The sequence below is a fragment of the Streptomyces sp. NPDC002851 genome (genome assembly GCF_053591935.1).
Genome location: NZ_JBSFUT010000030.1, coordinates 1 through 55,387, shown reverse-complemented (window position 1 = coordinate 55,387; position 55,387 = coordinate 1). Strand labels below are relative to the sequence as shown.

58 protein-coding genes and 1 pseudogene (1 of these 59 cut by a window edge) are annotated in these 55,387 nt (G+C 70.8%); 36 read left to right on the top strand and 23 right to left on the bottom strand.

Annotated elements, in window-relative coordinates:
• The 4 genes from ACWD10_RS27330 to ACWD10_RS27315 all read left to right on the top strand — a co-directional run.
• A protein-coding gene (locus ACWD10_RS27330) for a hypothetical protein (protein ID WP_451095515.1) crosses the window boundary here: on the top strand, positions 1-532 show its 3' portion. Its footprint begins 338 nt before the window's first position; the window shows 532 of its 870 coding nt (coding positions 339-870); its start codon lies beyond the left edge, outside the window; its stop codon occupies positions 530-532.
• A 279-nt stretch (positions 533-811) separates the two neighbouring features.
• Positions 812-2,410 carry an ABC-F family ATP-binding cassette domain-containing protein gene (locus tag ACWD10_RS27325; RefSeq protein WP_451095513.1) on the top strand — a complete coding sequence of 533 codons (1,599 nt, stop codon included), beginning with the start codon at positions 812-814 and terminating at the stop codon, positions 2,408-2,410.
• 374 nt (positions 2,411-2,784) lie between these two features.
• The gene (locus ACWD10_RS27320; RefSeq protein ID WP_451095511.1) at positions 2,785-3,006 is read left to right on the top strand and encodes a helix-turn-helix domain-containing protein; all 222 of its coding nucleotides are present in this window, start codon (positions 2,785-2,787) and stop codon (positions 3,004-3,006) included.
• Positions 3,007-3,127: 121 nt separating this feature from the next.
• Entirely contained in the window at positions 3,128-3,958 is an 831-nt protein-coding gene (locus ACWD10_RS27315) for an enoyl-CoA hydratase/isomerase family protein (protein WP_451095509.1), read from the top strand.
• 63 nt (positions 3,959-4,021) lie between these two features.
• Here ACWD10_RS27315 and ACWD10_RS27310 read toward each other — a convergent pair whose 3' ends face one another.
• A complete protein-coding gene (locus tag ACWD10_RS27310) occupies positions 4,022-4,816 on the bottom strand; it encodes a nucleopolyhedrovirus P10 family protein (RefSeq protein WP_451095507.1) in 795 nt (264 codons plus the stop codon).
• 93 nt (positions 4,817-4,909) lie between these two features.
• On the opposite strand from ACWD10_RS27310, the gene ACWD10_RS27305 reads away from it, so the two are divergent.
• From ACWD10_RS27305 to amaP, 5 genes are read left to right on the top strand one after another with little or no spacing between them, the layout of a single operon-like run.
• Positions 4,910-5,383, top strand: a complete 474-nt coding sequence (locus ACWD10_RS27305) for an Asp23/Gls24 family envelope stress response protein (RefSeq protein WP_451095505.1) — start codon at positions 4,910-4,912, stop codon at positions 5,381-5,383.
• Positions 5,384-5,416: 33 nt separating this feature from the next.
• Positions 5,417-5,632, top strand: coding sequence for a hypothetical protein (locus ACWD10_RS27300; RefSeq protein ID WP_451095504.1), 216 nt, complete (start codon positions 5,417-5,419; stop codon positions 5,630-5,632).
• Positions 5,632-6,081, top strand: a complete 450-nt coding sequence (locus ACWD10_RS27295; protein ID WP_451095502.1) for an Asp23/Gls24 family envelope stress response protein — start codon at positions 5,632-5,634, stop codon at positions 6,079-6,081. The genes ACWD10_RS27300 and ACWD10_RS27295 overlap by 1 nt, the downstream gene beginning before the upstream one ends.
• The gene (locus ACWD10_RS27290; protein ID WP_451095500.1) at positions 6,078-6,899 is read left to right on the top strand and encodes a DUF6286 domain-containing protein; all 822 of its coding nucleotides are present in this window, start codon (positions 6,078-6,080) and stop codon (positions 6,897-6,899) included. The genes ACWD10_RS27295 and ACWD10_RS27290 overlap by 4 nt, the downstream gene beginning before the upstream one ends.
• 2 nt (positions 6,900-6,901) lie before the next feature.
• Complete coding sequence (gene amaP / locus ACWD10_RS27285) at positions 6,902-7,480, top strand: alkaline shock response membrane anchor protein AmaP (RefSeq protein ID WP_451095498.1); 579 nt, start codon at positions 6,902-6,904, stop codon at positions 7,478-7,480.
• A gap of 27 nt (positions 7,481-7,507) precedes the next feature.
• On the opposite strand, the gene ACWD10_RS27280 is transcribed toward amaP, so the two are convergent.
• The 5 genes from ACWD10_RS27280 to ACWD10_RS27260 form a co-directional block, all read right to left on the bottom strand.
• On the bottom strand, positions 7,508-8,263 hold the full coding sequence (locus ACWD10_RS27280; protein ID WP_451095496.1) for an SDR family oxidoreductase: 756 nt from the start codon (positions 8,261-8,263) through the stop codon (positions 7,508-7,510).
• A gap of 47 nt (positions 8,264-8,310) precedes the next feature.
• The gene (locus tag ACWD10_RS27275) at positions 8,311-9,108 is read right to left on the bottom strand and encodes an SURF1 family cytochrome oxidase biogenesis protein (RefSeq protein WP_451095607.1); all 798 of its coding nucleotides are present in this window, start codon (positions 9,106-9,108) and stop codon (positions 8,311-8,313) included.
• A 194-nt stretch (positions 9,109-9,302) separates the two neighbouring features.
• A complete protein-coding gene (locus tag ACWD10_RS27270; RefSeq protein ID WP_451095494.1) occupies positions 9,303-9,539 on the bottom strand; it encodes a hypothetical protein in 237 nt (78 codons plus the stop codon).
• Between the two features lie 135 nt (positions 9,540-9,674).
• Positions 9,675-10,673: a DEDDh family exonuclease gene (locus ACWD10_RS27265; RefSeq protein ID WP_451095492.1), complete on the bottom strand. Its 999-nt coding sequence runs from the start codon at positions 10,671-10,673 to the stop codon at positions 9,675-9,677.
• A gap of 73 nt (positions 10,674-10,746) precedes the next feature.
• The gene (locus tag ACWD10_RS27260) at positions 10,747-11,403 is read right to left on the bottom strand and encodes a TetR/AcrR family transcriptional regulator (RefSeq protein ID WP_451095490.1); all 657 of its coding nucleotides are present in this window, start codon (positions 11,401-11,403) and stop codon (positions 10,747-10,749) included.
• A 119-nt stretch (positions 11,404-11,522) separates the two neighbouring features.
• Between ACWD10_RS27260 and ACWD10_RS27255 the strand changes: the two genes are divergently transcribed.
• From ACWD10_RS27255 to ACWD10_RS27225, 7 genes and pseudogenes are all read left to right on the top strand, one after another.
• Positions 11,523-12,320, top strand: a complete 798-nt coding sequence (locus ACWD10_RS27255) for an acetoacetate decarboxylase family protein (RefSeq protein ID WP_451095488.1) — start codon at positions 11,523-11,525, stop codon at positions 12,318-12,320.
• Positions 12,321-12,426: 106 nt separating this feature from the next.
• The gene (locus tag ACWD10_RS27250) at positions 12,427-13,311 is read left to right on the top strand and encodes an SDR family NAD(P)-dependent oxidoreductase (RefSeq protein WP_451095486.1); all 885 of its coding nucleotides are present in this window, start codon (positions 12,427-12,429) and stop codon (positions 13,309-13,311) included.
• Between the two features lie 46 nt (positions 13,312-13,357).
• Positions 13,358-14,653, top strand: coding sequence for an amidohydrolase family protein (locus ACWD10_RS27245; protein WP_451095484.1), 1,296 nt, complete (start codon positions 13,358-13,360; stop codon positions 14,651-14,653).
• On the top strand, positions 14,650-15,936 hold the full coding sequence (locus ACWD10_RS27240) for an amidohydrolase family protein (RefSeq protein WP_451095482.1): 1,287 nt from the start codon (positions 14,650-14,652) through the stop codon (positions 15,934-15,936). The genes ACWD10_RS27245 and ACWD10_RS27240 overlap by 4 nt, the downstream gene beginning before the upstream one ends.
• 107 nt (positions 15,937-16,043) lie before the next feature.
• Positions 16,044-16,287: pseudogene (locus tag ACWD10_RS27235) on the top strand (VIT1/CCC1 transporter family protein); the annotation flags it as partial.
• A 144-nt stretch (positions 16,288-16,431) separates the two neighbouring features.
• A complete protein-coding gene (locus tag ACWD10_RS27230; RefSeq protein WP_451095480.1) occupies positions 16,432-17,346 on the top strand; it encodes a sterol desaturase family protein in 915 nt (304 codons plus the stop codon).
• A gap of 47 nt (positions 17,347-17,393) precedes the next feature.
• A complete protein-coding gene (locus ACWD10_RS27225; protein ID WP_451095605.1) occupies positions 17,394-18,110 on the top strand; it encodes a lysoplasmalogenase in 717 nt (238 codons plus the stop codon).
• A gap of 7 nt (positions 18,111-18,117) precedes the next feature.
• Here the strand turns inward: ACWD10_RS27225 and ACWD10_RS27220 are convergent, their stop codons facing one another.
• The 3 genes from ACWD10_RS27220 to ACWD10_RS27210 all read right to left on the bottom strand — a co-directional run bounded on the left by ACWD10_RS27220 (position 18,118) and on the right by ACWD10_RS27210 (position 22,748).
• On the bottom strand, positions 18,118-19,275 hold the full coding sequence (locus ACWD10_RS27220) for a CopD family protein (protein WP_451095478.1): 1,158 nt from the start codon (positions 19,273-19,275) through the stop codon (positions 18,118-18,120).
• 104 nt (positions 19,276-19,379) lie between these two features.
• Positions 19,380-21,026, bottom strand: coding sequence for a CoA transferase (locus tag ACWD10_RS27215; protein WP_451095476.1), 1,647 nt, complete (start codon positions 21,024-21,026; stop codon positions 19,380-19,382).
• Positions 21,027-21,197: 171 nt separating this feature from the next.
• A complete protein-coding gene (locus tag ACWD10_RS27210; protein WP_451095474.1) occupies positions 21,198-22,748 on the bottom strand; it encodes a S8 family peptidase in 1,551 nt (516 codons plus the stop codon).
• 381 nt (positions 22,749-23,129) lie between these two features.
• On the opposite strand from ACWD10_RS27210, the gene ACWD10_RS27205 reads away from it, so the two are divergent.
• The 3 genes from ACWD10_RS27205 (at position 23,130) to moaA (ending at position 26,306) form a co-directional block, all read left to right on the top strand.
• Positions 23,130-23,498, top strand: a complete 369-nt coding sequence (locus tag ACWD10_RS27205; RefSeq protein ID WP_451095472.1) for a DUF485 domain-containing protein — start codon at positions 23,130-23,132, stop codon at positions 23,496-23,498.
• A complete protein-coding gene (locus ACWD10_RS27200) occupies positions 23,495-25,141 on the top strand; it encodes a solute symporter family protein (protein WP_451095470.1) in 1,647 nt (548 codons plus the stop codon). The genes ACWD10_RS27205 and ACWD10_RS27200 overlap by 4 nt, the downstream gene beginning before the upstream one ends.
• 166 nt (positions 25,142-25,307) lie before the next feature.
• Positions 25,308-26,306 carry a GTP 3',8-cyclase MoaA gene (gene moaA / locus ACWD10_RS27195; RefSeq protein ID WP_451095468.1) on the top strand — a complete coding sequence of 333 codons (999 nt, stop codon included), beginning with the start codon at positions 25,308-25,310 and terminating at the stop codon, positions 26,304-26,306.
• 30 nt (positions 26,307-26,336) lie between these two features.
• Here moaA and ACWD10_RS27190 read toward each other — a convergent pair whose 3' ends face one another.
• Complete coding sequence (locus tag ACWD10_RS27190; RefSeq protein WP_451095466.1) at positions 26,337-26,594, bottom strand: hypothetical protein; 258 nt, start codon at positions 26,592-26,594, stop codon at positions 26,337-26,339.
• A 210-nt stretch (positions 26,595-26,804) separates the two neighbouring features.
• Entirely contained in the window at positions 26,805-27,179 is a 375-nt protein-coding gene (locus ACWD10_RS27185) for a DUF3099 domain-containing protein (RefSeq protein WP_451095464.1), read from the bottom strand.
• Positions 27,180-27,402: 223 nt separating this feature from the next.
• Between ACWD10_RS27185 and ACWD10_RS27180 the strand changes: the two genes are divergently transcribed.
• Entirely contained in the window at positions 27,403-27,678 is a 276-nt protein-coding gene (locus ACWD10_RS27180; RefSeq protein ID WP_451095462.1) for a GlsB/YeaQ/YmgE family stress response membrane protein, read from the top strand.
• 115 nt (positions 27,679-27,793) lie between these two features.
• On the opposite strand, the gene tyrS is transcribed toward ACWD10_RS27180, so the two are convergent.
• Genes tyrS through ACWD10_RS27165 form a run of 3 tightly spaced genes read right to left on the bottom strand, consistent with a single transcriptional unit; the run spans position 27,794 to position 32,031 of the window.
• Positions 27,794-29,062 carry a tyrosine--tRNA ligase gene (gene tyrS, locus ACWD10_RS27175; protein WP_451095460.1) on the bottom strand — a complete coding sequence of 423 codons (1,269 nt, stop codon included), beginning with the start codon at positions 29,060-29,062 and terminating at the stop codon, positions 27,794-27,796.
• A 45-nt stretch (positions 29,063-29,107) separates the two neighbouring features.
• Positions 29,108-30,511: a metallopeptidase TldD-related protein gene (locus ACWD10_RS27170; RefSeq protein ID WP_451095458.1), complete on the bottom strand. Its 1,404-nt coding sequence runs from the start codon at positions 30,509-30,511 to the stop codon at positions 29,108-29,110.
• A complete protein-coding gene (locus ACWD10_RS27165) occupies positions 30,508-32,031 on the bottom strand; it encodes a TldD/PmbA family protein (RefSeq protein ID WP_451095456.1) in 1,524 nt (507 codons plus the stop codon). Before ACWD10_RS27165 ends, ACWD10_RS27170 begins: the two co-directional genes overlap by 4 nt.
• A gap of 204 nt (positions 32,032-32,235) precedes the next feature.
• Between ACWD10_RS27165 and fabG the strand changes: the two genes are divergently transcribed.
• From fabG to ACWD10_RS27150, 3 genes are all read left to right on the top strand, one after another.
• Positions 32,236-32,940 (top strand): 3-oxoacyl-[acyl-carrier-protein] reductase, encoded by a 705-nt coding sequence (gene fabG, locus ACWD10_RS27160; RefSeq protein ID WP_451095454.1) that lies wholly within the window; start codon positions 32,236-32,238, stop codon positions 32,938-32,940.
• 5 nt (positions 32,941-32,945) lie between these two features.
• Positions 32,946-33,719: an enoyl-ACP reductase FabI gene (fabI, locus tag ACWD10_RS27155; RefSeq protein WP_451095452.1), complete on the top strand. Its 774-nt coding sequence runs from the start codon at positions 32,946-32,948 to the stop codon at positions 33,717-33,719.
• 277 nt (positions 33,720-33,996) lie between these two features.
• Positions 33,997-34,374 (top strand): hypothetical protein, encoded by a 378-nt coding sequence (locus ACWD10_RS27150; RefSeq protein ID WP_451095450.1) that lies wholly within the window; start codon positions 33,997-33,999, stop codon positions 34,372-34,374.
• Between the two features lie 31 nt (positions 34,375-34,405).
• Here the strand turns inward: ACWD10_RS27150 and ACWD10_RS27145 are convergent, their stop codons facing one another.
• On the bottom strand, positions 34,406-35,095 hold the full coding sequence (locus ACWD10_RS27145) for a FadR/GntR family transcriptional regulator (protein ID WP_451095448.1): 690 nt from the start codon (positions 35,093-35,095) through the stop codon (positions 34,406-34,408).
• Between the two features lie 96 nt (positions 35,096-35,191).
• Here ACWD10_RS27145 and ACWD10_RS27140 point away from each other — a divergent pair, with 96 nt between their 5' ends.
• From ACWD10_RS27140 to ACWD10_RS27125, 4 genes are all read left to right on the top strand, one after another.
• Entirely contained in the window at positions 35,192-36,526 is a 1,335-nt protein-coding gene (locus ACWD10_RS27140; RefSeq protein WP_451095446.1) for a CynX/NimT family MFS transporter, read from the top strand.
• Between the two features lie 89 nt (positions 36,527-36,615).
• Complete coding sequence (locus tag ACWD10_RS27135) at positions 36,616-36,732, top strand: SGM_5486 family transporter-associated protein (RefSeq protein WP_451095444.1); 117 nt, start codon at positions 36,616-36,618, stop codon at positions 36,730-36,732.
• A gap of 178 nt (positions 36,733-36,910) precedes the next feature.
• Positions 36,911-37,129 (top strand): hypothetical protein, encoded by a 219-nt coding sequence (locus ACWD10_RS27130; RefSeq protein ID WP_451095442.1) that lies wholly within the window; start codon positions 36,911-36,913, stop codon positions 37,127-37,129.
• Between the two features lie 85 nt (positions 37,130-37,214).
• Positions 37,215-37,733, top strand: a complete 519-nt coding sequence (locus ACWD10_RS27125; RefSeq protein ID WP_451095440.1) for a SixA phosphatase family protein — start codon at positions 37,215-37,217, stop codon at positions 37,731-37,733.
• Positions 37,734-38,136: 403 nt separating this feature from the next.
• Here the strand turns inward: ACWD10_RS27125 and serB are convergent, their stop codons facing one another.
• Positions 38,137-39,369 carry a phosphoserine phosphatase SerB gene (serB, locus tag ACWD10_RS27120; protein WP_451095438.1) on the bottom strand — a complete coding sequence of 411 codons (1,233 nt, stop codon included), beginning with the start codon at positions 39,367-39,369 and terminating at the stop codon, positions 38,137-38,139.
• Between the two features lie 352 nt (positions 39,370-39,721).
• Between serB and ACWD10_RS27115 the strand changes: the two genes are divergently transcribed.
• On the top strand, positions 39,722-42,463 hold the full coding sequence (locus ACWD10_RS27115; protein WP_451095436.1) for an FHA domain-containing protein: 2,742 nt from the start codon (positions 39,722-39,724) through the stop codon (positions 42,461-42,463).
• Between the two features lie 92 nt (positions 42,464-42,555).
• Here the strand turns inward: ACWD10_RS27115 and ACWD10_RS27110 are convergent, their stop codons facing one another.
• The 3 genes from ACWD10_RS27110 to ACWD10_RS27100 form a co-directional block, all read right to left on the bottom strand.
• Positions 42,556-43,278 (bottom strand): transglycosylase SLT domain-containing protein, encoded by a 723-nt coding sequence (locus tag ACWD10_RS27110; RefSeq protein WP_451095434.1) that lies wholly within the window; start codon positions 43,276-43,278, stop codon positions 42,556-42,558.
• Positions 43,279-43,598: 320 nt separating this feature from the next.
• A complete protein-coding gene (locus tag ACWD10_RS27105) occupies positions 43,599-44,732 on the bottom strand; it encodes an S-adenosylmethionine:tRNA ribosyltransferase-isomerase (RefSeq protein WP_451095432.1) in 1,134 nt (377 codons plus the stop codon).
• On the bottom strand, positions 44,729-45,445 hold the full coding sequence (locus tag ACWD10_RS27100) for an SDR family NAD(P)-dependent oxidoreductase (RefSeq protein WP_451095430.1): 717 nt from the start codon (positions 45,443-45,445) through the stop codon (positions 44,729-44,731). The genes ACWD10_RS27105 and ACWD10_RS27100 overlap by 4 nt, the downstream gene beginning before the upstream one ends.
• Positions 45,446-45,664: 219 nt before the next feature.
• Between ACWD10_RS27100 and ACWD10_RS27095 the strand changes: the two genes are divergently transcribed.
• From ACWD10_RS27095 to ACWD10_RS27080, 4 genes are all read left to right on the top strand, one after another.
• Positions 45,665-46,810 carry a GAF domain-containing sensor histidine kinase gene (locus ACWD10_RS27095; RefSeq protein WP_451095428.1) on the top strand — a complete coding sequence of 382 codons (1,146 nt, stop codon included), beginning with the start codon at positions 45,665-45,667 and terminating at the stop codon, positions 46,808-46,810.
• Positions 46,811-46,850: 40 nt separating this feature from the next.
• Positions 46,851-47,501 carry a response regulator gene (locus ACWD10_RS27090; RefSeq protein ID WP_451095603.1) on the top strand — a complete coding sequence of 217 codons (651 nt, stop codon included), beginning with the start codon at positions 46,851-46,853 and terminating at the stop codon, positions 47,499-47,501.
• A 201-nt stretch (positions 47,502-47,702) separates the two neighbouring features.
• Positions 47,703-48,158 carry a chaplin gene (locus ACWD10_RS27085; RefSeq protein ID WP_451095426.1) on the top strand — a complete coding sequence of 152 codons (456 nt, stop codon included), beginning with the start codon at positions 47,703-47,705 and terminating at the stop codon, positions 48,156-48,158.
• Between the two features lie 242 nt (positions 48,159-48,400).
• Positions 48,401-48,640: a chaplin gene (locus ACWD10_RS27080; RefSeq protein ID WP_451095424.1), complete on the top strand. Its 240-nt coding sequence runs from the start codon at positions 48,401-48,403 to the stop codon at positions 48,638-48,640.
• 153 nt (positions 48,641-48,793) lie between these two features.
• On the opposite strand, the gene ACWD10_RS27075 is transcribed toward ACWD10_RS27080, so the two are convergent.
• Complete coding sequence (locus ACWD10_RS27075; protein WP_451095422.1) at positions 48,794-49,579, bottom strand: hypothetical protein; 786 nt, start codon at positions 49,577-49,579, stop codon at positions 48,794-48,796.
• Positions 49,580-49,702: 123 nt separating this feature from the next.
• Here ACWD10_RS27075 and ACWD10_RS27070 point away from each other — a divergent pair, with 123 nt between their 5' ends.
• The 3 genes from ACWD10_RS27070 to ACWD10_RS27060 all read left to right on the top strand — a co-directional run bounded on the left by ACWD10_RS27070 (position 49,703) and on the right by ACWD10_RS27060 (position 52,048).
• Positions 49,703-50,500: an ABC transporter ATP-binding protein gene (locus ACWD10_RS27070; protein WP_451095420.1), complete on the top strand. Its 798-nt coding sequence runs from the start codon at positions 49,703-49,705 to the stop codon at positions 50,498-50,500.
• A gap of 81 nt (positions 50,501-50,581) precedes the next feature.
• Entirely contained in the window at positions 50,582-51,010 is a 429-nt protein-coding gene (locus tag ACWD10_RS27065) for an NfeD family protein (RefSeq protein WP_451095418.1), read from the top strand.
• Positions 51,011-51,091: 81 nt separating this feature from the next.
• Entirely contained in the window at positions 51,092-52,048 is a 957-nt protein-coding gene (locus ACWD10_RS27060) for an SPFH domain-containing protein (protein ID WP_451095416.1), read from the top strand.
• A gap of 127 nt (positions 52,049-52,175) precedes the next feature.
• On the opposite strand, the gene ACWD10_RS27055 is transcribed toward ACWD10_RS27060, so the two are convergent.
• The 3 genes from ACWD10_RS27055 to ACWD10_RS27045 form a co-directional block, all read right to left on the bottom strand.
• A complete protein-coding gene (locus ACWD10_RS27055) occupies positions 52,176-52,685 on the bottom strand; it encodes an HNH endonuclease (RefSeq protein ID WP_451095414.1) in 510 nt (169 codons plus the stop codon).
• Positions 52,686-52,863: 178 nt separating this feature from the next.
• Entirely contained in the window at positions 52,864-53,400 is a 537-nt protein-coding gene (locus ACWD10_RS27050) for a YbhB/YbcL family Raf kinase inhibitor-like protein (protein ID WP_451095412.1), read from the bottom strand.
• A 41-nt stretch (positions 53,401-53,441) separates the two neighbouring features.
• Positions 53,442-54,224 (bottom strand): sporulation protein, encoded by a 783-nt coding sequence (locus tag ACWD10_RS27045; RefSeq protein WP_451095410.1) that lies wholly within the window; start codon positions 54,222-54,224, stop codon positions 53,442-53,444.
• A 179-nt stretch (positions 54,225-54,403) separates the two neighbouring features.
• Here ACWD10_RS27045 and ACWD10_RS27040 point away from each other — a divergent pair, with 179 nt between their 5' ends.
• Positions 54,404-55,045 carry a DNA-3-methyladenine glycosylase gene (locus ACWD10_RS27040; RefSeq protein WP_451095408.1) on the top strand — a complete coding sequence of 214 codons (642 nt, stop codon included), beginning with the start codon at positions 54,404-54,406 and terminating at the stop codon, positions 55,043-55,045.
• The last annotated feature ends 342 nt before the right edge of the window (positions 55,046-55,387 follow it).

Here is a 55,387-nt window from a genome sequence, read left to right as displayed (position 1 = left end):
CCGCTGGACCTACGCCCGCGAGGGACGTCGCCCGCTCGGCCTGCTCCCCGCCCCTGGTCACGCCATCGCGCTCTGGGACGACGGCATCGTCACCGACACGGTCCGCCGCGACGGCCGCGCCGTCCGCTGGCACCGCGCCGTCCCCGGCGCCGCCGACTGGCTGCGCACCCCGTCCGCCCACGGCGGCGCCGGAGTACTGCGCGCCCTCGACCCCGGCGCCCGTATGGTCGCCGCCGTCACACCGGACCGGATCGTGGCCTACCGCGGGGCCGACGGCGACCTGCGCTGGGTGCTGCCCGCCCGGCCGGGCTGCGCCTTCGATCCCGCCCGCGCGGTACGGCGGGGCAGCGCCCTGCTGGTGGCCCAGCCCTGTGCCGCCGGGCAGGCCGCCGGGAAGGGCGCGGCCTGGCCCTTTCAGCTGATCGCCGTCGACGACCTCGGCCGCATCACCCCCGACCGTCAGCCCCTCGGCAACGCCCTGCCGGGCCCGCTCCCCGAAGGCCACCCGGGAAAGGCTCCGAGGCAGACCTGAAGACGCCGCAACAGGCACTTCCAGCACTTCCGGCACGGGAACAGGCCTCGGATCAGCACCGCATCAGGCGCTGCATCAAGCACAGCATCAGGCGCCGAAAAACTGGTTGCACACCCCCGTTAGAATGGCCGCTATGGCCATTCTCCTCGTGCATTAGACGGCGTCGACCTCCGCCGCAGCCCGCCGCCACCCTCCGACGAGGCGCCGCGCGCGGCACTTGGTGACTCCCCGCCCGCTGTCCGCCGTCCCTTTCCCACGCCAGGAGACTGGAAGCCTTCCATGATTACCGCCACCGGTATCGAGCTGCGCGCCGGCGCCCGCGTCCTCATCGAGAACGCCTCCCTCCGTATCGCCAAGGGCGACCGCATCGGCCTCGTCGGCCGTAACGGCGCCGGCAAGACCACCCTCACCAAATGCCTGGCCGGCGAGGGCCTCCCGGCCGGGGGCACCATCAGCCGCTCCGGCGAGGTCGGCTATCTGCCGCAGGACCCGCGCACCGGCGACCTGGATGTGCTCGCCCGCGACCGCGTCCTGTCCGCCCGCGGCCTCGACGTACTCCTGCGCAAGATGCGCGAGAACGAGGACCGCATCGCCAACGGCAAGGGCGGCACCCGCGAGAAGGCGCTCAAGCAGTACGAGCGCCAGGAGACCGAGTTCCTCACCAAGGGCGGGTACGCCGCCGAGGCCGAGGCCGCCACCATCGCCGCCGCGCTCGGCCTGCCCGACCGCGTACTCGGCCAGCCGCTGCACACCCTCTCCGGCGGTCAGCGGCGCCGCGTCGAGCTCGCCCGGATCCTCTTCTCGGACGCCGACACCCTGCTCCTCGACGAGCCGACGAACCACCTCGACGCCGACTCGATCGTCTGGCTGCGCGACTACCTGAAGACGTACCGCGGCGGCTTCATCGTGATCTCCCACGATGTCGACCTCGTCGAGACGGTCGTCAACAAGGTCTTCTACCTGGACGCCAACCGCTCCCAGATCGACGTCTACAACATGGGCTGGAAGCTCTACCAGCAGCAGCGCGAGGCCGACGAGAAGCGCCGCCGCCGCGAGCGGCAGAACGCCGAGAAGAAGGCCGCGGCCCTCAACTCGCAGGCCGACAAGATGCGCGCCAAGGCCACCAAGACCGTGGCCGCGCAGAACATGGCCCGCCGCGCCGAGCGGCTGCTCGCCGGGCTCGAGGACGTGCGCCAGGCCGACAAGGTCGCCAAGCTGCGCTTCCCCGAGCCCGCGCCCTGCGGCAAGACCCCGCTGACCGCCGAGAGCCTGTCGAAGTCGTACGGCTCACTCGAGATCTTCACCGACGTCGACCTCGCGATCGACAAGGGCTCCCGGGTCGTCATCCTCGGCCTCAACGGCGCGGGCAAGACCACCCTGCTCCGCCTGCTCGCCGGGGTCGAGAAGCCGGACACCGGCCAGGTCGTCGAGGGCCACGGCCTCAAGCTCGGCTACTACGCGCAGGAGCACGAGACCCTCGACCCGGACCGCACCGTCCTGGAGAACATGCGCTCGGCCGCGCCCGACCTCGACCTGGTCGAGGTGCGCAAGACGCTCGGCTCGTTCCTGTTCTCCGGCGACGACGTCGACAAGCCGGCCGGGGTCCTCTCGGGCGGCGAGAAGACCCGGCTCGCGCTCGCGACCCTCGTGGTCTCCTCCGCGAACGTCCTCCTCCTCGACGAGCCCACCAACAACCTCGACCCGGCCAGCCGCGAGGAGATCCTCGGCGCGCTGCGCTCCTACAAGGGCGCGGTCGTGCTCGTCACGCACGACGAGGGTGCGGTCGAGGCGCTGCAGCCGGAGCGGATCATTCTGCTTCCGGACGGTATCGAGGACCTGTGGGGCGCCGAGTACCAGGACCTGGTCGCCCTCGCCTGACCCGGCCCGACGGGACCGACCCGGGTCCCGAGCGACGGAACCAGGACCTGATCAACTCGTACTGGATCATTCGCCCGACGCGTGATCCATCATCTGAGTGAGTGGGACTGGTACCAGGCTGTGTCGTACACGGATTTCGTCACTGTCTGTCGTACGTGCTCCCGGCACCCGGGCCCGCCGCGCTGACCTGGCACTTCGCCGTCGAACCCGTTCGGCCGTACGTCCACGGGCGGCCGGAGGGATGGATTCCTCTTGTGTCTACGGGCGCAACGCCCGGAAACCCGGCCGAATGGACCTTGCCGAATGGGTGGCCAGGACGCCCCGGAGGGGTGATCATGAGAATTCCAGAGCGCACTTCCCATGAGGAGGCACGGGTGGCCGAGACTCTGAAGAAGGGCAGCCGGGTAACCGGCGCCGCGCGCGAAAAGCTCGCGGCAGACCTCAAGAAGAAGTACGACAACGGGGCAAGCATCCGGGCGCTGGCCGAGGAGACCGGCCGCTCCTACGGATTCGTGCACCGCATGCTGAGTGAATCCGGAGTCATCCTGCGCGGACGTGGCGGGGCGACGCGGGGCAAGAAGGCCGCCTCCGCCTGAGGGCGGTGGGTGGCCACCGTCTTCGGTGGTGGCCACCCGGTCGATCGAGCGGTCGGCCGGGTGGTTACTGTGCAGTCACTTCATTACCAGGCTTGTGACCGCAGCCCACCGGAGGCGCCCCATGGCTTCGCTCGACCCCCAGCACGCGACCCCAGCTCCGGACACCGGCGCATCCACCGTCCTGGAACGGGACGGCGTGCGCCTCGACGTCGAGGGCGAGCTCGCCACGGTGACGCTCGCCAACCCGGCCAAGCGCAACGCCCAAAGCCCCGCATTCTGGCGGGCGTTGACCGAGGCCGGGCGGTCCCTGCCGGGCAGCGTACGGGTGGTTGTGCTGCGCGGCGAGGGCAAGTCCTTCTCCGCCGGGCTCGACCGGCAGGCCTTCACTCCGGAGGGCTTCGACGGCGAACCGTCCTTCATCGACCTGGCACGCGGCAGCGACGCCGAACTCGACGCGGAGATCGCCAAGTACCAGGAGGCGTTCACCTGGTGGCGGCGGAGCGACCTCGTCACCATCGCCGCGGTCCAGGGGCACGCCATCGGGGCCGGGTTCCAGCTCGCCCTCGCCTGCGACCTGCGGGTCGTCGCCGACGACGTGCAGTTCTCCATGCGCGAGACCAGCCTGGGCCTGGTCCCCGACCTCACCGGGACGCATCCGCTGGTCTCCCTCGTCGGCTACGCCCGCGCCCTGGAGATCTGCGCCACCGGCCGCTTCGTCCACGCCGAGGAGGCCGAGCGCAGCGGGCTCGCCAACCTGGTGGTCCCCGCCACCGAACTCGACGCCGCCGCACGGGATCTGGCCGCGGCCCTGCTCGCGGCGCCGCGCAACGCCGTGATCGAGACCAAGGCCCTCCTCCAGGGTGCGGTGACGCGCCCGTACGAGGAGCAGCGGGCGGCGGAGCGGGCCGCGCAGGCGCGACGGTTGCGGGACCTGGCGGGGCTTGGCGACTAGGGCGCCAACCTGCTGGGCCGATCAACCGGAAGGGCTTTCCTCGTCCGCCCTGGCTCGCCGGAATCAATCCACCGCGGTCACGACCACCGCGACCGTCGGCCGTTCCGTCCTGAACGCGTCCGCTACGGCCTGCCGTACCGCCAGCGCGACCGTCACGGCACGGTGGTCCGCCGCCACCGCCAGCTCGACGCGGACGTGCGGGGCGGCCAAGGCCGCGTCCGGGTGTGCGGCGCGTCGCTCACGGCGCTCCACGTGGACCGCGCGCCCGGGCCTGCCGCTGCCCGGGATGCCGGACAGGACACCGCTCAGCCGGGTCACGCCGGGCACGGCGAGGGCGGCGGCTGCGGCACGGGCCTCGTCGGAGCCGCCGTCCGTGGTCGCGTCGGCGGTCGTTTCGGTCGTCGCGTGCGGGGGCGGTGGGTGGTCTTCCCCGGGCGGTACGTCGACGGGCTCGGGTTCCTCGTCGAGCAGCTCCGTCACCCGTAGATCCACCGCCTCGACAAGCAGGCCGAGGTGGTCCGCGGTCCCGGCCAGGGCGGTGCGGAGCCGGTCCGCGGTGTGCGGAAATGGGGTGGCCGGGGTCGCCGTCGCCGCGAACGCCGCCTCGATGCGCAGTGGCCCGGGCGGCAGCGCGCCGGGGGGTGGCGGTACCCCCGGTTCCGTCGTCGCGGCCGGGTCGGCGAGGCTCAGCCGGACGGCTCCCGGGCGGACCCCGCGTACCGCCGCGGCCGCTGAGGTCAGAGCCGTGGCCGCCGCGCGCTCCGCGAGCCACGCGCCGTCCGTCGGGCCTCCCAGGGGCAGCAGCCGCCCGAGGCCGAGTCGGTCGCGGAGTTCGTCCGTCCACCGGTCAGCGGTCATTACCCCAGCCTGCCGCATCCACGGCGCGAAGTGCGGCAACCGCACTTAGTGTGGGCCCAAGGGGAGTCACCCAACTGGATCGGGACGGATGCGATGACGGACGCCACCAACACCGACACCTCAGAAACCACCGGACTCACCAAGGCCACGGGACCCCGTAGGAAGCGGGGCAGCGGAGATCCTGGGACCCGCGGGCGTACCACCATCGCCGACGGTGTGGTCGAGAAGATCGCCGGGCTCGCGGCCCGTGACGTGGTCGGCGTGCACGCCCTTGGCACTGGTATCACGCGCACCTTCGGCGCCGTACGCGACCGGGTACCCGGCGGCACCAAGTCCGTCAGCCGCGGTGTGAAGGCCGAGGTCGGCGAGGTGCAGACGGCGATCGACCTGGACATCGTGATCGAATACGGGGTCTCCATCGACGAGGTGGCACGCGCCGTGCGGGAGAACGTGATCATGGGGGTCGAGCGGATGACCGGCCTGGAGGTCGTCGAGGTCAACATCGCCGTCGACGACGTGAAGCTGCCCGATGAGGAAGAAGAGACGCCGGAATCCCGGCTCCAGTGAGTCGCCGGGAGCGGCGGTGGTGAGGAGTACGGCATGAGCATGGCAGCGGTCGGCCTGCTGGCCGGCATGGGCCTGGGCCTGGCCGCGTACTTCGGCGGCTTCGGGGCCTTTCTCCTGGTCGCGGCGCTCGGCGCGCTCGGCTTCCTCGTCGGGCGGTACGCGGACGGGGACCTGGACCTTGGTGATCTCTTCCGGAGCCGGGGCGGGGCCCGAGAGCCCCGCGAGCCCCGTGGCAGTCGGCGGCGCTAGTGGCCGGGGCCGGACAGCGGACCGAACCCGGGGAGCAGGGCGGACCCCCCGAGGGTGGACCCCCCGCGGAGCAGCCCGAACCTGGCAAGCGGGGCAGGGTCGGGCAGCAGCTCGAACCCGGGGAGCGCGGCGCCCTGCGGATCGCCGACCGGGTCGTCGCCAAGATCGCCGCGCAGGCCGCGCGGGAGGCGCTGCCCACCGGCGTACCGGCGGGCGGTGACGCACCCAGCGCCACGGTCTCGGTGCGCCGCGGCAGCGCCCGCGTATGGGTCGCCCTTGACCTCGACTACCCCTGCGACATCGGCGCGGAGTGCGCCGAGGTGCGTCGCCAAGTCACCCAGCGGGTAGAGGCGTTGGCGGGCCTCGCGGTACCCCGGGTGACGGTCCAGGTGGAGCGGCTGCACTCGGCGTGGGCGTCGCGGTCCGCGGCACAGGGGAGGACACGATGACCGAGCACTCACCGGACAGACCCCCGGACCGGCCGCCGGACGGAGAGCCGGGCGGAACACCGTACCGTCGTCCACCGCAGCCGGGCGGCGAGGGCGGCGGCGGCCCCTCCCGCCGCCCGACCCAACGGCTGCCCGTGATCGAGCGGACGGCGACGGCCGAGCTCGGCCAGTCGGCCTCCGCCGCCGCGTACACCCCGGTGCTCACTCCGGAGGAGGGCGGCTCGCACCGACGCCGCTGGTCCGCGCGCCGGATCCCGGCGGTGATCGCCGCCCTGGTGCTCCTCGGCGGCGCCGGACTGCTCCTCTACGACGTGGCCGCGGTGCGCGCCGGGCGCCCGCCGATGGCCTGGCGCCGGATCCTGGGCCGGGAACTGGCCGCCCGGCCGCTCGACGATCTCTGGGTGCTCATCGGGGCGGGCGGCGCGATCGTGGTCGGCCTCTGGCTCCTGGTCCTCGCGACCACCCCGGGACACCGCGCGCTGCGCGCGCTGCGCGCCGCCGACCCGGACGTACAGGCCTGGCTGAACAACGACGCCGCCGCGCTCGTGCTGCGCGACCGGGCGATGGAAGTGGCCGGGGTGCAGTCGGTACGGGTGCGCGTCACCCGGTCCGCCGTGGACGTGCGGGCCGTCTCCCACTTCCGTGAACTCGACGACGTACGCGCCGACTTGGACGACGCGCTCGGTGACGGCATCGCCTCGCTCGGCCTGGCGCGGGCGCCGGGCCTGTCGGTCCGCGTCCACCGCCCCGGAACGTACGAGAAATCCAGCAAGTCTAACAAGTCAGGTAAGTCCAGTAAGTCCGGCAAGGAGGCCTGAGGATGCTGCGGACCGTGAACCGCGTACTGCTCGGCCTGCTCGGCCTGCTCCTTCTGCTCGTCGGCGGTGCCGTCCTGGCCGCCGGGCTCGGGGTGCCGATGCCGTCCTGGTGGGTGCATGAGGGGCAGCGCGACGTGCTGCTCAGCGAGGCCGAACGGGAGCGGTGGCGGGACGCCGGGTGGTGGTGGCCGGTGGTCTTCGCGGTGCTCGGCGCCCTGGTGCTGCTCGCCCTGTGGTGGCTCGCCGCCCAGGCGCGGCGCGGCCGCCTGGCCGAGGTCCTGGTCGACAGCGGCGACGGGCAGGGGGCGCTGCTGCGCGGCCGGGCCCTGGAGGGCGTACTGGCCGGTGAGGCCGAGGCGTTGGACGGCGTGGAGCGCGCCCGCGTCACCCTGAGAGGCCGCCGCAGCTCGCCGGAGGCCCGCGTCGAACTCCTCCTCACCCCGGACGCGGAGCCCTCCGGCGTCCTCCACGGCCTGACCACCTCCGCCCTGGCCCGGGCCCGCGACTCGGCGGGCCTCGCGGTACTCCCGGCAGAGGTACGGATGACAGCGGTCAAACACCGGGCGCGGCGGGTGAGTTGAGCCGGGACTCGTCCCGGCTCGTGCGGGTCAGAAGCCCCGGCGCGCCCCGCCGTCCACCGGGATCATCACCCCGGTCACGTACGACGCCGCAGGTGAGAGCAGGTAAGCGGCCGTGCGGCCGAATTCCTCCGGGGTGCCGTAGCGGCGCAGGGGGATCTTGGCCTCGTTGGCCGCGCGGGTGGCCTCCGGGTCGGGGGAGAGGCCGTCGAGTTGACGCATACGGTCCGTGCCGATGCGGCCCGGGAGCACGCCCAGTACGCGGACGCCGCGCGGACCGACCTCGTCCGCGAGGGACTTCGCGAAGCCCGCGAGGCCGGGGCGCAGCCCGTTGGAGATGGTGAGTCCGGCGATCGGCTCGTACACCGAACCGGACAACACGAACGCGATCACGCCGCCCTCGCCGAGCTCGGCCGCCGCGCTGCGGGCGAGCCGTACCGCGCCGAGGAACACCGACTCGAAGGCGGCCTGCCACTGTTCGTCGGTGTTGTCGGCGGCGAAGCCGGGCGCGGGCCCGCCCACGCTGATCAGTACGCCGTCGAAGCGGCCGAACCGCTCGCGGGCCGTCGTGATCAGGCGGGCCGCGGCGGCCGGGTCCGCGTTGTCGGCGGCGACGCCCGCGGCGCCGTCGCCGAGTTCGGCCGCGGCCTCGGCGACCGTCTGCTCGTCCCGGCCGGTGATGACCACCCTCGCGCCGTCGTCGACGAGCGCACGGGCGGTGGCGTTGCCCAGACCCCGGGTGGCTCCGGTGACGACGTAGACGCGGTCCTTCAGTCCAAGATCCATGGGTCCATCCTGCCGGGTCGGTTCAGGGGCGGTACACAGGGCGTTCATTACGCGGGCGCCGGTTCGTCCTCCGGCTCGGTGGCCGTCGGCTCGGCGGCCGCGTGGGCGCGGTCGCGGGCCTCGCGGCGGACGAGGATCCACCAGCCCACCGGGACGCCCGCGGCGAACAGCCACCACTGCACGGCGTACGCCATGTGCGGGCCGATCGAGTCGTGGTCGGGGGCGCCGATGAGCTCGGGCGTGCTGCCCTTCGGCTCGGGCGCGGTCAGCTCGACGTAGCCGCCGAGGACGGGGCGGCCGAGGTCCTTCGCCTGCTGCTCGCTGTTGATCAGCATGGTCTGGCGGGGCGGCAGGCCCTTGAGGTCCTTGATGCCGCTCGCGTCGGTGGTCTCGTCGGCCATCAGGCGGCCGGTGACGGTGACCTGGCCCTTCGGGGGCGCGGGGACCTTCGGGTAAGCCTGCTGGTCCGAGCCGGCCGGGACCCAGCCGCGGTTGACGAGCAGGGTGCGGCCGCTGTCGAGGACCAGTGGGGTCAGGACGTGGTAGCCGACCTGGTCGTCGGCGTTGGTGCGGCGGCGTACGACGACCTCGTGCTCGGTGTCGTACGCGCCCGTGGCGGTGACCCGGCGCCAGAGGTCGGCGCGCGGCACGGTGTGCCCGGGGGACGTGAGGTCCTCGACGGGGACGGGCTTCGCGTCGAGGTTGTCCGCGATCAGCTCGTTCTGCGCGACGCGGTGCTCGTGACGGTGCTGCTGCCAGAAACCCAGCTCGACCATCACGGGAATGAGGACGAGGGCGAGAAGGGTGACGAGCACCCACTGCCGGGACAACAGGAAGCGGTACACGTCCTTGACGTTACCCGGCCATGGCATGGCCCCCTTCGGGAGGGTCCCGTCGGGGGCCGAATCCCCGCGCGGGCGGGGAGCACATGGCCGACTTGCAGGGCCATGGGGTGTACCGCGGACCACCCCCGCGTGAGCGGGGCCACTGCATTGCCGCGGTGCCCTGACAGCGAGTGGCGTGGCCTCGTCGGTACGGGTCACTTGATGCTGTCGACGATGCCCACCTTCCCTTCCGAGCGCGCGCAGTGCGCACCGCAGTAGTAGTGGCCCTGCACCTCGACGCCCTGCCCGATGATCTGGCAGCGGCAGTGCTCGCAGATCGGCGCCATGCGGTGGATGGCGCAGGAGAAGCAGTCGAAGACGTGCACCGCGCCCTGCGCGTGCACCTCGAAGGACATGCCGTAGTCGTTTCCGCAGACCTCACAACGTGCCATGCGCCACAGGGTGGGACGGCCACCGCGTCAGCGCCGGGAGGGCATGCGGGGCGCGGCCCGACAATCACCCGTCTGACGCCCGGGACCCGACCAAGGCAACTGGTGTGCTAGCCGTCCCCTCGACCTTCGCGGGCTCTAGCTCGCGGGCCCACCCGACGCCGGGGCCACGTCGCGCAGGAGCTGGCCGAAGGCCGCCTCGTCCAGGATCGGGGTGCCGTACGACTTCGCCTTGACGGTCTTCGACGTGCCCGCGTCCGGGTCGTTGGTGACCAGGAGGCTGGTCAGGCGGGACACGCTCGTGGCGACGTGCAGGCCCGCCTCGACCGCGCGGTCCTCGAGCAGCTCCCGGTCCACGGAGGTGTCGCCGGAGAACGCGACCCGCATGCCCTGCTGGAGCGGTTTGCCGTCCTCGTAACGCCCGGGGTTGGGGTACGGGCAGGCGGGCCGCTTGCGGGACGGGCGCCAGCTGCCCGGCCGGTAGCCGCCGCCCTGGCGGCCGATGCGGCCGGACGTGCCGGACACGGCCGGGCTGTCCTGCCACTCCGTGAGCGGTCGGCACTCGTGCAGCGGGAGCCGGACGCCGCTGTCCGCGGCCGTGTGCAGGCTCGGCCGGAACGCCTCGGCGAGCACGCGCGCGTCGTCCAGGGCGTGGTGCGCGCGCTGCTGTACGACGCCGAAGTGGGCGGCGAGCGACTCCAGCTTGTGGTTGGGCAGCGGGAGCTTCAGCTCCTTGGACAGGGCGATGGTGCACAGGCGTTGGCGTACGGGCGCGGTGCGCGCGGCGCGCGCGTACTCGCGGGCGATCATCGACCAGTCGAAGACGGCGTTGTGCGCGACCAGGACGCGGCCGTCGAGCCGGGCGGAGAACTCCTCGGCGATGTCCGGGAAGAGCGGGGCACTTTCCAGTACGTCGCTCGTCAGGCCGTGAATCCATACGGGGCCCGGATCGCGCTCGGGGTTGACCAGCGTGTACCAGTGGTCCTCGACGTCGCCGCGGGCATCCAGCTGGTAGACGGCAGCGGAGATTATCCGGTCGTCGCGGGCGAGGCCGGTGGTCTCCACGTCGACGACCGCGTACCCCTGGGGATACGCGGTCGGCCACGGTCCTGCGGTCTGGCGGCGGTCTTCGAGCATGGTCCATGAGGATACGGGCCACCACTGACAGCGCCGACACACGGTCCGGGTCGCCGTCCGGGCCTGCGTCGGTTCAGCGCGGTGCGAGCAGTCCGTCCACCAGGGTGCGTACGGAGAGCGTGAACAGCTTCTCCGGGTGGGGCGGGGCGGCGAGGCCGCGGGCGAGGGCCGGGTCGTGTTCGGCGGTCGCCGCGTCCCACAACTCCTCGTCGCCCGGGCGTTGTACGGGCGCGCGCTCGCGGTTCCGCTCCACCAGGACGAACCCGACGACCTGGAAGAGCACCGCGCGCACCACCTCGGCGGCGTGCACGCCGCGCAGCCCGGCGGCGTGCACCTCGTGCACCAGGGTCTGTGTGGCGGGCAGGAACATCCGCTCGGTCAGGCCGCGTTCGTGGACCATCGCCACCAGATGGGGGTGGTCGCGCAGCTGTCGGCGCAGCGCGCGGGCCACGGAGACGATGCGTGCCGCGGGTGTGCGGCCGCGGGCCCGGATCTCGCCGAGGTCGGCGACGGTGCGGGCGACGAGGGCGTCCAGGAGCGACTCGCGGTTGCCGACGTGCCAGTAGATCGAGGTGACGGCGGTGCCGAGTTCGGCCGCGAGTTTGCGCATGGTGAGCGCGCCCGGGCCGTGCTGCTTGACCAGGCCCGCGGCGGCGTCGAGGACCTGCTCACGGGTGAGCGCGGCCCGCGGCGGTCTCGCCGGTCCCTTCGGTGCGGTGTCTCCCGCCATGGTGCGGCCCCCTCAACTCCGTTGCGTGCATGGCCCTTTACCCTTCACGCGTTCCGCTGTAACACAGTTACAGAGCCGCAGGGTCACTGGAATTCCCCCTCCGGAAAGGGTGGTACGCCATGGCACGGGTACGGTACGGCGCGCGCACCGAGGACGAGATCCGGGCGGCGCGCGAGAAGAGTTCCAAGCTCCCCGACATCTGGTCCACGGGCGTCGTCGCCGTCTGGGAGAGCGACCCGGACGCGGTGGCCGCGGTCCTTCCGCCGCCGCTCAAGCCGACCGGGCGGGCCCTCGTACGGGCCAACATAAGTACGGTCGATCTGCCGGGCTACCCGCTGGGCGCGGGCTCCGTGTCGGTCGCCGCGGAGCACGGCGGCGTCGAGGGCTGGTATCCGCTGGTCATGCCGATGACCCACGAGCGGGCCCTGATCGGCGGCCGCGAGGTCTTCGGCGAGCCCAAGAAGCTGGGCGAGGTCGAGGTCGAGCGGGACGGCCTGGTGGTACGGGCCTCGCTCGCCCGGCACGGCATCGCGTTCGTCGAGGTGCGCGGCGCGGTCGGCGGCGCGCTGCCGGTGCCGGAGCCCACGCGCAGGACCGACTTCTACTTCAAGTTCCTGCCCGCGGTGGACGGGCGCGGCTTCGACGCGGATCCGGTCCTTGTGCACTGCGTACGCCAGGAGAAGGTGCGGAAGCTGGAGAGCGTCACCGGCGACGTGGTCCTGCGCGAGTCGATGTACGACCCGGTCGCCGACCTGCCGGTGCACCGCCTCGTCGAGATCACCCTGGGCGAGAAGACCACCGACCAGCAGGGCACGGTCGCCGAACGCGTCGACGCCCGCGCCCTGTTGCCGTACATCCACCAGCGGTACGACGACCCGCTGCAGATTCTCGACGGTCCTCCGGAGGGGAGCGCCTGATGCTGTGCCTTCCCGGGGGCTGTGACATCAGCGGCTGGCGCCACGGGCCCCCGGACCCCCGGCCGGACAAGCGGTCGGTCGACCAGGAACCGGAAGGTGAGGCCGAGTGGAGCTCCAGCCAGGACAGGTAGCCGTAGTCACCGGAGCGGCGAGCGGCATCGGGCTCGCGATGGCCCGTCGGTTCGCCGCCGACAGATTGAAGGTTGTGCTTGCCGACGTAGAAGGGAGCGCTTTGGAGAAGGCCGCCGCCGCGCTCCGTGAGGACGGCGCCGAGGTGCACGCGCGCGTGGTGGACGTTTCCGAGCGGGACCAGGTCGTCGCGCTCGCTGACGCGGTCTACGACAAGTACGGCGCCGTGCATGTCCTGTGCAACAACGCGGGCGTCGGCTCGGGCGCCGAGGGCCGCATGTGGGAGCACGAACCCAACGACTGGAAGTGGGCCTTCGCGGTCAATGTGTGGGGCGTCTTCCACGGCATCCAGGCGTTTCTGCCGCGGATGCTCGCGGGCGGCGAGGAGGGCCACGTCGTCAACACCTCGTCGGGGGACGGCGGGATCGCGCCGCTGCCCACCGCGTCCGTGTACGCCGTCACCAAGGCGGCCGTGGTGACCATGACCGAGTCGTTGTACGCCCATCTGAGGGCGGAGCACGCGCGCGTGGGCGCCTCCGTGCTCTTCCCGGGGCCGCACATGCTGCGCACCGGCTTGTGGGAGTCGCACCGCAACAGGCCCGACCGGTACGCCAAGCAGCGCCCGCGCAGAACGCCGTACCGCAGTCTCGACCAGTGGGAGGCGGCGATGCGGGAGGCGGGCCAGGAGGTGCGGTTCACGCCCGTCGATGAGGTCGCGGACTTCGTGGCCGAGGGCATTCGGGCGGGCCGCTTCTGGCTGCTGCCGGCGAGCGACCACAGCGACGAGCAGATCCGCCGCCGGGCCGCGTCGATGCTGGAGCGCGCGAACCCGTCGTATCTCGAACGCTTCATCCTGGACTGATTCCTGGACCGAGTACTGGACTGAATCCTGCACTGAGGGAGCCGCCATGACGGACCCGCACGACCCCTACCTGATCATTTCCTCCGACTGCCACGCCGGGCTGCCCACCGAGGAGTACCGGCCCTATCTGGAGGCCCGTTTCCACCGGGACTTCGACGACTTCCTCGCCGGGCGCGAGCGGCGCCGCGAGGAGATGACCCGGCTCGGGGTGCGCAACGAGGCGTTCGCGAACAAGTGGTTCGCCGACAACGAGGAGGGCCTGAGGGGCGGTTGGGACACCGCTCAGCGCATCAAGGAGCTCGACGGCGACGGCGTGGCCGCCGAGGTCGTCTTCCCGGACGCCGACGCCGTGGACAGCAAGACCGCCGCGCCCTTCGGGGTCGGCCTCGGGCTCTCCGGGGATCAGGACCCCGAGCTCGGCATGGCGGGCGCGCAGGCGCACAACCGTTGGCTCGCGGAATTCGTCGGCGGGAACGCCGAGAACGCGGCGCGGCACTGCGGTGTCGCCCTGTTACCCATCACAGGCGAGACGGACCGTATCGTCGCGGAAATCCACCGGGCCAAGGAGTCGGGGCTCGGCGCCCTGATGATTCCCTCCATGTGGGTGGACAAGGAGCCGTACCACGACCGTCGCTACGACCCCGTCTGGGCGGCCGCCGCGGAGACCGGCATGCCGGTGGTCACGCACTCCGGGGCGGCGCCGCGCCACGAGTACGGCGACCACCTGGGCATCTACGTCAGCGAGGTCACCTGGTGGCCCGCGCGGCCGCTGTGGTTCCTGCTCTGGTCCGGGGTCTTCGAGCGCCACCCGGGCCTGAAGTTCGGGGTCGCGGAATCCGGCTGCTGGTGGCTGCCGAACCTGTTGTGGTTCATGGACCGGCTCTATCTGGGCGCGCACGGCGGCAAGAAGCTCTCCCCGTTCGCGGAACTGAAGCGTCCGCCCCATGAATACCTGGACCGGCAGGTGTTCATCTGCGCCACCAACACCAAGCGCCGCGAACTCGCCCAGCGCTACGAGATCGGCGTCGACAACATCCTGTGGGGCTCCGACTTCCCGCACCCGGAGGGCACCTGGCCCGACACGCGCGCGTGGCTGCGGAAAACCTTCCACGACGTCCCCGTAGGGGAGACCCGTCGCATGCTCGGCCTCGCGGCGGCGGACGTGTTCGGCTTCGACACCGAGAAGCTCGCGCCGATCGCCCGCCGCATCGGCCCGACCCCCGCCGAACTCGGCCAGCCCGAGGACCAGTCGGCGGTGGAGGCCTCCTGGGCACGCTCCCGCGAGGTGGGCCGCCACTGGCTGACCGACCACGACTTCCCGACGCTGGGGGTGGACCGATGACCGACACCGACCGCTACACCGTCATCTCGGCGGACTGCCACGCCGGAGCCGATCTCCTCGACTACAGGCCCTACTTGGAGTCGCAGCACCACGACGCGTTCGACGCCTGGGCGGCCACGTACGTCAATCCGTACGAAGACCTGCTTGCCGATACCGCGGACAAGAACTGGAACTCCGAACGCCGGATCGCCGACCTTGAGCAGGACGGCATCGTCGCCGAGGTGGTGTTCCCGAACACCATCCCACCGTTCTTCCCGTCCGCGTCCCTGATGGCCCCGGCACCCACCCGCGCGGAGTTCGAGCAGCGCTGGGCGGGCCTGCGCGCCCACAACCGCTGGCTGGCCGACTTCTGCGCGGCGGCACCGGGCCGCAGGGCGGGCGTCTTCCAGATCCTCCTCAACGACGTGGACGAGGCGGTACGCGAAATCCGCTGGGCCCACGGCGCGGGCCTCACGGGCGGCCTCCTCCTGCCCGGTACGCCACCGGGCTCGGGCCTCCCGGAGCTGTACTCACGGACGTACGACCCCATCTGGGCCACTTGCGCGGAGCTCGGCGTCCCGGTCAACCACCACGCGGGCTCGGCCTCACCGCCACTCGGCGACGAACCGGCCGCGCGCGCGGTGTTCATGGTGGAGACGACCTGGTTCTCGCACCGCGCGCTCTGGCACCTCATCTTCGGCGGCGCGTTCCGCCGCCACCCGTCCCTGAAGCTCGTCCTGACCGAGCAGGGCTCGGGCTGGATCCCCGGCGTGCTCGACATGCTGGACTACTACCACGGTCGGTTGGTGACGGCCGCGACGAAGGCGAACACGGCGAATGCGGCGAACACGGCGAAGACGGGGGAGAGGGCGGAGACCACGGAGACCGCAGAGTCGAAGTTCGGCGCGGGCCTCGCGGAATCCATGGGCAAGGGCCCGTCCACGGTCTGGTCCGAGAACTGCTACGTAGGCGCCAGCTTCATGCGCCCCCACGAGGTGGGCCTGCGCGACCGGATCGGCCTCGACAAGATCATGTGGGGCAGCGACTACCCCCACGACGAGGGCACCTACCCGTACTCACGCGAGGGCCTGCGCATCGCGTACGCGGGCCTGCCACGCGACGAGATCGCGGCGATGGTCGGCGGCAACGCGGCCCGCGTCTACGGCTTCGACCTCGCGTACTTGGACTCCCTGGCGGCGAAAGTCGGCCCGACGGTCGAGGAGCTGGCGGCGCCCTTGACGGAACCCCCGGCGGACGCCACCTCGCCGGTCTTCGCGCGGGGCGGGTCGGTGCGGGTGTGGTGAGTCCGTACGCGTGTGGTGACCGGAGGCCGTAAGACCTTGCTCCGGTCACCACGGACAACTCTGCACCGAGGGACCGGCCGCACCACGACGAGGCCCACGACGGAGACATGAGCACCCGCCTCAACTGGCTACGGGCCGCGGTGCTCGGCGCGAATGACGGCATCGTCTCCACCGCGTCTCCACCCAACGCGCCTCGGAGTGTTGGAGGACCGCGGCCTGAGCCCCGAGGTGGCCCGCGAGGCGGCCGAAGAACTCACCGAGAAGGACGCCCTGCGCGCCCACGCCCGCGTGGAACTCGGCATCGACCGCGACACCCTCACCAACCCCTGGCACGCGGCGGCCGCGTCCTTCTGGTCCCCGGAAAACAGCGCCAAGTGGTCGAGCGCGGAGCCGACGCGATTGGAGAAGATCCACAGGAACCAGCGGTGTACCCGCGGTAATACTTGTCGGTAACAGCCTCTAGCCGAGCCCGCCGGTGGCCCTTACGGTGCACGCATGTCCCCGAATCTGCCCGACGTGGTGCTGTGGTCCATACCCGCGTTCCTGCTGCTCACCGTCATCGAGATCGTGAGTTATCGGCTGCATCCCGACGAGGACTCCGCCGGGTACGAGACGAAGGACGCCGCCACCAGCATCACCATGGGGCTCGGCAGTCTCTTCTTCGACCTGTTGTGGAAGATCCCGATCGTGGCGATCTACACCGCGGTGTACGAACTGACGCCGCTGCGCGTGCCCGTGCTGTGGTGGACGGTGCTCCTGATGCTGCTGGCACAGGACTTCTTCTACTACTGGTCGCACCGTGGCCACCACGTGATCCGCATCCTGTGGGCCTGCCACGTGGTGCACCACTCCAGCCGCAAGTTCAACCTCACCACGGCGCTGCGGCAGCCCTGGACGACGCTCACCGTCTGGCCGTTCTATCTGCCGCTGATCGTCTGCGGTGTGCATCCGGCGGCGCTGGCGTTCTGCTCGTCGGCGAACCTCGTGTACCAGTTCTGGATCCACACAGAGCGGATCGACAAGCTGCCCCGGCCCATCGAGTTCGTGTTCAACACGCCCTCGCACCACCGGGTCCACCACGCCTCCCAGGGCAACTACCTGGACCGTAACTTCGGCGGCATCCTGATCATTTGGGACCGGCTCTTCGGGTCGTTCACACCCGAGACGGACCGTTGCGTCTTCGGGCTCACCAAGAACATCAACACGTACAACCCGCTGAAGGTGGCCACCCACGAATACGTCTCCATCGCCAAGGACCTTAAGACGGCGGAGAGTTGGCGTGAGCGGGCAGGGCGGGTGTTCCGCGGGCCCGGCTGGGCACCGGAGCGGCTGCGGGAGAATGAGGCCGCCGCCGAGAGCGCCAAGGTGACTGCCGCCGAGGGCGCCAAGGTGACCGAGGGGGCGGCGTGAGCTCCACCCGTGCCGAGCACGCGGAGGCTGAGACCGAGCAGCCGGTCGTGCGGTCGTACGGGCTGCGGCGGGCCTTGTTCGTCGCCTTCGCTGTCGCCGTGGTCGTCGATCTCGGCTCCCTGCTCCTGGACGTCGAGCTCGGGCATCGGATCGCCAAGCCCCTGCTCATGCCGCTGCTCGCCGCCTGGGTCGGCGCCCGTGGCGGGTCCCGGCTGCTGCTCGTGGCGCTGCTGTTCGGCTGCGGCGGTGATGTGCTGCTGCTCTTCGACGCGGATGTGGCCTTCCTCGCCGGGATGGCCTCGTTCGCGGCCGGACACGTTTGTTATCTGGTGCTTTTCCGGGCGGTACGCGCGCGTGGTGGGGCCCTTGGACGGTCCGGCGGCGGGCTTCGTGCCGGACTGGCCGCGGGCGGCAGCCGAGTTCGCGTGGGACTCGCCGCGGGCTACGGGCTCGCCCTCGTCGGCACCGTCGCGTTGCTCTGGCCCGACCTGCCGGCCGATCTGCGCATCCCGGTCGCCGGGTACAGCCTGCTCCTGACCGCCATGGCGTTCCGCGCCACCAGCCTCGGCTGGTACGCGGGGGTCGGCGGCGCGCTGTTCCTGCTCTCGGACACCCTGATCGCCACGGGTGTGGCCGAGTGGCCGCAGCTGCCCCGGCCCGACTTCTGGATCATGCTGACGTACGTCACCGCGCAGGCGCTGCTTGCGTACGGCGTTATGAAGGCGATGGGCGACGACGAGCCGACACGGGGCCGACGGGGCTAGCGAGGACCTAGCCCCAGAGCGGTCGGTTCCACCAGATCGGGGCCGGTACGGCCGTCAGGAGTGCTGATACCGCCACGACCACGCCCAGGACGATCACTTCGACGCGGGCCGGGACCACGGCCGTGTAAGCGTCGGCGGAGCGGCACAGGCGGCGTCGCGCGGCGAACGCCAGGCCCGCGACGGTCGCGACGAGCAGTAGCTTGGCGCAGAGGACGCGGCCGTACGCGGTGGTGATCAGGGAGTCGAGCGGGACCTTCCGCAGCGTCGAGCAGATGCCCGTCGTCGTGATCCCGGCGAACAGCACCGCCGCCACGCGCGCGTACAGCCCGAGCAGCGCGGCGCCCGCCTCGGGACGCGACCGGCGCCAGGCCCGCATCGTGCGCAGGACCTGGAGCAGGCCGCCCGCCCAGAGCGCGGCGCACGTCAGATGGACCAGGGTGAGCGCGCTGCCGATCAGCGGCGCGTTCTCCGGTCCGGCCTCCGGGTGGGCGCGCAGCGCCTCCGCCACCACCACGGCGGCGAGTGGCAGCACGGCCGTGCCGGGGCGGCGCGAGCGGGCACAGAACCCGGCCGCGGCAAAGGCGTTGACCTCCAGGAGCGCGAGCCGCCCGTCCGTCGTCCCGTACAGCTGCCCGGGCTGGAGCTCGGCGAGCCGGTCGGGCGGCAGATTGCCGTTGGCCACGATCAGGGCGAGCCCGATGGCGGCGAGCGCCCCGACCGCGGCGGCGTACAGCGCCCAGCTCCGGGCCGTCTCGCCGGGCGGCTGCCCGGGCACCAGGCGGGCCAGCCGGACGGCGGCCGACTCGCCGACGAGGACGCAGAGCGCGGCGAACATCAGCATCCGCAGAAACGTCACGAGCCCGGCGGCGGGCGCCGCGGCCTCCCCGGTGCCGCGCAGCGCCAGCGGCGGGCCGAGCAGCGGCACGAGCGCGGCCGCCATGACCAGGACGAGCAGAGCGGCGCTCCGCCGGACCGTGACCCGTCGAGCGGCCTCGGCCACGGCGCCCCGGGCGCCGTCGGCGCTTTCCGCGGGTTCCGCGGGTTCCGCGGGTTCCGCGGGTTCCGCGGGTTCCGCGGGTTCCGCGGGCTCGGCGGGTTCGGTGGGCGCGGCCTGGCGCCGGGTGTCGTCCGAGGGGACGACAACGGAGGGACGCGGCGTGCTCATTGACTGATCGTTACCGGAGGCCAGGGCTCCGGCAAGCCTCGGCCGTCCACTGGGGCGAGATACGGACACGCCCCCCGCCCGGCGGTCGGCTCAGGGGCGCGGGCCTAGGGCCACTCGGCGTGGTCCGCGCCCCAGTGGCCCGGTGGCCGTACCCAGTCCGTGGGCCCGCCGTCATAGCCGACCGGGGAACGCGCGTACCGCAGGTGTCCCAGCGTGCTGTCGGTCTCGAGCAGGTACTCCTCCGGGTCGTACGCCGGACCCGCACCCGGACCCGCACCCGCACCCGCACCTGCACCTGCACCAGGGTCCGCACCCGGATCCGCACTCTGCCCCTGCCCTTGACCCTGACCCGCCGTCCCGATCCCCGCCCCCGGCCCCGGCCCCCTCGCACCGAGTTCCTGGAGCCAGTGCGCGGTCTGCGCCAGGGCGAACCGTACGTACCGCGTACCGCCGTCTGTCTGCTGCTCGGTGAGCGCGCGCAGCACCGCCGCCGCGAGGAGGTACCCCGTGCCGTGATCCAGAGCCTGCGCGGGCAGCGCCCCCGGCGTGGCCGTCCCGGTCGTCCCGCCCGTGAGGACGCCCTCGTCCGACTCCGCCGCCGCGATCCCCGAGGCCACCTGCACCAGGCTGTCGAAGCCGCGTCGCCCCGCCCAGGGCCCGTAGTCGCCCCACGCCGAGATCCCCGCCACGACGAGCCCCGGCCTGCGCGCGGCGAGCGCCTCGGGGGAGAGGCCGAAGCGGTCGAGGGCGCCCGGGCGGTAGCCGGTGACCACCACGTCGGCCTCGGCGAGCAGGCCGTCGAAGGTGCCGCGGTCCGTGGCGCGGGCCAGGTCGAGCAGCGTGGAGCGCTTCCCGAAGCCGGTGTCGGCGTGCTGGTCCAGGAGTTCGGGGTGCCGGGGCGCGTCCACGCGCAGCACATCGGCGCCCAGGAGCGCGAGCGTACGGGTCGCGACCGGGCCCGAAATGACCCGCGTGAGGTCGAGCACCCGCAGCCGCCTGCCAGGACCGGAAGGACCTCCAAGACCGCCGGAACCGCCAAGACCGCCGGAACCGCCGGAACCGCCAATACCGCCAGGACGCCCGGGCTCACCGGCCCCGCCACACGCGCGTGCCGATGCCCGAGCCGTCGGAGCCGTCGGAGCCGTCGGAGCCGTCGGAGCCGTCGGAGTCGTCACCGGTGCCGCTTCTTCGAGCTGCTCCACCGTCAGAAGCGGGTGCCGCGCGACCTCCGCGCCCTGCGGATGCGCGGCCCACTCCGCACGTGTACGGAGGGCCACGGCAAGCCCTCCGGCCGCGTACACGCTCTCCTCCACCTCGAGCGCGGAGCGGCCCGCGAGCTCGGCCCCGACCCGCTCCTCCGGCACGTCGAGCGCGGTGAGGAGCGCCGCCTTGTGGTGCGGATAGTTGGCGTGGGTGCGCACCCAGCCGTCGGCGGTGCGCCAGAAGCGGGACAGGGGCGCGAAGGTGGTGGGCGCGCGCCCGTCGATCCGCAGATGCCGCTCACTGGTGAAGGCCGTCGCCACAGCCCCGTCGTCCACCCGCACCTGCGGTACGCGACCGCCTTCCGCGGCGTACTCGGCGGCCGCCAGGGAACATGCCGCCACACACGCGCGTGCGAGGTCCCGCACCGGCAGCCGCGCGGGCAGCACCCCGGGCACCTCATGCCACGCGAGACGCGAAAGCAGCCCGGGATCGCCACCGAGCGCCGTCCACACCTGCGCCACAGCCGAAGCCGAATGACCTTGGTCCATAAGCCCATTGGAGCAGATGGGTCCGACATCCCACCATGGGAACCGACTCTCCACCATGACCACATGAGTACGGGACCATGACCACATAAGTACGGGCCGCCCGGAAACCGGACGGCCCGTACTCGACCGCAAGAGGCGTCGCCGATGTGGCCGTCGCTACCGTAGGTGCCGCTACTTACGGACCGCGTCCAGCGCGTCCACGATGCCGGTCCCATAGAAGCCGTTGACGCGGTCGCCGCCCTCACAGACGGCATCCACGTCCCCGTCGCCGTCCGGGTCGTACGGCTCGGTCGGGCAGCCCGGGTTGTCCGCCTGGGCCTTGAGCATGTGCCGCAGCTGGGCCGGACCGGCCTTCGGGTGGGTGGACTTCAGGAGCGCCGCGACCCCGGACGCGTGCGGCGAAGCCATCGAGGTGCCCTGAAGATAGGCGTACTCGTTGTTCGGCATCGTCGACAGAATGCGCCCGTTCTTCGACGGGGTGTCCGGGATCTGGTACTTGTCGCCGCCCGGCGCCGCGATATCGATCCAGCCCGCGCCGTACGTCGAGTAGTACGACTTGAGGTCCTTCACGCCCGTCGCGCTGACGGTGACGACGCCCGGCAGCTGCGTCGGAAGGTCGAAGCATTCGCTCGGGTCGATGGTGCGCTCGACCGGAGTGGTGTCGTCCGGGCTGGAGTCGTCCACGAGTTCGTCCGCGGCCAGGTCGTGGTTGGAGTTGCCCGCCGAGGCGAGGTTCAGGGTGCCCTTGCGCTGGGCGTACAGCTGGGCCCGGTTCACGGCGTCGACGATGGCCCTCTGGTCCGGGTCGTCGACGCAGTTGTACAGCCACGGGTCCACGTAGTAGCTGTTGTTGGTGATCTCGATGCCCTTGTCCGCGGCGAACACAAAGGCGCAGACCACGCTCTCCGGGTAGAAGAGCTGGGTGTCCGGCTCGGACACCTTGATCCCCGCGACTTTGACGCCGGGCGCCACGCCCGCGACGCCGACGCCATTGCGCGCGGCGGCGATCTCACCGGCCACATGGGTCCCGTGGTACGACTCCGGCGTGTACGGCCGCCAGGCGCCCGGCGAGGTGTCCGGCTTGCCGCCGACGCAGTTCGCGGACTGTGAGGCGGAGAAGTTGGGCGCGAGGTCCGGGTGGGTGTCGTCGACGCCGGTGTCGATCACGCCGACCGTCACCTTGTCGCTGCCCGGGTTGATCTCGGCGGCCTTGTCGGCGCCGATCGCGCGCAGGTCCCACTGCTCGGCCTCGAGCGGCTCGGCGTCCTGGGCCGTCGACTGCGTCTGCTTCTGTGTCTGCTTCGCACCGGCCGCGGGCGCTTCTATGTACTGCGGGGCACCCTCCTCGGTGGTGCCCGCCGCCTTCAGCGGGGCGGTACGGGTGGCACCGGCGCTCTGCACGCCGCGCACCCCGCGTATCTCCTTGCCGAAGTCGGGATTGGCCGAGCGGACGACGATCACGCCTATTCGCTTGTAGGCGATGACGACCTTGCCGTCGGCCTTGGCTATCGCCTTCCGTACGGACTCGACGGTGTCGTGGTCCGGACGGACGTTCACGACGTACGCCAACTCCGGTGCGTCGGCGGCCGCGTGGGCCTGCGCCGGGTCGGGCGCGGCCGACGCGGCACCCGGCAGCAGACCGAGCGACGCCGTCGACAGGGCGAGCGCCAGGCCGACCGGCGCGGCCAACCGGCGCCGGCGTCTGGGGCGCAGATGAGTCATGGGGTCTCCACTTCATCCGTGAACCAAAAAGAGCCCGAACACGGGACGTGCTCGGGCCGAACAAGCCGCGCGGAACGAGTAGTTCGGGCCTCGCGGCTGCGCCGAACCTAGCGCCGAAGATCCGCGGCGGGCAATGGCTCTCAAGGGCCGTTCACAGGACTCAGGAAGCAGATAGTTGCGACATTGAAATAGTTGCGGCATTGAACCGGAACGCGCAGGCCGTCCCGCGGTTAACAGGGCGAGAAGCCACCATCAACCCCCTGTTGGATCACGCGCCGGAGACTTAATATCACCATCCGACCCGCGCGTGATCCTCGTCACTGCGAGGTCGATATGTCCCAAGTGCCCCACACCACATCGTCTGTGTCACTAGGAGATTCCGTGTCCACCGACGCACCGCCACCCGCGGAGGGTGGTACCGCAGGCAGTCCCACCATGCCCTCGGCGGAGGCCTTCCTCGAGGTGCAGAAGGGCGCGGAATTCGGTGAACTGCGCCGTTCTCACCGCTCCTTCGCCTTCCCCCTGACGATCGCGTTCATCGCCTGGTACCTGCTGTACGTGCTGCTGTCCAACTACGCCGGCGGGTTCATGGGCACCAAGCTCTTGGGCAACATCAACGTCGCGCTCGTCTTCGGCATCCTGCAGTTCGTCACCACATTCCTCATCGCCTGGCTGTACTCGCGCCACGCCGCGGCCAAGCTCGACCCGAAGGCCGAGGCGATCAAGTCCCGTATGGAGGCCGAGGCATGAGCCCGCACGCCCTGTTGGCGGTGTCCGACGTCCCCCTGGCGGCGGGCGCCGACGTCACCGAACACCGGCCGCTGATCATCTCGTTGTTCGCGGCCTTCGTCATCGCGACCCTCTTCATCACCGTGTGGGCGGGCCGCCAGACCAAGGACGCCGCCGACTTCTACGCGGGCGGACGGCAGTTCTCCGGCTTCCAGAACGGCCTCGCCATCTCCGGCGACTACATGTCGGCCGCGTCGTTCCTCGGCATCGCGGGCATCATCGCGCTCAGCGGCTACGACGGCTTCCTGTACTCCATCGGATTCCTGGTCGCCTGGCTGGTCGCGCTGCTCCTCGTGGCCGAACCGCTGCGCAACTCCGGCCGGTTCACCATGGGCGACGTGCTCGCCTACCGGATGCGCCAGCGGCCGGTGCGTACCGCCGCGGGCACCTCCACGATCGTCGTGTCCATCTTCTATCTGCTCGCGCAGATGGCGGGCGCCGGTGCCCTGGTGGCGCTGCTGCTCGGGATCACCGGCGAGAGCGGCAAGATCCTCGTCGTCGCCCTGGTCGGCGTCCTGATGATCGTGTACGTCACCATCGGCGGCATGAAGGGCACCACCTGGGTGCAGATGGTCAAGGCGGTGCTGCTGATCGGCGGCACCATCCTGATCACCTTCCTGATCATGCTGAAGTTCAACTTCAACCTCTCCGAACTCCTGGGCGCCGCCGCCGAGAACAGCGGCAAGGGCAGCGCGTTCCTTGAGCCGGGCCTCAAGTACGGCATCGACTCGACCTCGAAGCTGGACTTCATCTCCCTCGGCATCGCCCTGGTGCTCGGCACCGCGGGCCTGCCGCACATCCTGATCCGCTTCTACACAGTGCCGACGGCCATCGCCGCGCGTAAGTCGGTGAACTGGGCGATCGGCATCATCGGCGCCTTCTACCTGATGACGATCGTCCTCGGCTTCGGCGCCGCCGCGCTGCTCTCGCAGGAGGAGATCAAGGCGTCCAACGAGGGTGGCACCACCGCGGCCCCGCTGGCCGCGTTCGAGATCGGCGGCGGCAGCGGCTCCGCGGGCGGTGCGATCCTGCTCGCGGTGATCTCGGCGGTCGCCTTCGCGACCATCCTCGCGGTGGTGGCCGGACTGACCCTGGCGTCCTCGTCGTCCTTCGCGCACGACATCTACGCCAACGTCATCCGCAGGGGGAAGGCCACCGAGAAGGAAGAGGTCAAGGCGGCCCGCTTGGCGACCGTCCTGATCGGCGCCGTCTCCATCGTCCTCGGCGCGCTCGCCCGCGACCTGAACGTGGCGTTCCTGGTCGCCCTCGCCTTCGCGGTCGCCGCCTCCGCGAACCTGCCGACGATCCTCTACAGCTTGTTCTGGAAACGGTTCACCACCCAGGGCGCGCTCTGGTCGATCTACGGCGGCCTGATCGCGTCGGTGGGCCTGGTGCTGTTCTCACCGGTGGTGTCCGGCTCGGACAGCGCGATGTTCCCGAACGTGGACTTCCACTGGTTCCCGCTGAGCAACCCCGGGATCATCTCCATCCCCGTGGGCTTCCTGCTCGGCTGGCTCGGCACCGTCCTGTCCAAGGAGGAGCCCGACACCGACAAGTTCGCCGAGCTCGAGGTCCGCTCCCTCACCGGCACGGGAGCGCACTGACCTGGGCGGGGCCCTCTCGTAGGAAGCACCGGTGACGGCCGCGTCGTTCGGATCGTAGAGATCTACGACGCGGCCGCCGCGCTCCTCGTGGGATCAGCGTCCTGTTGTTGTCAGTGCCGTCACGTAGGCTCGATCGTGAATTGACCCGGACAGGGAGGGGGCCGACGTGCTCATCGACACCTATGGCCGTGTGGCCACCGACCTGCGGGTCTCGCTGACCGACCGGTGCAATCTGCGGTGTACGTACTGCATGCCCGAAGAGGGCCTGCAATGGCTGGCCAAGCCCGATCTGCTCACGGACGACGAGATCGTCCGCCTCATCACCATCGCCGTCACCCGGCTCGGCATCACCGAGGTCCGCTTCACCGGCGGCGAGCCGCTGCTCCGCCCCGGCCTCGTCGGCATCATCGAGCGCTGCGCGGCCCTGGAGCCCCGCCCCAAGATGTCCCTGACCACCAACGGCATCGGGCTCAAGCGCACCGCCAAGGCCCTCAAGGCGGCCGGCCTCGACCGCGTCAATGTCTCCCTGGACACGCTCCGCCCGGACGTCTTCAAGACCCTCACCCGCCGCGACCGCCACCAGGACGTCCTCGACGGCATGGCCGCCGCCCGCGACGCGGGCCTGACCCCCTTGAAGGTCAACGCCGTCCTGATGCCGGGCCTCAACGACGACGAGGCCCCCGACCTCCTCGCCTGGGCCATCGAGCACGACTACGAACTGCGCTTCATCGAGCAGATGCCCCTGGACGCCCAGCACGGCTGGAAGCGCGACGGCATGATCACCGCGGGCGACATCCTGCAATCCCTGCGGACCCGCTTCACGCTCACCGAGGAGGGCCAGGAGGAGCGCGGCTCCGCCCCCGCCGAGCGCTGGATCGTGGACGGCGGCCCGCACACCGTCGGCGTGATCGCCTCGGTCACCCGCCCCTTCTGCGCCGCCTGCGACCGCACCCGCCTGACCGCCGACGGCCAGGTCCGCACCTGCCTCTTCGCGACCGAGGAGACCGACCTGCGGGCCGCGCTGCGTACGGAGGGCCCGGACGGCTCGGACGAGGAGATCGCCCGCATATGGAAGCTCGCCATGTGGGGCAAGAAGGCGGGCTCGGGCCTCGACGACCCGACGTTCCTGCAGCCGTCCCGACCGATGTCGGCGATCGGAGGCTGAGTGACCGCAGACCAGGGCGTGCCCTCCGGCTTACGCGTCCGACGCGTCGTCCCCGTGGGCTGCCTCCCACTCCTTGAGCGCCACGACGTCCTTCAGGAAGCCGCGCACCCCGAGGAACTTCGACAGGTGCTCGCGGTGCTCCTCGCAGGCAAGCCAGGTCTTGCGCCGCTCCGGCGGGTGCAGCTTCGGGTTGTTCCAGGCGAGCACCCACACCGCGTCGGCTCGGCAGCCCTTGGCGGAGCACTGCGGAGTGGCGGGGGGCTCGGAAGACAGGCCGGGAAGGTTCACGCCTCAACCCTAAACAACGCCGAACACAGCGAATTCACGGCCTGACAAAGGCGACGCCGAGCAGCCACGGGGGGAGCTGCCCGGCGTCGGTCCGTCGCTCCGACGGGGGATGCGGAGCGCGTACGCAGTATGTCACGGGCGACCCCGTGCGGTGCACCGGAACTACACGATTGATCTGAGCTTTTCTTGAGCTTTGCAGACTGATGCAGGTCAGCTCGGACGCTGCGCCCCGGCGTGCGGTTCCTGGGCGCCGGGTTCCGTCGTGGATTCCGGGTGCGTCGGCCCTGGCGGCGGGGGCAACTCCGGCCGGTCCGGCGGGACGACGAAGGTCGACGGCAGCTTCGGGGCGCTCTCCCGGCCCGCGTTGGCGATCACCACGGCGATGTAGGGGAGCAGTACGCCCAGGACCAGGGCGACGATGGCGACGTACCGCTCGACGTTCCAGAGCACGGCGGCGAGGATGACGGAGAGGGTGCGCACGGACATCGAGATGACATAGCGGCGCTGCCGGCCGCGCACATCCTCATGCAAGCCCTGACGGGCCCCGGTGATCTGGAAGACCTGGGTCTTGCTCTGCTTCCGCATCGCGTTCCACCACCCCGAGAGCTGACCCCTCCACCGGTGCACGGTGCCCGGCCCGAACGACCTCCACGTTACGCCGCGGCTGCGCAGCCTACGAGACCGGGGTCCGCCCTACCTGCGCAAAACGCCTGCGCCCGGGCACGTACGAGCGGGCCCGACATGCGCCGTAGGGCGGTTGGCCGGACACTGGCCGTAACTGCTCACCGAGCCGTCTGAGGAGGCAGCCATGGGCTGGTTGTGGGCGATCATTGTCGGATTCGTGCTGGGACTGCTCGCGAAGGCGATCCTGCCCGGCAAGCAGCACATGCCGCTCTGGATGACGACGATCCTGGGCATCATCGGTGGCGTCGTCGGCAACTCCCTCGCCGCGGGCTTCGGAATCGACGAGACGAGGGGCATCGACTGGGGACGACATGCGTTGCAGCTCGCGGCCGCCGTGGTGCTCGTGGGCCTCGGTGACATGGCCTACAAGATGGCCAAGGGCAAGGAACAGGTCACCTGAACCCCTCCCGTATGGAAGAGGGGTTCAGGGCGTACCGACCCGAAGGGGGTCCGGTTCCATCGGGAACCGGACCCCCTTCGGCCATGCCCGGGGCGGGCCGCCCGGACGGTGCCGCTCAGTCGGCGACGAGCTCGATCGCCGCGAGGTTCTTCTTGCCGCGGCGCAGCACCAGCCAGCGGCCGTGCAGCAACTGCTCGCCGGTCGCGACGGCGTCCTCGCCGGCCACCTTCACGTTGTTCACGTACGCCCCGCCCTCCTTGACCGTGCGGCGCGCGGCCGACTTGCTGGGCACCAGGCCGACCTCGGCGAAGAGGTCGACGACCGGGCCGAGCTCGGTCACGCGGGCGTGCGGCACCTCGGCGAGGGCGGCGCTCAGCGTCGCCTCGTCCAGGTCGGCGAGCTCACCCTGGCCGAACAGCGCCCGCGACGCGGCGATCACCGCGGCGCACTGGTCGGCGCCGTGCACCAGCGTCGTCAGCTCCTCGGCGAGCGCGCGCTGCGCCGCGCGGGCCTGCGGGCGCTCCTCGGTCTGCTTCTCCAGCTCCTCGAGCTCCGAGCGGGACTTGAAGCTGAGGATGCGCATGTACGTCGAGATGTCGCGGTCGTCGACGTTCAGCCAGAACTGGTAGAAGGCGTACGGCGTGGTCATCTCCGGGTCGAGCCAGACGGCGCCGCCCTCGGTCTTGCCGAACTTGGTGCCGTCCGCCTTGGTCATCAGCGGAGTGGAGAACGCGTGCACGTTGGCGTGCGGCTCCATGTGGTGGATCAGGTCGAGGCCCGCCACGAGGTTGCCCCACTGGTCGGAGCCGCCTTGCTGCATCACGCAGCCGTAGCGCCGGTACAGCTCCAGGAAGTCCATGCCCTGGAGCAGCTGGTAGCTGAACTCCGTGTAGCTGATGCCCTCTTGGGACTCCAGGCGGCGGGCGACCGAGTCCTTCGTGAGCATCTTGTTCACCCGGAAGTGCTTGCCGATGTCGCGGAGGAACTCGATGACGGTCATTCCGGCCGTCCAGTCGAGGTTGTTCACCATCACCGCGGCGTTCTCACCCTCGAAGGACAGGAACGGCTCGATCTGGGAGCGCAGCCGCTGGACCCAGGTCGCGATGGTCTCCGGGTCGTTCAGAGTGCGCTCCGCGGTCGGCCTCGGGTCGCCGATCTGGCCGGTGGCACCGCCCACCAGAGCCAGCGGGCGGTGGCCCGCCTGCTGGAGGCGGCGGACGGTGAGCACCTGCACCAGGTGACCCACGTGCAGGCTGGCCGCGGTGGGGTCGAAGCCGCAATAGAACGTGACCGGACCGTCCGCGAGCGCCTTGCGCAGTGCGTCCTCGTCAGTGGACTGGGCGAAAAGGCCGCGCCACTTCAGCTCGTCGACGATGTCCGTCACGGGTCTCATATCTCCTTGGGAAGGGTCCTGCAACTGGCTACGAGGTTATACGCCCCGACTGACAGAGCTCATATTGAAGTCCGGCACCCGCAGCGCGGGCATCGCGGCCCGCGTGAAGTAGTCGCCCCACTCGCGCGGCAGCGTGCGCTCGGTCCGCCCGGCCTCGGTGGCCCGGCCGAGCAGGTCGACCGGCGACTCGTTGAACCGGAAGTTGTTCACCTCGCCGACCACCTCGCCGTTCTCGACCAGGTACACGCCGTCCCGGGTCAGGCCGGTGAGGAGCAGCGTCGCCGGATCGACCTCGCGGATGTACCAGAGGCAGGTGAGCAGCAGTGCCGGGCCGCTGTGGCCGCTGTCGGCGACCATCTCCTGGAGGGTGCGCTCGCCGCCGCCGTCCAGGACCAGATTGTCGATCGCGGGGGCGACCGGAAGGCCGGTCAGGCCCGCGCTGTGCCGGGTGGTGATCAGCTGGGCCAGCTCGCCCTCGCGGATCCACTCCGTGGGGGAGAGGGGCAGGCCGTTGTCGAAGACCGAGGCGTCGTCGCCGGAGGCGTGCGCGAGGACGAACGGGGCCGATTCCAGGCCGGGTTCGCGCGGATCGCTGCGGAGCGTCAGGGGCAGCTCGGAGAGCTTCTCGCCGACGCGGGTGCCGCCGCCGGGGCGGCTGAACACGGTCCGGCCCTCGGCCGCGTCCCGGGCCGCCGCCGACCAGTACTGGTAGATCAGCAGGTCCGCCACGGCGGTCGGCGGCAGCAGCGTCTCGTACCGGCCCGCGGGCAGCTCGACCTTCCGCTCGGCCCAGCCGAGCCGGGTGGCGAGCTCCGCGTCGAGCTGCGCCGGGTCCACGTCCGTGAAGTCCCGGGTGGCGCGGCCCGCCCAGGCGGAGCGGGCGCGGTCGGGCGACTTGGCGTTCAGCTCCAGGGTGCCGTTGGGCTGGTCGTGCCGTAGCCGCAGCCCCGTGGACGTACCCACATAAGAAGAGACGTGTTCGTGGTTGGCGAAGCCGTACAGCTCGCGGCCGCCCGCACGCGCGCGTGCGAAGGCCTCGCCGAGCGCCGGAGCGAACCGGGCGAACACGTCGGAGGACGTCTCGGCGGGCGGCTCGGTGAAGTCGGCGGACGGTTCGGCGCCGGTCACCAGGGGCTGCGCGTCCTCGGCGGGCCCGGCCGCGCGTGCGGCCTCCTCGGCGGCCCGCACCACGCTCTCCAGCTCGTCCGCGGTGACCGCGGAGCGCGAGACGACTCCCGAGGCCGTGCCCTCCTTGCCGTCGACGGTGGCGATGACGGTGAGGGTCCGCCCGCGTGTGACGCCGTTGGTGGTCAGGGCGTTCCCGGCCCAGCGCAGGTTCGCCGTGGACTCCTCGTCGGCGATGACGACGCAGCCGTCGGCGCGGGACAGCTCCAGGGCACGCTCGACGATCTCGTGCGGCTTGCTCGTACGTACGCTCATCGCCCGGCCTCCTGAGTCGTATTGAGGATGTTGACGCCCTGGAAGAGGGCCGACGGGCAGCCGTGCGAGACCGCCGCGACCTGGCCCGGCTGAGCCTTGCCGCAGTTGAACGCGCCGCCCAGGACATACGTGTCGGGGCCGCCGACCGCTGCCATGGAGCCCCAGAAGTCGGTGGTCGTCGCCTGGTAGGCGACATCGCGCAGCTGGCCCGCGAGCCGACCGTTCTCGATCTTGAAGAACCGCTGGCCGGTGAACTGGAAGTTGTAGCGCTGCATGTCGATCGACCAGGAGCGGTCCCCGATGACATAGATGCCGCGCTCGACCCCGGAGATCATCTCGTCCGTCGACGGCCCGTCCGGTGCGGGTTGCAGCGACACATTGGCCATCCGCTGCACCGGCACATGCGACGGGGAGTCGGCGTAGGCGCAGCCGTTGGACCGCTCGAAGCCGGTGAGCTTCGCGATCCGCCGGTCCAGCTGGTAGCCGACCAGGGTGCCGTCCTTGACCAGGTCCCAGGACTGCCCGGCCACGCCCTCGTCGTCGTACCCGATGGTGGCGAGCCCGTGCTCGGCGGTCCGGTCCCCGGTGACGTTCATGATCTCGGAGCCGTACTTGAGCTTGCCGAGCTGGTCGAAGGTGGCGAAGGAGGTGCCCGCGTACGCCGCCTCGTAGCCGAGGGCGCGGTCCAGTTCGGTGGCGTGGCCGATCGACTCGTGAATGGTCAGCCACAGGTTGGACGGGTCCACGACCAGGTCGTACGTGCCCGCCTCGACGCTCGGCGCGCGCATCTTCTCGGCGAGGAAGCCCGGCATCTGCGCCAGCTCCAAGTCCCAGTCCCACACCCCGCCGAGCAGGTACTCCCAGCCGCGTCCGACCGGCGGCGCGATGGTGCGCATCGAATCGAACTCGCCGGTCCTGTCGTCCACGGCGACCGCGGTCAGCTGCGGATGCAGCCGGACCCGCTGCTGCGTCGTGACGGTGCCCGCCGTGTCCGCGTAAAACTTGTTCTCGTGCACCGTGAGTAGCGTGGCGTCGACATGCGCCACCCCCTCGGCGGCGAGCAGCCGCTCGCTCCACTCGGCGAGCAACCCCGTCTTCTCTTCTGTAGACACCGAAAACGGGTCGATCTCGTACGACGAGACCCAGACCTTGTCCGCGTGCGTCGGCTCGTCCGCGAGCTCGACGCGCTCGTCCGACCCGGCCGCCGCGATCACCTGCGCGGACAGCTTGGCCATGGCCACCGCCTGCGCGGCGACCTTCGCGGCCGCGTCCATGGTGAGATCGACGCCCGAGGCGAAGCCCCAGGTGCCGCCGTGCACCACGCGCACCGCGTACCCGAGGTCCGTGGTGTCGGAGGACGCGGCGAGCCGCGCGTCGCGCAGCCGCCAGGCCGCGCTGCGCACCCGCTCCAGGCGGAAGTCGGCATGGTCGGCGCCCAGGGCGCGGGCCCGGGCGAGCGCCGCGTCGGCCAGCGCCCGCAACGGCAGCGCCGTGAAGGCTGCGTCGATGGAATGAGGCACGTGTGTCTCCTGTCGGCTGCTGTCTGCTTCCGGAAAGCGACCTGCTCCGCCGATCATGCCGCCCCCGTAGGTCCGCGGACCACGATTTTCTGTAGAGACCCGACAGTGGCGGTCCCGTGCCCCTGTCGACGGTCGATTCTTCGGACAGGGGGCGGTACCGATAGTTTGCCTAAGTACCCCCGCAGCTAGTGAAAGGGTGATCCGTTGAGCCGGTCGGTTCTCGTCACCGGAGGAAACCGGGGCATCGGCCTCGCCATCGCGCGTGCCTTCGCGGACGCGGGCGACAAGGTCGCGATCACATACCGCTCGGGTGAGCCTCCGAGAGGTTTTCTGGCCGTCCGCTGCGACATCACGGATGCCGAACAGGTGGAGCAGGCGTACAAGGAGATCGAGGAGCGGCACGGCCCCGTCGAGGTCCTCGTCGCCAACGCCGGCGTCACCAAGGACCAGCTCCTGATGCGGATGTCCGAGGAGGACTTCACCTCCGTACTGGAGACCAATCTGACCGGAACCTTCCGGGTCGTGAAGCGCGCCAACCGGGGCATGCTGCGCGCCAAGAAGGGCCGCGTCGTCCTGATCTCGTCCGTCGTCGGTCTCCTCGGTTCCGCCGGGCAGGCCAACTACGCCGCGTCGAAGGCCGGACTCGTCGGTTTCGCGCGCTCGCTCGCCCGGGAACTCGGGTCGCGGAACATCACGTTCAACGTCGTCGCGCCCGGCTTCGTGGACACCGACATGACGAAGGCGCTCACCGACGAGCAGCGCCAGGGCATCGTCGAACAGGTGCCGCTCGGCCGCTACGCGCAGCCGGAGGAGATCGCCGCGACGGTGCGGTTCCTCGCCTCCGACGACGCCTCGTACATCACTGGAGCCGTCATCCCCGTTGACGGCGGATTGGGCATGGGTCACTGAGCGACATGAGTGGAATTCTCGAGGGCAAGCGCGTCCTGATCACCGGTGTGCTGATGGAGTCGTCCATCGCCTTCCACACCGCCAAGCTGGCCCAGGAGCAGGGCGCGGAGATCATCCTCACCGCCTTCCCGCGGCCCACGCTCACCGAACGCATCGCCAAGAAGCTCCCGAAGCCCGCCAAGGTCGTCGAGCTGGACGTCAGCAACGACGAGCACCTCGCCCGCCTCGAGGACGTCGTGCGCGAGGAACTGGGCGGCCTGGACGGCATCGTCCACTCCATCGGCTTCGCCCCGCAGGACGCCCTCGGCGGCAACTTCCTGAACACGCCGTTCGAGTCGGTGGCCACCGCCATGCACGTCTCGGCGTTCTCGCTGAAGTCGCTGACCATGGCCTGCCTGCCGCTGATCCCGGAGGACACCGGCGGCGCCGTCGTCGGCCTGACCTTCGACGCACAGTTCGCCTGGCCGCAGTACGACTGGATGGGCCCGGCCAAGGCCGCTCTTGAGGCCACCAACCGGTACATGGCCCGCGACCTGGGCAAGCGGAACATCCGCTGCAACCTGGTCTCGGCCGGACCGATCGGCTCCATGGCCGCCAAGTCCATCCCCGGCTTCTCGGAGCTGGCGAGCGTCTGGGACAGCCGCTCCCCGTTGACCTGGAACCTCGAGGACCCCGAGCCCGCCGGCCGCGGTGTCGTCGCGCTGCTCTCCGACTGGTTCCCGAAGACCACCGGCGAGATCGTCCACGTCGACGGCGGCCTGCACGCGATCGGCGCCTGACCGGGCCGTTCTTCAGTAGCGCCCGTTTCGTGGCGCGCGCACCTTCTGTGGCGCGTACGTCCCCGACGGCTCTCTCTATGTGGCGCGTACGTTCCGACGCCCCGTTTCCCGCAGCGCGCGGGAGGCGGGGCGTCGCCCATTCGGACCCACGGGCCGCGCGCCCGCCGCCCGGACTGCGCATGCTGGGAGCGGAGTTCGCGATGTCCCCCTTGAGGTGCAGCCGCGGCGGAAAGGTCACGTCGACGAGCCGCCGCAGTACGGCCGAGGAGGTCCCCAGGTGCGCAGGCCCCGCAGCGTCGTTGCCGCCCTCGCCGGATGTGCCGCCCTCCTGGCCGCCCTCTCGTCGTCACTGCCCTCGGAGGCGCTCACCGCCCGGCCGCGCGCCGCCGACGGACCCCGGGAACAGGCCGAGGAGAACCGGCCGAAGCCCTTCGGCGCCCAGTGCCGCACCACCGTCCAGGGCACCCGCGTCGTCGCGTACTGCCACAACCCGTATCCGGAGACGGACTGGCTCACGCTGCACGTGGAGTGCGCGCGCTGGTGGGACATCGACTCCGACGGCGCGCGCGTGGCGGTGGGGCCCGCGATGACCGTGCGGCTCGACGGCCGCTGCTGGAAGGAAGTCGGCGCGGCCTGGGTCAGCCACAGCCGCTGAACCGCGGCCCGGTCGGCGGGTCCCGCGGAGGTCAGGCGCCCTGGTCGTCGAACAGCTCCGGGCGGCACATGAAGGGATAGCCGGCCGCCTCCGCGGCCGCGGTGTCGGCGTCGCCCGCGCGGATCGCGTCCAGGAGCCGCGCGTGGTCCATGTGGTTCTCCGGGCGCAGCTGCTCGCCCACGTCGTGACGGAGCCAGGAACGCAGGACGTCGCCGAGGTCGGCGTACAGCTCGGTCAGGACGTCGTTGTGGCCCGCGGCGACCACGGCCTGGTGGAAGGTGGCGTCGGCCTCGATGAAGGCGTCCCGGTCGCCCGCGGCCCACGCCTCCTCGCGGCGCACGAGCAGCGCGTCCAGCTGCTTGAGCTCGCGCTCGGTGCGCCGCTCGGCCGCGTGCCGGGCGGCCGTGGACTCCAGCGTGGAGCGCAGCTCGGCGATGTGCCGCGGATCGGCGTCGGCGAACCTGCGGTGCATGACGCCCGCCAGCTCACTCGTCGCCACTACGTAGGTGCCCGAGCCCTGCCGGATGTCGAGCAGACCGTTGTGCCCGAGCGCACGGACGGCCTCGCGCACGGTGTTACGCGCCACCCCCAGCTGCTCGACCAGCTCCGGCTCGGTCGGGATGCGGGAGCCCACCGGCCAGTCGCCCGAGGTGATCTGGTTCCGCAGTTCGGCGATGACCTGGTCAGAGAGGGCGGAGCGCCGTGGGGACGACAGCGGCATAGGGCTTCCTTTGTCGGGCGGCCGGGAACGTCGAGGGATCTTAAAGCACGTCAGCGATTGGACAACCAATCATCCCATGATTCTATGATGGCGCACATGCCACGCGAGGAAGCCCAGACGACGACCCTGCCCCCAGCCCGTACGACCGGCGATGCCGCTCCCGCTGAACCGGCCGCCCCCGCCGAACCGGCCGCCACGCGCGCGTGGCTGATCCGGCTCGTTCCGGTCGGCATCGTCCTCGCGGCCCTCAACCTCCGCCCCGCCATCACCAGCCTCGGCGCCCTCCTCGAAGAGGTGCGCGACGGGCTCGCCATGAGCGGCAGCGTCGCCGGACTGCTCACCTCCGTACCGCCGCTCTGCTTCGCGATCTTCGGGGCGACCGCGCCGCGCCTGGCCCGCCGCTTCGGACCGGGCGCGGTGGTCTGCGCCGGTATGGCTGCGATCGCCACCGGCCTTGTGGTGCGGCCGTTCGCGGGCGGTACGGCCGGATTCCTCGCCGCGAGCGCGCTCGCCCTGATGGGCATCGCGGTCAGCAACGTACTGATGCCCGTCATCGTCAAGCGCTGGTTCCCCAACCGGATCGGCTCCATGACCGGCCTCTACTCGATGGCCCTCGCCCTCGGCACCTCCGTGGCCGCCGCCGCCACCGTCCCCATGACCCAGGCCCTCGGCGGTGAATGGCAGACCGGACTGGCCGTCTGGGCGCTGCTCGCGGCCGTCGCGGTCCTGCCGTGGCTTCCCCTCGTACGCGAGCGGGGCATGGGCACACAGGGCACCACTGGAGGACAGCCGTCCGCCGACCGGGAGCGCGCCGCCAGCACGGAGCGCCAGGCCGACGGGCTCCGCATCACGCGCAGTCGCACCGCCTGGGCGCTCGCCGCCTTCTTCGGCCTCCAGGCCACCGGCGCGTACATCACCATGGGGTGGATGCCGCAGATCTTCCGGGACGCCGGAGTCTCCGCCTCCACCGCCGGTGTGCTGCTCGCGGTCACCATGGCGATGGGCGTGCCGCTCTCCTTCGTGATCCCCCGGGTCGCCGGGCGGATGCGGCAGCAGGGGCCCATCGTCGCGGTGCTCGGCCTGTGCGGCCTCACCGGTTACGCGGGCCTGTTCCTCGCCCCGGCAGCCGGAGCCTGGGCCTGGGCCCTGCTGCTCGGCGTCTCCAACTGCGCCTTCCCGCTCGCCCTCACCATGGTCGGCATGCGCGCGGGCACCGGCGTGGGCGTGGCCAAGCTCTCCGCCTTCGCGCAGAGCACCGGCTACCTCATCTCCATCCCCGGGCCGCTGCTCGTCGGCGTCCTCTACCAGCACAGCGGGGGCTGGGGGCTGCCCATCGCGCTGATGGCCGGGCTCATGGTGCCGCAGATCGCCGTGGGCTTCCTGGCCGGACGGGACCGCATCATCGAGACGGAGTGCGCCCGGGCGGCCTGACGGATCCGGGGGGCGGCTCGGCCATGGGTTGGTCATGGGTCGGCCACCCCCGCCGCCGCAGAGCGGGCAAAGGGTGCGAGACTGGCCGCATGCCTGTGCTCGAGCCGAACCCCCAGAACGGCCAGAAGAAGCTGCTGATCGTGCTCGGCGCGATGCTCGCCGTCAGCGTCGTCATCGGCGTGATCGCCTCCATCGCCTCACCCTGATCCGCGGTGGGGCCAGCTGATCCGCGGTGGGGCCAGCACCCCCATCCCCTAGGGGGCCAGTCTGAGGGGCAAGTAGGTGGATCCCCCGATGGGCACGACGCCGCCGACTCCGTAACTTCGAGATGTGCCGCGAACACGCGGCGCCACGAACCTCGAACCTGCCCTCAGCGGAGGCGACATGTCGGCCCTCTTGCCCACCAGGCACACAGGCCCCGGGCCCACCCCGCGGAACCGCGGCGGCAAGGTCACGCTGCCGTGGTGGGCGGTGGTCCTGCCCGCGATCGCCTTCGCCGCGCTGCTCCTGCTGATACTCGACCCGTCCCGGACCCACGCCTCGCCCGACGGCTCGGGGCTCCTCGACCACCTCGGCCACATACGTCGGAGCCTGCCCTTCTGACGGCCTTGACTCCCCGGTCACTCATGCGGGGAGACCACGTCAACTCCCTGCGCTCCATGGTGCGTTTCATGCGAAGCTGGGATGCATGAGCGTCGATACACCCCGCAGGATTGTCCTCCTCCGACACGCGAAGGCCGACTGGGGACAGGAGTCCGACCACGAGCGCCCGCTCGCCGACCGCGGCCGCAAGGACGCCTCCATCGCCGGCCGCAGGCTGGCCGAGACCGGCATCGACTTCGATCTGACCCTCTGCTCGACCGCGACCCGGACCCGTGAGACCTGGAAGCTCGCCGTCGCGGAACTGCCGCACCGGCCCAAGACCGTCTACGAGGAGCGGCTCTACGAGGCCTCGCCCGGCGAGCTGATCGCCGTGCTCAACGAGGTCCCGGACGAGACGGGCGACGTACTGATCGTCGGCCACAACCCCGGCATGCAGGGGCTGGCCGACATCCTCGCCGGAGCCGTGGAGGGCGACGCCCAGACCAGGATGGCGCGACGGGGCTTCCCGACCTCGTCCATCGCGATGCTGTCCTTCCGCGGCTCCTGGAAGGCGGTCGAGCCGGGAGTGGCCACGCTGCTCGAGTACTGGACGCCGCACGAGTAGGGCGACGTCGTACGGGGGCAATGCCGCACGGGGGGCGATGCCGCACGGGCTGGACGGCGCGCACCGGCCTCATGGGCTACCGGACGCGCGCCGTCGGCCGTGCCACGGGAGGGGGAGGGGTTGGGGGGGGAGGGGGGACCCCCGAGCCCGGGAAGCGTCACCGGCAGACCCGGAAAGCGTTCACCGACCCCAAGCCCCGCGCCCCGCCTGCCCGCCCCGTGAGGCAAACAGCCCGGCACCTGGCCCGAGGAAACACCCCGGCATCCCGCCCGAAGCAAATGGCCTGCCGCCCGGCCCGAGGCAACGCCCCGGCATCCCGCCCGAAGTAAATGCCCCGGCGCCCGGCCCGAGGCAACGGTCTGCCGTCCTGACCGAGGCAAGCCCCGGCGCCCGACCAATCGACCTAGCCCTGAGCCGGCCCCCCGTCATCATGCGTATCCGCCAGCTCTACCTCCTCGCGCGTAACTCCGAGCAGGTAGAGCACGGTGTCGAGGAAGGGGAAGTTCACGGCGGTGTGGGCGGCCTCGCGGACGACCGGCTTGGCGTTGAAGGCGACGCCGAGGCCGGCGGCGTTGAGCATGTCGAGGTCGTTGGCGCCGTCGCCGATCGCGACCGTCTGCTCCAGCGGGACCCCGGCCTCCTCGGCGAAGCGGCGAAGGAGTCGTGCCTTGCCCGCGCGGTCCACGATCTCCCCGGTGACCCGGCCGGTCAGCTTGCCGTCCACCACCTCCAGGGTGTTGGCCTGGGCGAAGTCGAGGCCGAGCCGCTCCTTCAGGTCGTCGGTCACCTGCGTGAACCCACCGGACACGACGCCCACTTGGTAGCCGAGCCGCTTCAGGGTGCGGATCAGGGTGCGGGCGCCCGGCGTGAGCCGTACCTCGCTGCGCACCTTGTCCACCACGGACACATCGAGACCCTCGAGCAGGGCCACGCGCGCGTGCAGGGACTGTTCGAAATCCAGCTCGCCGCGCATCGCCGCCGCCGTCACCTCGGCGACCTCGGCCTCGCACCCGGCGTGCGCCGCGAACAGCTCGATCACCTCGTCCTGGATGAGGGTCGAGTCGACGTCCATCACGACCAGGCGCTGCGCCCGACGGTGCAGCCCCGCCGAGACCACCGCGATGTCCACGCCGCGCGCGTGCGCCTCCGTGGCGAGGACCGTGCGCAGCGGCTCCGTCGCGGTGCCGGAGACCGCGAACTCCACGGCCGTGACCGGGTACTTCGCCAGGCGGAAGATGCGGTCGATATTGCCGCCGGTGCCCGTGATGCACGCGGCGATCGCCGCGGTGGACTCGGCGGTGAGGGGATGGCCGAGCACGGTGACGTGGGAACGGCCCTCGCCGCGGGGCCGGTTGTCGCCGATCCCGGAGATGATCTCGGCCTGCATCTTCATGGACTCGGCCCAGCTGTGCACGGTGGACCGCAGCTCGCCCTCCGCAGCGGCGGGCGGGGCCGTGACCAGGGCGCAGAGCACGATCCGGCCCCGCGTGACGACCTGTTCCAGGTCTATGACATCGACGGCGAAGGCGGCGAGGGTGTCGAAGAGACCGGCGGTGATGCCGGGGCGGTCCTTGCCGAAGATCTTGACGAGGAGGGTGGGGACGTCAGCTGTGTGCGGGGGCTGCGATGCGCTCATGGTGCTTCTACGGTATCGGGCGCCACTCGAACATGGTCGGTCAGTCCCGCCTGCCGGACACCTACCCGGTCCCGCTACCCGGTCCCGCCCTCCGGTTCCGCCCGGCCCCGCCCCGGTCACACGATGACCGTTAATCCACGTTCCATAGATGTATGGAGGGATCTATACGTACCCGTAGTCGCTTGCCCTTCTCCTGCCTTTTTCGGGGGAGCCAACAAAACGGGCCTCAGGGCTTCTACGGGGCTTTCGCCAGGCCCGACTTTCGGACAGCGGGCCGAGCCTGAAATAGTTCCCCACGATGTTCGACATCCCTAGACTCCCCAAGACGGGGGCTAGCTCGGGGGACAACGTAGTGGGGCATGGAGTGCCGGAACTCGTACTGGAATTGAATGGACAGACCTGGACGCTGGATCCGTCCCGGTCTTATGCGCTCGGACGCGATCCGGGCGGCGATGTGGTGATCGACGACGCTCGGGTGTCGTGGCGTCACGCCACCATCAGCTGGGGCGGCCGGAGTTGGGTCATCGAGGACCACGGCAGCACGAATGGCACGTTCGTGCAAGGGCACCGGATCCAGCACATGGAGATCGGCCCGGGCTCGGCCGTGCACCTCGGCAATGCGACCGACGGCCCGCAGCTGAACCTCAGCGGCGCCGCGGACACCGCCGGTGCCATGGCCGGGCAGCAGACACCTCAGCAGGCGCAGCAGTTCCAGCAGGGACAGCACGGACACCAGGCGCAGCAGCCGCACGCGCACCAGGCGCCGCCCATGCACCAAGCGCCCCAGCACGCCCAGCAGCCGCACCCCCCACAGCAGGGCGGCTGGGCACCTCAGCAACCACAGCATCAGCCGCCCCACCAGGGCCAGCAGCCCCACCAGGCTCAGCCGCAGGCGCCTCACCAGCCTCAGCAGGGCCAGCAGCCCTACGCCGCCCAGCAGCAGGGCTGGCCGCAGCAGCCCGCCCAGGCTCAGCACCCCCACGTACCGCAGCAGCACCAGCCGACTGCCGACCCGTACGCCCATCAAGGCCCAGGTCAGGGCCAGGGCCAGGGTCAGGGCGCAGGCGCCGCGCCCGCCCATGGCGACCGCAGCCCCACCACCTTCCACCAGGTGGCTCTCGGCCACGTCATGCGGATCGGCCGTGCCCTCGAGAACGAGCTGGTCGTCTCCGACCTCCAGGTCTCCCGCCACCACGCCGAGTTCCGCACGACGCCCGACGGCCGTTTCGAGATCCGCGACCTCGGCTCGCACAACGGCACGTACGTCAACGGCCAGCCGCTGGCCAAGTCCGGCACCGCGCTGATCGGCCCGAACGACATCGTCGGCGTCGGCCACTCCACCTTCCGCGTGGTCGACGGCCGCCTCGAGGAGTTCGTCGACACCGGTGAGGTCAGCTTCGCGGCCCGCCACCTCACGGTCACGGTCGACGGCGGCAAGCAGATCCTCAAGGACGTCTCGTTCGGCGCCCCCGAGAAGTCGCTCATCGGCGTCATCGGCCCCTCCGGCTCCGGCAAGTCCACGCTCCTGAAGGCGCTCACCGGTTACCGGCCCGCCAACCAGGGCGACGTCATGTACGACAACCGGAACCTGTACCAGCAGTTCGCCGAGCTCCGGCACCGTATCGGCCTGGTCCCGCAGGACGACATCCTGCACAAGGAACTCAAGGTCAAGACGGCCCTCGCCTACGCGGCCAAGCTCCGCTTCCCGGACGACACCGCCGCCGCCGAGCGCGAGGCCCGGATCAACGAGGTACTCGCCGAGCTCAAGCTCGACATCCACGCCGACAAGCGGATCACCTCGCTCTCCGGCGGCCAGCGCAAGCGCGTCTCCGTCGCCCTCGAGCTGCTCACCAAGCCGTCGCTGCTCTTCCTGGACGAGCCCACCTCCGGCCTCGACCCGGGGATGGACCGCGACGTCATGCAGCTGCTCCGCGGTCTCGCCGACGACGGCCGTACGGTCCTCGTCGTCACGCACTCCGTGGCCGAACTCGGTCTGTGCGACAAGCTCCTGGTGATGGCGCCCGGCGGCGGCGTGGCCTACTACGGTCCGCCGGACGAGGCGCTCAACTTCTTCGGCTACGACAGCTGGGCCGATGTCTTCTCGGCCTTCGAGAACTACCGCGACTACGACTGGATGGGCCGCTGGCGCGGTTCGCAGCACTACCAGATGTACGCGGCCGACGTGGACGCGGCGCCGCAGCAGCAGCCGATGGCCGTCGACCCGTACGCGCAGATGGTCCGCCCGCCGAAGACACAGGGCTGGGGCTCCCAGCTGTGGACGCTGGTGCGCCGCTACGTCTCGGTGATCGCTTCTGACAAGTCGTTCCTGATCCTGTCCTTCGTGACACCGATCCTGCTCGGTCTCGTCAGTACGGTGATGCCGTCCGACTACGGCCTGACGGCGCCCCTGGGCAAGACCAACGGTGATGCGGGCCCGATCCTGCTGATCCTCGCGGTCGGCGCCTGCTTCTCCGGAGCGGCCAACTCCGTACGTGAGTTGATCAAGGAGCGGGTGATCTACGAGCGCGAACGCGCCACCGGACTCTCCCGCTCCGCGTATCTGATGTCGAAGGTGATCGTCCTGGGCGTGGTCGCCGCCATCCAGGGCATCCTGATGTGCATCGTCGGCTTCATCCCGCGCGATCTGCCCGAGGAGGGCCTGCTCGCGTCGAACCCGGCGATCGAGATGACCCTGGTGATGGTGTTCTTCGGGGCCACCTCGATGATGTTCGGCCTGATCATCTCCTCGCTGGTGAAGACCTCCGAGAAGACCATGATCCTTCTGGTGCTCTTCGCCGTCGTCCAGGTCGTGTTCACGGGCGTCCTGTTCAAGCTGTTCGACAGCCCCGGCGTCGAGCAGTTCGCCTGGCTGATGCCGGCCCGCTGGGCCCTCGGCGCCCTCGGCACCACGACCGACCTCGGTCGCCTGATGCCGATGGACAAGCAGAACCCGACCAACACCGACCCGCTGTGGGAGCACGACCTCAGCCAGTGGCTGACGAACATGGGCGTCCTGGTCGCCATGGGCATCATCTGCGGCTTCGTGGTCATCCGGCTGCTCCGTCGGCACGAGCCCGAGGTCATGCGCAAGTGACCGGCTGATCAACGCATACCATCCGACGCTGAAGGGCGGCACCCCGCACGGGTGCCGCCCTTCAGCGCATGTTCAAGGGGTCAAGGTCTGCCTCAGTAGGCGCCGTTGACGTTGTCGATCGAGCCGTAGCGGTCGGCCGCGTAGTTGGCGGCGGCGACGATGTTGGCGACCGGGTCGTACTGGCTGTGGGCCGTGCCTTCGACGTGGTACGCGTCGAAGGTGGGCTTGATGACCTGGAGCAGGCCGATCGAGGGCACGCCGTTCTGGGCGTTGATGTCCCAGTTGTTGATGGCGCGCGGGTCACCGGCGGACTCACGGATGATGTTCCGGTGCAGCCCGTCGTACGAGCCGGGGATGCCCTTCTGCTTCATGATGTCGAGGGACTGGCGAATCCAGCCGTCGAGGTTGTTGGCGTAGACCGGCTTGCGCGCGGCGGCGCGGGAGGCGGCCTCCTTGGCCTCGCGCTCCTTCTTCGCCTTCGCCGCGGCCTCGGCCTTGGCCTTCTCCTCGGCAGCCTTCTTGGCGGCGGCCTCGGCCTTGGCCTTCTCCTCGGCGGCCTTCTTGGCGGCGGCCGCGGCGTCCTTGGCCTGGGTGTCGACAGCGGCGTGCTGCTTGGTGACGCTGGTGTGGACCTGCTTGCTGGCGGTCCACGCCACCGGAGCGGCAGAGACCTCGGTTGCCGACGCGTCATTGCCCGGCACGAAGGAGAAGGCGAGGGCGGCCGCGCCGAGCGTGGCCACACCGGCGATCGAGAACTTCTGGCTCTTGGTCAGGCGGGAGGAATGACCAGGGGTGCTCGTGCTGAGCTTGGGCATGACTTTGGACCTCTTCGAATAGCGGAGAGCGCTCCTTTTCACTGCCGGCGGGACATTGAGTCCGGCAAAAGCGCCGTGGTCCGAAAAACCACGGCGCCGAGCGACGAGAGCCATTCTTAGCGGCCGCAAAATTCTGTGGCAAAGGTGTGACGTACGACCCCGGTTAGTGGATCAGGGGGTCCAGGTATGTCCCGAATACCCAGTAGCTATGTCCCGATTACCCGCTCCTGCGCCGTTCACGGGACCTTTACAACTCCACTAGGGACCTTCGTACGTGACGTGCGCCCTATGCGCGGGCTCACATCGACCACGTAACAGTCTCACCAGCAGTTGCCCGAGCAATTCATACGGTGACGATCCTCGTCCGGAAGTAGGAGGTGGCTGTCACCGAACTCGTGCCAGAGGTAGAGGCGTTCCACTGCCTCGGTATAAGCCCTGGCCACGGCGGTCTTACCGGCAAGGGCCTCGAGCATCAGGAGATGGGACGCCGCCGGTTCGTGCAGCCCGGTGAGCAGACCGTCGACGACCCGCACCCCGCGCTCCGCCGTCACCACGAGATCCGTCCACCCGGAGGCCGCGGCGACCGTACCGGCCGGGTCCGCCGCCGATTCGACGGCCCGCACCGCGGTCGTGCCGACCGCGACGATCCGCCCGCCGCCCGCCTTCGCGGCGTTGATCAGGTGCGCCGACGCCTGGGGCACCGCGAACCGCTCCGGATACGGCGGTTCGTGCGCCTCGGCCGACGCGACCCCGGTGTGCAGCGTGACCGGCGCGAACTGCACACCGCGGAGCACCAGGTCCGTCACCAGCCGCGCCGTGAAGGGCCGCGCCGCGCTCGGCATCTCCGCCGAGCCGGTGCCGTCGGGCTCCGGCAGCGAAAACACCGTCTGGTACGCGGACAGCGGCTGGTCCCGGTCCGTATAGGAGTAACGAATCGGCCGCCCGCATCGGCGCAGCAGCCCGGGCACGCCGTGCACCCCGTCGCCCGCCCACACCCGGGCCCACCACAGCCGCGTCCCCGCCGGGTCGAGCGGCTCCTCCAGGATGAGCCGACCGCCCCCGTCGAGCCGTACTTCAGTACCCGCGGGACCGCCCGCACGCGCGCGCGTGGTGCCCGAACCGTCGGGTTCCCGCAGCTCAACGGCCCACCGCTCGTCATCGCCCCGGGTGGAGAAATGCACCACCACGCGCGCGTGCCCCAGGACTCCGTCGACCGCGGCAGGCAGCGTCGGTGAGGTGTTCACCACAAGGAGGTCACCGGCGCGCAGCAGCTCGGGCAGTTCCACGAAGTCGTGGTGCGCCACCCGCTCGCCGTACGACACCAGCAGCCGCACCCCGTCCCGATCCCGCCCCGGCACCCGCTCCTCCACCGGCACCCGCGCCGAAAGCCCCGGCGGCACCCGCAGCCCCGCGACGGCGCTCGCACCGGAGCCCGTGACCGTCACCCCGCTCACCGCGCCACCAGGAGCTCGGGCGCCGCATAGCGACCGCTGGCCGGACGCTCGTCCAGGAGCCGCAGGAAGCCCGGCACCACCGACGCGGGCAGCGGCCGCGCCGAGTAGGCGTCGTGGTCGTCGTGGTTGTCGAGCGGTACCGCCGCCCGATACAGATCGGTGCGCATGTCCCCGGGGTCCACCGCCCACACCCGAAGGTCCGGCTCCTCCACCGCGAGCACCGCGGACAGCTGGTCGAGCGCCGCCTTCGACGCCCCGTAACCGCCCCAGGTCTCGTACGCCTCCACCGCGGCGTCCGAGCTCAGGTTGAGGACGGCCCCCGCCCCGGCGGCCCGCAGCAGCGGCAGCGCCTCGCGTACGAGGGCGAGCGCCGCCACCACATTGGTCTCCAGGGCCTGCCGAAGCCCGTCGAGCGACAGCTCCGCAAGGCGTACGAGCGGTTCGGCACCCAGCGCGCTCGCGTTGTTCACCAGCAGGTCGAGCCCGCCGAGCACCCGTGCCTCGGCCACCAGGGCGCCCCGGTGCCCGGCGTCCGTGACGTCCCCGGGCAGCGCCACCACGCGCGCGCCGTACCCCCGTAGCTCCTCGGCCGCCTCCCGGAGGGGCGCCGCCGAGCGCGCGTCCAGGACGAGGTCCCAGCCCCGCCCGGCGAGCGCGGCGCCCAGCGCCCGCCCGAGCCCCTTCGAAGCCCCCGTGATGATCGCAACCGGCATGCCGACCGTCCCCTCTCACCCGTCAGCCCCGGCCAGGTCGCCGGGTCTGCCGCCAACGTAGGAACGGGCCGGGGCCCGGCGCTTCGTACCACGGAACCCTTCACCGAAGGCCCTTCGCCCTAGGCCCGGGCAAGGGCCCTGAGACCTAGTCCCTGAGCCCTAAGCGGCCGCGTCGCTGGTCCGATACGCGCTGTCACACCCCGCCGGTACGGTGAGGCCATGAGTGAAGGTCCCCAGGCCGGACTGCACGCGGTGAGTTCCGCGCTGCTGGCCATGAGCAGGCACCTGGAGGTGCGTGACGTCCTGAAGACGATCGTGGCCTCCGCCCGCGAACTCATTGACGCGGAGTACGCGGCGCTCGGTGTGCCCGACGACCACGGCGGCTTCGCCCAGTTCGTGGTCGACGGCGTCTCCGACGAGCAGTGGCGGGCCATCGGACCGCTGCCCCGTCAGCACGGCATCCTCGCCGCGATGCTGCACCAGGACGGCCCCGAGCGTCTCGCCGACGTACGCAAGGACCCACGCTTCGGCGGCTGGCCGAAGGCCCACCCGGACATGTCCGACTTCCTGGGCCTGCCGGTGCGGGACGGCGACGAGACCATCGCCACCCTGTTCCTCGCCAACAAGAAGTGTCCCAAGCCGGAAGGCGGTTGCGGCTTCACCGAGGACGACGAGCGGTTGCTCGGCATCCTCGCGCAGCACGCGGCGATCGCGCTCACCAACGCTCGCCTCTACGAACGCAGCCGCGAGCTCACCATCGCCGAGGAGCGCTCCCGGCTCGCCCACGAACTCCACGACGCCGTCAGCCAGAAGCTCTTCTCACTGCGCCTGACCGCGCAGGCCGCCGCCGCCCTGGTGGACCGCGACCCGGGCCGCGCCAAGGGCGAGCTCCAGCAGGTCGCCGCGCTCGCCGCCGAGGCGGCCGACGAACTGCGCGCCGCCGTCGTCGAGTTGCGCCCCGCCGCGCTCGACGAGGACGGCCTGGTAGCCACCCTGCGCACCCAGGTGCAGGTCGTCGACCGGGCCCACGCGGCCAGCGTCACCTTCGACGCCGACGGCGTGCGCGCCCTGCCCGCCGCCCAGGAGGAGGCACTGCTGCGCGTCGCCCAGGAGGCGCTGCACAACGCCCTGCGGCACTCCGGCGCCGACCGCGTCCGCGTCGCCCTCAGCAAGCGCGGCCAGGGCGCGGCGCTCCATGTCACCGACGACGGCAGCGGGTTCGACCCGTGGGCGGTGCGGCGCGCCGGACGCCACCTCGGCCTGGTCTCGATGCGGGACCGGGCGAGCGGCGTCGGCGGGCGGCTCACCGTGCAGTCCGAGCCCGGTAAGGGCACCACGATCGAGATGGAGGTCCCCGGTGGCTGAGGAAGAGAGGGGCAGCGCGCAGCGCTTCGATGGAAGGGCGGTGGCGGGCGACGGGCGGGCAATCAAGGTCCTCCTGGTCGATGACCATCAGGTGGTCCGGCGCGGATTGCGTACCTTCCTGGAGATCCAGGAGGACATCGAGGTCGTCGGCGAGGCGTCGGACGGCGCCGAGGGCGTCGCGCGCGCCGAGGAACTCCGGCCCGACGTGGTCCTGATGGACGTCAAGATGCCCGGCATGGACGGCGTCGAGGCGCTCCGTAAACTCCGCGAACTGGACAACCCGGCCAAGGTGTTGATCGTCACGAGCTTCACCGAGCAGCGCACCGTCGTCCCGGCCCTGCGCGCCGGAGCGTCCGGTTATGTCTACAAGGACGTGGATCCGGACGCCCTCGCCGGTGCCATCCGCTCGGTACACGCGGGCCACGTTCTGCTGCAGCCCGAGGTGGCGGGCGCGCTGCTCGCCCAGGACGAGCAGGGTGGCCCGCAGAGCAGGGGCGGTTCGCTCACGGACCGGGAGCGCGAGGTGCTCGGCCTGATCGCCGATGGCCGCTCCAACCGCGAGATCGCCCGCGCCCTCGTCCTCTCCGAGAAGACGGTCAAGACCCATGTGTCGAACATCCTGATGAAGCTGGACCTGGCCGACCGCACCCAGGCCGCCCTCTGGGCCGTACGCCATGGCCTGACCGGCTGATCGACCGCGTCTGTGCGGTGAGCGACACGGGCTGTACGGCTGATCGGCACGCCCGGTGCGGCTGATCGACGGACGCTCGCCCCCGGACCATTCATGCCTTCGTGTGGATCTCCGCAAAGCGGCGCATCTCAGGCGTATTCGGCCGTTCTCCAAAACGTATCTGCGGCGGTCGGCCGCAGCGTTCGCAAGGAGGAGCCAGAAGTGAAGAACCTGAAGAGCGTCGCGGCCGTCGCCCTGGTCGCGGGCGGCCTGGTCATCGGCGGCGGCGCCGGCACCGCCTCCGCGTGCAACGCGCACGGGCACGGGCACGGGCCCTGCGGGGGCGGGGGCGGGGGCCAGACCGGCGACGTCCTCGGCGGTCACGGCAAGGACGGCAAGGGCAAGGAGGGTAAGGGGAAGGACGGTAAGGGCAAGGACGGTAAGGGCAAGGACGGTAAGGGCAAGGACGGCAAGGGAGACAACAACGGGGGCATGAACGGCCTGCCCGGCGGCGGCGGTGGCGCGGGCGCGAACGGCGTCGCCGTGAAGTCCCCAGGCATCGGCTCCGGCAACCAGGTCCAGGCCCCGGTCCACGTCCCGGTCAACGCGACGGGCAACTCCGCCAACGTGATCGGCGTCCTGAACCCGGCCTTCGGGAACGGCAGCATCAACGCCTGACGGACACCCGGCCCAACCTCCTCGTCGGCCCCTTGGGACTCGTTCCCCGGGGGCCGTCGGTGTGTACGGGCGCCGCCAAGTTCCGCAGATCATCTGCTTATTGACTCGAATGGGGGTATCGGACCCCCGCCCCGTGTCATCCGCTTGGCCCAGCGCGTTTCTCAGCGTGCGACTCCGCGGCTGGGGTCGCAAAGACCGTAACTCCCGGGAAAATCCCGGACCTTGCAGGAGGAACACTTTCCATGAAGATTGCCAAGAAGGCCGCCCTGGTCATCGCCACCGCTGGTCTCGCCGCAAGTGCGGGCGCGGGCGCGGCGTTCGCCGCTGCCGACGCCAACGGCCACGCCGTGCACTCCCCGGGCGTCGGCTCCGGCAACCAGGTCCAGGCCCCGGTCCACGTCCCGGTCAACGCGACCGGCAACTCCGTCAACGTGATCGGCGTCCTGAACCCGGCCTTCGGGAACCTCAGCACCAACAGCTGAGACGACCCGAGGCAGATACCGGGCCGGAACAGGTACCGAAAGGCCCCGCGAGCCACACCGGTTCGCGGGGCCTTCCGCACGACTTCCCGAACCCGCCCGCTGCATCCCGCCCGCGACGTCCCGGCCTCGGCGTCCCGCGGCGTCGAGCCGCACCTACCCCCGCGACTCCACCGCCGAGTTGTAAGCCGCCACCTGCGCCCGCCGAGCCGTCCGCTCCACCGGTCGCAGCGCCTGCGCCCGCGCCGACATCTCGGAGGCGCTCACGGCCCCGCCGTGTCCGTTCTCGTACGCCAGGGAAATCATCAGCCCCACGCGCTGCGCGAGCTCCAACACCCGTACCGCACGCGCCGGATACCCCGGCGCGAGCACCTCGCGTCCCGCCTCCGCCCGCGCCCGGTACGCGTCCACCGCCGCCTCCGCGACCGGACCCGAACCGGCCACATCGAGCCGCGAGAGCACCGTGGTCGCCTCCCTCAGCGCCTCCGCCAGCTCCCGCTCCGCTTCGCTCAGGGTCGGTACGTCCGCGGGCGGCGCCTCCCGTACCGGCAGACAGTGCCAGAGGACCTCCACGTGCCGGTCGGCCGCGTCCGGGCCGGAACCGGCCTCGTACACCTCGGGCACGAGCCCCAGCGCGACGCCCTGGCAGATCACCGCCTCCTCCGCCTCCATGGCCCGGGCGTTGAACTCCGGCGGCCCGCTCAGGCCGAGCGGATGCCCGGGCGCGGGCAGCGCGACCCGGAGCCCGGTCGCCCCCAGGGCCCGCAGCCGGCCGAGCGCCAGCGTCAGACCGACCGGCCCCGTCTCGCCGGGCAGCCCCTCGACCCGGTGCACCGCATCTTCGCCGACCATCGCGAGAACCGCGTCATCCGGTGACACAAGCCCAGCAATCAGGGCATTTCCCCAAGAGGCCAGCAGGCCCGACCGTGGTTCCGTGAGCATGGACACCAGCCTAAGGACCGTACTGGCCGATGGAGTGCCCGGCGGGTGGCGTAGGTTTTCCCTGGGGGCTGCGCCCACAGGCGCGAGCGAAGGCCGAGATCTGCAATGGGAGACAACGCGCTCATGAGCGATGTTCTGGAGCTGGTGGACGTATCCGTGGTCCGTGAGGGACGTGCCCTCGTCGACCAAGTCTCCTGGTCCGTCAAGGAAGGCGAGCGCTGGGTGATCCTCGGCCCCAACGGCGCGGGCAAGACGACGCTCCTCAACGTCGCCTCCAGCTACGTCTTCCCGAGCACCGGCACCGCCACCGTCCTCGGCGAGACGCTCGGCAAGCCCGGCACCGACGTGTTCGAGCTGCGCCCGCGCATCGGCATGGCCGGCATCGCGCTCGCCGACAAGCTCCCCAAGCGCCAGACCGTCCTGGAGACGGTCCTCACCGCCGCGTACGGCATGACCGCCACCTGGCACGAGGACTACGAGGACGTCGACGAGCAGCGCGCCCGCGCCTTCCTCGACCGCCTCGGCATGACCGACTACGTGGACCGCAAGTTCGGCACCCTCTCCGAGGGCGAGCGCAAGCGCACCATGATCGCCCGCGCCCTGATGACCGACCCCGAACTGCTGCTCCTGGACGAGCCGGCCGCGGGCCTCGACCTCGGCGGTCGCGAGGACCTCGTACGCCGCCTGGGCCGCCTCGCCCGGGACCCGATCGCCCCGTCGATGCTGATGGTCACGCACCACGTCGAGGAGATCGCCCCCGGCTTCACGCACGTCCTCATGATCCGCCAGGGCAAGGTGCTCGCCGCGGGCCCGATCGAACTCGAGCTCACCTCGCGCAACCTGTCGCTCTGCTTCGGCCTCCCGCTCGTCGTCGAGCAGCAGGGCGACCGCTGGACCGCGCAGGGCCTGCCCATCAGCTGAGCGTCGACTCAGCGTCGCTGAGCCCGCGTTGGCACCCAGGCGCCCTGTCCACGGGGCAGCCTTGCCGCCTACCATGACCACGTGGACATCGACGCGTGGGTGTGGTGGCTGATCGGTGCGGTCGCCCTCGGTATTCCTCTAGTAGTGACCGCCATGCCGGAGTTCGGCATGTTCGCCGTCGGGGCCGTCGCCGCCGCGGTGACCGCGGCACTCGGTGGCGGCATCGTGCTTCAGGTCGTGGTGTTCGTCGTGGTCTCGGTCGCGCTGCTCGCGGTCGTACGCCCCATCGCGGCGCGACATCGTGCGCAGCAGCCCCAACACGCCTCCGGAGTCGAGGCGTTGAAGGGCAAACAGGCGGAGGTCCTGGAGCGCGTGGACGGCAGAGGCGGCCGGGTCAAGCTCGCGGGCGAGGTGTGGTCCGCCCGCGCCTTCGACGCCTCCCAGTCCTATGAGGTGGGCCAGCACGTGGACGTCGTCGAGATCGACGGCGCTACAGCGATCGTGATGTGACGGAAAACGGTACGCGCCCGACGGTGGTCTGACAGACTCACCATCAAGATCCTCTAGAGCTCGAAGGGCACAGGGAGCACGATGCAACCGATCATCATCGTCCTCATCATCCTGGTGGTGTTGGTTTTCATCGCCCTGATCAAGACGATCCAGGTGATCCCGCAGGCCAGCGCCGCCATCGTGGAGCGCTTCGGACGGTACACACGCACGCTCAACGCGGGCCTCAACATCGTGGTGCCGTTCATCGACACGGTCCGCAACCGCGTCGACCTCCGCGAACAGGTCGTGCCCTTCCCGCCGCAGCCGGTGATCACCCAGGACAACCTGGTGGTGAACATCGACACGGTCATCTACTACCAGGTGACCGACGCCCGCGCGGCCACGTACGAAGTCGCCTCCTACATCCAGGCGATCGAGCAACTCACCGTCACCACACTGCGGAACATCATCGGTGGCATGGACCTCGAGCGGACCCTGACCTCCCGCGAGGAGATCAACGCCGCACTGCGCGGCGTCCTCGACGAGGCCACCGGCAAGTGGGGCATCCGCGTCAACCGCGTCGAGCTGAAGGCGATCGAGCCGCCCACCTCCATCCAGGACTCGATGGAGAAGCAGATGCGCGCCGACCGGGACAAGCGCGCCGCGATCCTCACCGCCGAAGGTATCCGCCAGTCCGCGATCCTCACCGCGGAAGGCGAGAAGCAGTCCGCGATCCTCAAGGCCGAAGGTGAGGCCAAGGCCGCCGCCCTGCGCGCCGAGGGTGAGGCCCAGGCCATCCGTACGGTCTTCGAGTCCATCCACGCCGGAGACCCGGACCAGAAGCTGCTCTCCTACCAGTACCTCCAGATGCTCCCGAAGATCGCCGAGGGCGACGCCAACAAGCTCTGGATCGTGCCCAGCGAGATCGGCGACGCCCTCAAGGGTCTCGGCGGCGCGATCGGCAACTTCGGCCCGCTGAGCGGCGGTTCGGGCACCCCTCCGACGGTCTCCGTCCCCGCTCCGGCCAGTGAGCGCCGCGAACAGCCGCCGCTGGACTGACGGCTCACGTCCCGTAGCGCTGAGATACGCACAGAAGCGCGGGCGCCCGCCTCTACAAAGAGACGGACGCCCGCGCTTCGCTCGCTATTTACGGTCGTTATTTACGCTTGTTACTTACGGTCGTTGGTTACGCCGCCGCAGGCTGCGGCAGCCAGTCCGGCAGCGCCCCACGGCCCTCCGCGCCCAGGGCGAGCAGCATCGCGTCCCGCGGCGTCGGCACGAACGGTTCGGTCAGCAGCGGCATCCCCGCCTGCTCCGGCGTACGGTCGGCCTTCCGATGGTTGTCCGCCGAGCAGGACGCCACCGTATTGAGCCAGGTGTCGCCGCCACCCTGGGACCGCGGCACCACATGGTCCACGGTCGTCGCACGCCGACCGCAGTACGCACACCGGTGCTGGTCCCGGATCAGGACACCCCGCCGCGACCATGGAGCCTGTCTTCGGAACGGCACCCGCACATACCGGCACAGCCGGATGATCCGCGGCACCGGAAGCTCCACGGCCGCCGCGCGCATCCGCAGTTCGGGGTGGGCCTGCTCGACCACGGCCTTGTCCTGAAGGACCAGCACGATGGCTCGGTTCAGTGACACCGTCGACAGCGGCTCGAAGCTCGCGTTCAGTACCAGCGTGTCCCGCATCGCGCCCACCCTCCCGTGTGCATCCGTCCACCCCACGGCGGACTGGATCAACTCTGGCCGGGCGCGCCGCGTGGGACAACGCAATAAAAATGCCCGCCCCTGATCACCTTCATGACCAGGGGCGGGTAAACAGACCGTGAACGATCGGGTCATTAACGGTTCTTGACCGGTACGGGGCTCAGCCCTCGTCCGGCGCGGTGTACTCACCGATCAGCTGCGCGCGCGCAAGGGTGTGGAACCGCAGATTGAAGCCGACGACCGCGGGCGAGGCATCCGCGTCCGGACCCAGCTTCTCCTGGTCCACCGCGTACACGGTGAACACATAGCGGTGCGCACCGTCCCCGGGCGGGGGAGCGGCGCCGCCGAAGTCCTTGTTCCCGTAGTCGTTCCGCGCGTGCACGGCGCCCTCGGGCAGCCCCGCGAACTTGCCGCTGCCCGCACCCGTCGGCAGTTCGGTGACCGACGCCGGAATGTCGAAGAGCACCCAGTGCCAGAACCCGCTGCCCGTAGGCGCGTCCGGATCGAAGCACGTCACGGCGAAGCTCTTGGTCTCCGCCGGGAACCCCTCCCACCGCAGCTGCGGCGACACATTGCCGCCGGACAGGACCTGGGCGTCACCGAGCACCTCGCCCGGCGCGACGTCCTCGCTCAGGACCGTGAACGACGGCACCTGCGGCAGGAAGTCATGGGGAAGCGGCGGCCTCTTGTCAGTCACATCAAACCTCCAGTACGGCGGTCAAGCCTGCACCGCCGAGCCTAGAGCCAGTTCCGCTTGCTCCCGACCGCCGACAGCCACTCGTTCAGGTAGGCCGCCCAGTCGGTCCCCTGGAAGTCCTGGAGACCCACCGTGAAGTGCCGGTACGAGTCGCTGCCCTCGCTGAAGAGCCCCGGCTTCTTGTCCATCTCGAGTACGACATCCATCTCGCGGTCGTCCGCGACAAAGCTCAACTCGACCTGGTTCAGGCCCCGGTACTGCTGCGGCGGCGCGAACTCGATCTCCTGGTAGAACGGCAGCTTCTGCCGCGTACCCCGGATGTGCCCGCGCTCCATGTCCGCGCTCTTGAAGCGGAAGCCCAGCTGAATGAAGGCCTCCATGATCGCCTGCTGCGCCGGCAGCGGGTGCACGTTGATCGGGTCCAGATCCCCGGAGTCCACGGCGCGGGCGATCTCCAGCTCCGTGGTCACGCCGATGTTCATGCCGCGCAGCGGCGTGCCCTCGATAAAGGTGACCGGCGTCTCCCACGGGATCTCGAGCCCGAACGGCACCGCGTACACCTGCCCCGCCTGGAGCTGGAAGGCCCCGCCCAGGCTCTGCTTGGTGAACTCGATGTCCTGCTTGACCTCCTGGTCGCCGCCCTCGACCTCGACCCGCGCCTGCAGTCCGACGGCCAGGCCCTCGATCTGCTGGTCGACGTTCCCGCCCTGGATCCGCACCTCACCCTGGACGACGCCGCCGGGCACGACGTTGACCTCGGCGAGCTCCGTCTCCACCGACGCACCGCCGGCCCCGATGCTCGCAAGCAGCCGCTTGAACCCCATGACTCTCCTCCCCGGACCCGTGCGCAAGGCTCGTTCCGAAAGACCTGTATCTCCGACCAGTCATCTCTGACCACTAGAAACGCGAACCGGCCAAGTCCGGTTCCGCGCCCTCACCCTGGCGGCCCGGGAATCCCTTGACCACCCGTGTGCCTACGTACTTTGGACTACGCTCGTACGCCATGATCGCGGCCCCTGACCGTACGCCCCTCACCCGGTCCTTCTTCGCCCGCCCCGCACTGGAGGTGGCGCCGGACCTCCTGGGCCGCACGCTGGTCCGCCGCACGCCGGAGGGCGCGATCGAACTCCGGCTCACCGAGGTCGAGGCGTACGAAGGGGAGTCCGACCCCGGATCGCATGCTTATAGGGGACGCACCGCCCGCAACGGCGTGATGTTCGGCCCGCCCGGCCACGCGTACGTCTACTTCACCTACGGGATGTGGCACTGCCTCAACCTGGTGTGCGGCGAGGAGGGCACCGCGAGCGCCGTCCTGCTGCGCGCGGGCGAGATCACGGCCGGGGCCGAGCTGACCCGCGAACGGCGACAATCGGCCCGCAACGACAAGGAACTCGCCAAAGGCCCGGCCCGCCTGTGCACCGCCCTGGCCGTGGACCGCGCGCTCGACGGCGCCGACGTCTGCGCCGGCCCTGGGGGCGTGTTCTCCCTTCTCGCCGGTACGCCGCCCCCGCGCGACCAGGTGTGCAACGGTCCGCGCACCGGGGTCTCCGGTGACGGTGGCGTCCACCCGTGGCGGTTCTGGGTCCTCAACGACCCGACGGTCAGCCCATATCGGGCCCACGTACCCAAGCGACGCCGGACTTGACGCTCCCTGGCGGGGTCCGTAATGTAGTCCGAGCCGCTTGAACCGGGTACTGCCTTTGACAGCAGCCGGAAGCGGCCAACCCACTCACTGTGACACCCTCAAACGGGGTCCATTTTGGCATGCCGAAATTCGACTCCGGAGACTCGATTATGAGTTGCCGAGGGAATCCGCTAACGTGGTGGAACGCCGAAAGGCGAATGGCTCTCCAACGGCCACGGATTCGAATTCTCGAACCGCTCCCGATGGGAACGGAACGGGAAAAGGATCTGGTAAGGTTGGAAACACCGAAGGGAAGCGCCCGGAGGAAAGCCCGAGAGGGTGAGTACGAAGGAAGCGTCCGTT

Coding starts and splice junctions, on each gene's coding strand:
- ACWD10_RS27100 (WP_451095430.1), bottom strand. CDS start 45,445: ATGCCGGTTGCGATCATCACGGGGGCTTCGAAGGGGCTCGGGCGGGCG.
- ACWD10_RS27040 (WP_451095408.1), top strand. CDS start 54,404: ATGATCGCGGCCCCTGACCGTACGCCCCTCACCCGGTCCTTCTTCGCC.
- ACWD10_RS27255 (WP_451095488.1), top strand. CDS start 11,523: ATGGCACGGGTACGGTACGGCGCGCGCACCGAGGACGAGATCCGGGCG.
- serB (WP_451095438.1), bottom strand. CDS start 39,369: ATGAGCGCATCGCAGCCCCCGCACACAGCTGACGTCCCCACCCTCCTC.
- ACWD10_RS27060 (WP_451095416.1), top strand. CDS start 51,092: ATGCAACCGATCATCATCGTCCTCATCATCCTGGTGGTGTTGGTTTTC.
- ACWD10_RS27220 (WP_451095478.1), bottom strand. CDS start 19,275: ATGAGCACGCCGCGTCCCTCCGTTGTCGTCCCCTCGGACGACACCCGG.
- ACWD10_RS27270 (WP_451095494.1), bottom strand. CDS start 9,539: ATGGCACGTTGTGAGGTCTGCGGAAACGACTACGGCATGTCCTTCGAG.
- amaP (WP_451095498.1), top strand. CDS start 6,902: ATGCTGCGGACCGTGAACCGCGTACTGCTCGGCCTGCTCGGCCTGCTC.
- ACWD10_RS27055 (WP_451095414.1), bottom strand. CDS start 52,685: ATGCGGGACACGCTGGTACTGAACGCGAGCTTCGAGCCGCTGTCGACG.
- ACWD10_RS27325 (WP_451095513.1), top strand. CDS start 812: ATGATTACCGCCACCGGTATCGAGCTGCGCGCCGGCGCCCGCGTCCTC.
- ACWD10_RS27245 (WP_451095484.1), top strand. CDS start 13,358: ATGACGGACCCGCACGACCCCTACCTGATCATTTCCTCCGACTGCCAC.
- ACWD10_RS27305 (WP_451095505.1), top strand. CDS start 4,910: ATGACGGACGCCACCAACACCGACACCTCAGAAACCACCGGACTCACC.
- ACWD10_RS27260 (WP_451095490.1), bottom strand. CDS start 11,403: ATGGCGGGAGACACCGCACCGAAGGGACCGGCGAGACCGCCGCGGGCC.
- ACWD10_RS27095 (WP_451095428.1), top strand. CDS start 45,665: ATGAGTGAAGGTCCCCAGGCCGGACTGCACGCGGTGAGTTCCGCGCTG.
- ACWD10_RS27130 (WP_451095442.1), top strand. CDS start 36,911: ATGTCGGCCCTCTTGCCCACCAGGCACACAGGCCCCGGGCCCACCCCG.
- ACWD10_RS27240 (WP_451095482.1), top strand. CDS start 14,650: ATGACCGACACCGACCGCTACACCGTCATCTCGGCGGACTGCCACGCC.
- ACWD10_RS27215 (WP_451095476.1), bottom strand. CDS start 21,026: ATGGACCAAGGTCATTCGGCTTCGGCTGTGGCGCAGGTGTGGACGGCG.
- ACWD10_RS27070 (WP_451095420.1), top strand. CDS start 49,703: ATGAGCGATGTTCTGGAGCTGGTGGACGTATCCGTGGTCCGTGAGGGA.
- ACWD10_RS27300 (WP_451095504.1), top strand. CDS start 5,417: ATGAGCATGGCAGCGGTCGGCCTGCTGGCCGGCATGGGCCTGGGCCTG.
- ACWD10_RS27170 (WP_451095458.1), bottom strand. CDS start 30,511: ATGAGCGTACGTACGAGCAAGCCGCACGAGATCGTCGAGCGTGCCCTG.
- ACWD10_RS27075 (WP_451095422.1), bottom strand. CDS start 49,579: ATGCTCACGGAACCACGGTCGGGCCTGCTGGCCTCTTGGGGAAATGCC.
- ACWD10_RS27180 (WP_451095462.1), top strand. CDS start 27,403: ATGGGCTGGTTGTGGGCGATCATTGTCGGATTCGTGCTGGGACTGCTC.
- ACWD10_RS27125 (WP_451095440.1), top strand. CDS start 37,215: ATGAGCGTCGATACACCCCGCAGGATTGTCCTCCTCCGACACGCGAAG.
- ACWD10_RS27110 (WP_451095434.1), bottom strand. CDS start 43,278: ATGCCCAAGCTCAGCACGAGCACCCCTGGTCATTCCTCCCGCCTGACC.
- ACWD10_RS27185 (WP_451095464.1), bottom strand. CDS start 27,179: ATGCGGAAGCAGAGCAAGACCCAGGTCTTCCAGATCACCGGGGCCCGT.
- ACWD10_RS27280 (WP_451095496.1), bottom strand. CDS start 8,263: ATGGATCTTGGACTGAAGGACCGCGTCTACGTCGTCACCGGAGCCACC.
- ACWD10_RS27045 (WP_451095410.1), bottom strand. CDS start 54,224: ATGGGGTTCAAGCGGCTGCTTGCGAGCATCGGGGCCGGCGGTGCGTCG.
- ACWD10_RS27315 (WP_451095509.1), top strand. CDS start 3,128: ATGGCTTCGCTCGACCCCCAGCACGCGACCCCAGCTCCGGACACCGGC.
- ACWD10_RS27080 (WP_451095424.1), top strand. CDS start 48,401: ATGAAGATTGCCAAGAAGGCCGCCCTGGTCATCGCCACCGCTGGTCTC.
- ACWD10_RS27265 (WP_451095492.1), bottom strand. CDS start 10,673: ATGCTCGAAGACCGCCGCCAGACCGCAGGACCGTGGCCGACCGCGTAT.
- ACWD10_RS27135 (WP_451095444.1), top strand. CDS start 36,616: ATGCCTGTGCTCGAGCCGAACCCCCAGAACGGCCAGAAGAAGCTGCTG.
- ACWD10_RS27290 (WP_451095500.1), top strand. CDS start 6,078: ATGACCGAGCACTCACCGGACAGACCCCCGGACCGGCCGCCGGACGGA.
- ACWD10_RS27230 (WP_451095480.1), top strand. CDS start 16,432: ATGTCCCCGAATCTGCCCGACGTGGTGCTGTGGTCCATACCCGCGTTC.
- ACWD10_RS27145 (WP_451095448.1), bottom strand. CDS start 35,095: ATGCCGCTGTCGTCCCCACGGCGCTCCGCCCTCTCTGACCAGGTCATC.
- fabI (WP_451095452.1), top strand. CDS start 32,946: ATGAGTGGAATTCTCGAGGGCAAGCGCGTCCTGATCACCGGTGTGCTG.
- ACWD10_RS27310 (WP_451095507.1), bottom strand. CDS start 4,816: ATGACCGCTGACCGGTGGACGGACGAACTCCGCGACCGACTCGGCCTC.
- ACWD10_RS27210 (WP_451095474.1), bottom strand. CDS start 22,748: ATGACTCATCTGCGCCCCAGACGCCGGCGCCGGTTGGCCGCGCCGGTC.
- ACWD10_RS27140 (WP_451095446.1), top strand. CDS start 35,192: ATGCCACGCGAGGAAGCCCAGACGACGACCCTGCCCCCAGCCCGTACG.
- ACWD10_RS27200 (WP_451095470.1), top strand. CDS start 23,495: ATGAGCCCGCACGCCCTGTTGGCGGTGTCCGACGTCCCCCTGGCGGCG.